Genomic DNA, 57671 nt, shown 5'->3' with positions numbered 1-57671 from the left:
CGGCGCAGCGGGGACATCCGGACCATGGCCGCCTCGGTCTGCTCCTGGGCCTCGGGGGAGTGCCGGTCGGTCATCGGGGTGCGGATCCAGCCGGGGGCGACGGCGTTCACGCGGATCCCCAGGGGGCCCGCCTCGGTGGCGAGGGTCTTGGTGAGCTGGACCACGGCGGCCTTGGCCGCGCTGTAGCAGAGCAGGCCGGGCTGGGCCGCGTCCACCGCCCCCGAGGCCATGGTGACGAGGGAGCCGGGGCGGCCCGCTGCCGCCATGGCGCGGGCGGCCTCCTGGCAGGTGTGGAGCACCCCCTTGAAGTTCACGGCGAAGACCCGGTCGAGGTCCTCGTCGCGGGTGTCCAGCACGCTGCTGGTGTGCATGATCCCGGCGATCGCGGCGGCGATGTCGAGCGGGCCGGCGGCGGCCACGGCGGCCCTGACCTGGGCGCGGTCCGCGACGTCCAGGGGGTGGGCCACGGCCGTGCCGCCCGCCGCGGTGATCCGCCCGGCGGTCTCGGCCAGCCCCTTCTCGTCGAGGTCGGCGCAGTGGACGGCCGCGCCCGCCCCGGCGAGGAGCTCGGCGGTGGCCCGTCCGATGCCGCCGGCCGCGCCGGTGACCAGGGCCGTGCGGCCGGTGAGGTCGTACGGGGTGAGGGGTGTGGGCATGCCGGGACGGTACGACCGGATCTGACGGGGCGTCAACTAGCGGGTCGGGCCCGGTTGGCACCGGGGGCACCAGTACGTGGGCCGGTCCTGCTGGGGCGCGGACCGGACCGGGGTGCCGCAGCGCAGGCAGGGACGGTGCTCGCGCCCGTACACGAAGAGCTCCCGGCCGCGGCGCCGGATGCCGGTGGTGTTGCGGGGGCCGTCGGGTCCGGAGACGTTCGCGGCGAGCAGGCGCTGCGCGGCGGCGGCGATGCGGACGGCGGTGGTCTCGGGGGCGGGGAGCGCGCCGACGGGGGTCCACGGGGTGACGCCGGCGAGGAAGCAGAGCTCGCACTTGTAGATGTTGCCGATGCCGGCCAGGTTGCGCTGGTCGAGGAGGGCCTCGCCCAGGGGGCGGCCGGGGGCGGCGAGGAGGTTGCGGGCGGCGGTGTCCGCATCCCAGTCCGGGCCCAGGAGGTCCGGGCCGAGGTGGCCGACGGCGCGGTCCTCCTCGGCGGTGCGCAGCAGCTCCAGGACCGGCAGGCGGTAGCCGACGGCGGTCTGCGCGGCGGTGCCGAGGACGGCCCTGACCTCGTAGTCGGGCCCGCCGCGCCAGGGGCTGCCGTGCGGGAAGACGCGCCAGGCCCCGTCCATGCGCAGGTGGCTGTGGAGGGTGAGCCCGCCCTCGAACCGGGTCAGCAGGTGCTTTCCGCGGGGGACGGTGTCGAGGACCGTGCGCCCGGTGAGGTCGGCGGTGGCGAACCGGGGCACGCGCAGGTCGCTGCGGACCAGGACCTGGCCGGCCAGTGCGGCGCGCAGGCGGGCGGCGGCCCGCCAGATGCTGTCTCCTTCGGGCATGGGACCCATTCTCCGCGGGGGAGGGGCGGGGCGGGGGTCAGGGCGGCTGTCCGGGCGGCGGTTCAGCGGGGAGGCGTGCGACTCCGGGCCCGGCGGCCTCAGGGGTCGGCCGGGCCGCGGGGTCCGGTGCCCCCGAGGGCCGGACCGGGCGGCCGGGCAGCCGGGCCGAGGGGGAGCGTGGTGGCCCCGTGGGTCAGGGGCGGATGCGCAGCCCCTTCGGCGTGGCGTGGAAGCCCGCCGCCTCCAGGAGGCTGCCCAGCGGGGAGCCCAGGGCGGCGGCCCCGTTGATCCGCTCCACCGTCAGCGCCGGGACCGTGCCCGAGCGGGCGGCCGCCGCCAGGGCCGCGAGGGCCGCCGCGAGCCGGGGGTCCTCCGGGTCCGGCCAGCACAGCAGGGTCTTGCCGCCGCGCTCCAGGTAGAGGACGAGCTCCCCGTCGACCAGGACCACGAGCGAGCCCGCCTTGCGGCCCGGCTTGTGCCCGGCTCCGTCGGGCGGCTCGGGCCAGGCGAGCGCGGCTCCGTACGCATTGGCGGGATCGGCGGCCGCGAGCACCCAGGCCTGTACGTCCTGCCCGCCGCCCGCCCGCTCCCGGGCCGAGGACGCGGCGCGCAGCCGGTCCACCGCCCCGTCCATCGCGAACTGGGCCGCGCCGAGGCCCTCCACCACGTACCCCCGGCGGGCCTGTCCGCTGTCCTCGAAGGCCGACAGGATCCGGTAGACCGCGGAGAACCCGCCCTCGACCCCCTCCGCGGCGACCGCGCCGCGGGTCACCACCCCGTGCCGGTCCAGCAGGGTGCGGGCCAGGGCGTGCGCCCGGTGCGTGGTGTCCGCCTCCGCGGCGGGCAGCAGGGCCCAGCGGCCGGAGACCGTCGGCGGCCCCGACCGGGACACGGTCGCGCTCAGGGTCCCGTACCGGCCGCGCGGCACCGTGCGCCGGGCGCGGTGGGCCGTCGCGCCCGCCGTGCGGCCCGAGCCCAGGAGGGAGCGCAGCGGGGCCAGCGTGTCGTTCGTCAGCCGGCCCGACCAGGCGAGGTCCCAGACGGCGTCGGCCAGCTGGGTGTCCGTGGCCTCCGGGTGCACGGCACGCACCTGGTCGGCGATCTGGCGGAAGAACAGGCCGTACCCCCCGGCCAGGGCGTCCAGCACCGCCCGGTGCAGCGGGGACAGCTCCAGCGGGTGCGGCGGGGGGAGCAGCAGCGGGGCCGCGTCGGCCAGGTAGAGCGAGACCCAGCCGTCCTTGCCGGGCAGCGCGCCGGCGCCCGCCCACACCACCTCGCCGGTGGTGGTCAGCTCGTCCAGCAGGGCCGGGGAGTACCCGGCCACCCGGGACGGCAGCACCAGCCTCTCCAGGGCCGAGGCCGGCACCGGGGCCCCCTGCAGCTGCTCCACGGCCCGCGCCAGCCCGTCGATCCCGCGCAGGGCCCCGCCCAGGTGCTGCCACTGCGGCAGGAAGGCGGCCAGCGAGGCGGGCGGTACGGGCTCCAGCTCCTGGCGCAGCGCGGCCAGCGAGCGGCGCCGCAGCCGGCGCAGCACCGCGGCGTCGCACCACTCCTGCCCGATGCCCGAGGGGTGGAACTCGCCCTGGACCACCCGGCCCGCCGCGGCGAGCCGGTGCAGGGCGCCCTCGGTGACCGCCGCGCCCAGGCCGAAGCGGGCGGCGGCCGCCGAGGAGGTGAACGGGCCGTGCGTGCGCGCGAAGCGGGCGAGGAGGTCGCCCAGCGGGTCCTTCACCGGCTCGGTGAAGGCCTCCGGGACCCCCACGGGCAGGGCCGTGCCCAGGGCGTCGCGCAGCCGGCCCGCGTCCTCGACGGCGGCCCAGTGGTCCTCGCCCGCGATGCGGACGCGGATCGCGCGGCGGGCCGCGGACAGCTCCCGCGGCCAGGCCGGATCCGCCCCGCGCGCGGCCAGTCCGGCGTCCGTGAGCGGGCCCAGCAGCCGCAGCAGGTCGGCCACCGACTCGGCGTCCTTCGCCCGCCGCTCGGGCGTCAGCCACTGGAGCTCCTGCTCCAGCCCGGCCAGCACCTCCGGGTCGAGCAGTTCGCGCAGCTCCGCCTGGCCCAGCAGTTCGGCCAGCAGCCGGGAGTCCAGGGACAGGGCGGCGGCGCGGCGCTCCGCCAGCGGGGAGTCGCCCTCGTACAGGAACTGCGCGACGTACCCGAACAGGAGGGAGCGGGCGAAGGGGGAGGGCTCGGGGGTGGTCACCTCGACCAGGCGCACCCGGCGGGCCTCGACGTCGCCCATCAGCTCCACGAGCCCGGGGACGTCGAAGACGTCCTGGAGGCACTCGCGCACGGCCTCCAGCACGATCGGGAAGGAGCCGAACTCCGACGCGACCTGGAGCAGCTGGGCCGCCCGCTGCCGCTGCTGCCACAGCGGCGTGCGCCGCCCCGGGCTGCGGCGCGGCAGCAGCAGGGCGCGCGCGGCGCACTCGCGGAACCGCGAGGCGAACAGGGCCGAGCCGCCGACCTGGTCCGTGACGATCCGGTCCACCTCGCCCTTGTCGAAGGCGACGTCCGCGGCGCCCAGCGGGGCCTGCCCGTCGTCGTACCCGAAGGCGGGGGAAGCGGCCGGGTCGTGGTCCAGCAGGTCGAGGTCCAGGCCCAGCAGCTCCGCGTCGGGCAGGCGCAGCACGATCCCGTCGTCGGCGTGCATCACCTGGGCGTCCATGCCGTACCGCTCCGCGAGCCGGGCGCCGAGCGCCAGCGCCCAGGGGGCGTGCACCTGCGCGCCGAAGGGGGAGTGGACCACGACCCGCCAGTCGCCCAGCTCGTCGCGGAACCGCTCGACCACGATCGTGCGGTCGTCCGGCACGTGGCCGCAGGCCTCGCGCTGCTCCGCCAGGTACGCGAGCACGTTGTCCGCCGCCCAGGCGTCGAGGCCGGCGGCCAGCAGCCGCAGCCGCGCGTCCTCCTCGGACAGGGCGCCGACCTCGCGCAGGAAGGCGCCCACCGCCCGGCCCAGTTCCAGGGGGCGGCCGAGCTGGTCGCCCTTCCAGAACGGCAGCCGGCCGGGCACCCCGGGCGCGGGGGTGACGAGGACGCGGTCGCGCGTGATGTCCTCGATCCGCCAGGAGGTGGTGCCCAGGGTGAACACGTCCCCCACGCGGGACTCGTACACCATCTCCTCGTCGAGCTCGCCGACCCGGCCGCCCCCCCTGCGCCCGGATCCGCCGCCCTCCGCCGCGGCCGAACCCGCGAGGAAGACCCCGAACAGGCCGCGGTCCGGGATCGTGCCCCCCGAGGTGACCGCGAGGCGCTGGGCCCCCGGGCGGCCCGTGACCGTCCCTGCGACCCGGTCCCAGACCACCCGCGGCCGCAGCTCCGCGAACGCGTCCGAGGGGTAGCGGCCGGCCAGCATGTCCAGCACGGCCGTGAACGCCGACTCCGGCAGCGCCGCGAAGGGGGCGGCCCGCCGCACCAGCGCCAGCAGGTCGTCCACCTGCCAGGTGTCCAGGGCCACCATCGCGACCAGCTGCTGGGCGAGGACGTCCAGCGGGTTCGACGGGACGCGCAGGGACTCGATCGCGCCCGTGCGCATCCGCTCCGTGACCACCGCCGCCTGCACGAGGTCGCCCCGGTACTTCGGGAAGACCACCCCCGTGGACACCGCGCCCACCTGGTGTCCGGCACGGCCGACCCGCTGGAGGCCGGAGGCCACCGACGGCGGGGACTCGACCTGGACCACCAGGTCCACCGCCCCCATGTCGATGCCCAGCTCGAGGCTGGAGGTGGCCACCACCGCGGGCAGCCGGCCCGCCTTCAGGTCCTCCTCCACCAGGGCCCGCTGCTCCTTGGAGACCGAGCCGTGGTGCGCGCGGGCCAGCAGGGGCGGGGCGCCGAGGGAGGCCCCGGACTGGGCCATCACCTCGGCCGGGGAGCCCGGCTCCGGCAGGGACCGGCCGGCCGCGCGCTCGTACGCGATCTCGTTGAGCCGGTTGCACAGGCGCTCGGCGAGGCGGCGGGAGTTCGCGAAGACGATGGTCGAGCGGTGCGCCTGCACCAGGTCCGCGATGCGCTCCTCCACGTGCGGCCAGATCGAGGGCTTGTCGCCGCCGTCCGGGCCGCCGTCCGCGCCGCCACCGCTTCCGGCCGGGCCTCCGCTTGCGCCCCCGGAGGGCGGCGGGCTCCCGGGCTCCCCCATGTCCTGGACGGGCACCACCACCGACAGGTCGAACTCCTTGCCCGAGGGCGGCTGGACCACCTCGGCCCTGCGCTGCGGGGAGAGGTACCGCGCCACCTCCTCCACCGGCCGGACCGTCGCCGACAGGCCGATCCGCCGGGCCGGGCGCGCCAGCAGCTCGTCCAGGCGCTCCAGCGACAGGGCCAGGTGCGCCCCGCGCTTGGTGCCCGCGACCGCGTGGACCTCGTCGAGGATCACCGTCTCGACCCCCGACAGGGCCTCGCGTGCCGCCGAGGTGAGCATCAGGAACAGGGATTCGGGCGTGGTGATGAGGATGTCCGGCGGCCGGGTGGCCAGGGCCCGGCGCTCGGCCGCGGGCGTGTCCCCGGACCGGATGCCCACCCGCACCTCGGGCTCGGGCAGCCCGAGCCGGACCGCCTCCTGCCGGATGCCGGTGAGGGGGCTGCGCAGGTTGCGCTCCACGTCGACCGCGAGGGCCTTGAGGGGCGATACGTACAGCACCCGGCAGCGCTTGCGGGCTTCGGCGGGCGGGGGGCCGCTCGCCAGCCGGTCCAGGGCCGCGAGGAAGGCGGCGAGGGTCTTACCGGAGCCGGTCGGCGCCACCACGAGCACGTCCGAGCCCGCGCCGATGGCCCGCCAGGCGCCCTCCTGGGCGGCGGTGGGCGAGCGGAAGGCCCCGGTGAACCAGGACCTGGTCGCGGGGGAGAACGAGTCGAGCGCGCTGCCGGCCATGCCCCCCATCGTGCACCCGGCCACTGACATCGGTGCTGATACGACGGTCCGAGGCGCCGTGGCGCCGGGGCGGAGGAGCGCCGGGGTGCCGGAGGGGCGGAGTGCCGGAGCCGCGGGCGGCGGACCCCGGCCGGGATCAGCGCGCCCGGGCCGCCCCTGCCGGCCGCGCCGGTACGGCGGGATGCCCGTACGCCCGCAGGGTCAGCAGGGCCTCGACGGTCGCGATCGGCCGCTGCTCCAGTGTGCTGCCCGGGCTCCACGCCCGGCGCCGGGCGGGCCAGCCGCCGTCCTCCTGCTGCTCGGCGGCGAGGAGCTCCAGCGAGCGGTCGATCTCCTCCCGGGTGAACCAGGCGCGGGCCGGGGACTCCGGGCGCCGGGCCAGGTCGTACGGGCGGAGCGGTTCGGCGGGGGCGTACGGCGCCGCAGGGGCGTGCGGCGGGGCCGGGGCGGCAGTGCCCGGAGCGGCGGCCCCGGCTGCCGCAGGCGCCGGCGCGGGTACGAGGACGGTCGCGGGGGCCTGGCCCTTCGCCGGTCCCGCCGGTCCCCCCGGTCCCGCCGGGTCGAGGACGACCAGCCCCTGCTCCCGTACGAGCCGCCCCAGCCGGTCGGCGGCGGCCGCCGCCCGCGGCCGGTCGGGCGCGCCCTCCAGGAAGGCGACGGCCGCCTGGACCTCGTACGGGTGCCAGTGCCGGACGTGCTCGACCCGGTCCCAGCACCACTCGGTGGCCCGGAAGAGCCAGGCGTGCCAGACGCGGTTGCGGTGCAGCAGTCCCACCACGGGGCCGGTGGTCAGGAGGGTGCCCGGCGGGTCGTCGACCACGGGGTGGGACGGTGCCGGGTAGAGGCGCGGCGCCGGGTGCAGCAGCGGCAGGGCGCCCTCGGGCGTCGACACCTGGGCGAGGTGCCCGCACAGGCGCTCGATGCGGCGGCCCGCGCAGCGGCCGACGCTGTCGAGCACCCGCAGCGCGTGCGCGGTGTGCAGGGGCTGGCTCGCCGGGCCGCGCAGGTCCGGGTCGAGCGCGTGCCCGTAGCCCCCGTCGTCGTTCAGGTAGGGGCCCAGGGCGGCGTCGACGGGGTCGGGCCCGCCGCCGAGGAAGTGGAACGCGAACCTGCGCTGCTCCAGAACCCGTGCGGTCAGCCAGACGAACCGTTCCGCGCGGGCCAGGGGGGATGCCTCGTCTCCAGCCATGGCCGCCACGCTAGGGCGGTGTGCGGCGGCGGGCGGGCGGAACGGCCCGGGGCCACTCTCCGGGGCGGGATACTGGGTGCATGCGGTTGACGATTTTCTGGGAGCGGATGGCCGAGCACTTCGGCGCCTCGTACGCGGACTCCTTCGCGCGCGACCACGTCATGGCGGAGCTCGGCGGGCGGACCGTCCACGAGGCCCTCGACGCCGGCTGGGAGGCGAAGGACGTCTGGCGCGCGGTGTGCGCCGCCGTCGGCGTGCCCGCCGAGCGGCGCTGAGCCGACGGCGGCCCCGGGCGGGGCGCAGCAGCCGGGCAGCCCGGCCGGGCGGCCGCCGGGCCGTCACCGGGCCGTCACCGAGCGGTCTTCCACAGGCCGGGACGGTTACCGGGGCCGGTGCGCGAGACTGGCGGGGTGGCAGCCACCGATGAGACCGACGATCCCGACAACCAGCCGCCCGCGGGCGGCCCCGCGCAGCGCGCCGTCACGGCCGGACCCGGCACCGCAGGCCCCGGCGGCGCGCCCGCCGGCGGGCCGCCGCCGTCCGGGGCTGGTCCCGCAGCGCCCGCGCGCGGCCCGGCCCGGATGCCGCGCTGGCTGCCGCGGGCCGTGGTGCTCGTCCTCGCCCTCTACGCCTGCTTCCAGCTGGGCAGCTGGGCCTTCCACCAGCTGACCGGACTGCTGGTCAACATCCTCATCGCGTTCTTCCTCGCCCTCGCGATCGAGCCGGCGGTGGCCCGCATGGCCGCGCGCGGGATGCGGCGCGGCCTCGCCACCTTCCTGGTCTTCCTCACGGTGCTCATCGCGAGCGTGGGCTTCGTCGTCCTGCTCGGCTCGATGCTCGCCGGGCAGATCGTCGAGATGGTCGAGGACTTCCCGCAGTACCTCGACTCCGTGATCAGCTGGATGAACTCCACGTTCCACACGGAGCTGTCGCGCCTGGACATCCAGGACAGCCTGCTGCGCTCCGACTGGCTGCGGAAGTACGTGCAGAACAGTGCGAGCGGCGTGCTCGACGTGTCCGCCACCGTCATCGGCGGACTCTTCAAGCTGCTGACGATCGGGCTGTTCTCCTTCTACTTCGCCGCGGACGGGCCGCGGCTGCGGCGGGCGCTGTGCTCCGTGCTGCCGCCCGCCAAGCAGGCCGAGGTGCTGCGCGCCTGGGAGATCGCCGTCACCAAGACCGGCGGCTACCTCTACTCCCGCGGGCTGATGGCCCTGATCTCCGGCGCCGCGCACTACGTGCTCCTGGCCGTGCTGGGGGTGCCGTACGCGCCCGCGCTGGCGGTGTGGGTCGGCCTGGTTTCCCAGTTCATCCCGACCATCGGCACCTATCTCGCGGGCGCGCTGCCGATGCTGATCGCCTTCACGGTCGACCCCTGGTACGCGCTGTACGTCCTGGTCTTCGTGGTGGTCTACCAGCAGTTCGAGAACTACGTGCTCCAGCCCAAGCTCACCTCGAAGACCGTGGACATCCACCCGGCGGTGGCCTTCGGATCGGTCATCGCCGGCACCGCCCTGCTCGGCGCGGTGGGCGCGCTGATCGCCATCCCGGCCGTGGCCACGCTGCAGGCCTTCCTCGGCGCGTACGTGAAGCGGTACGAGGTGGAGCACGAGAGCCCGGGCCGGGGCGCGGTCAGTCCTGCGCGGAGCCGCCGAGTGCGGCTGCCATGGCTTCGCTGACGGAGGCCTCCACGCCGGCCTTGGTCACGCCGAGGCCGGAGAGCGGGCCCTTGCCGTCCTCCAGTTCCAGCAGGGCCAGCAGGACGTGCTCGGTGCCGACGTAGTCGTGGCCCAGGCGCAGGGCCTCGCGGAAGGTCAGCTCCAGGGCCTTCTTCGCGGCCGGGTCGAAGGGGACCAGGTCCGGCACGGTCCCCGCGGCCGCGGGCAGGGCGGCGGCCGCCGCGGCGCGCACGTCCTCCAGCGCTGCCCCCTGCGCGCGCAGGGCCAGGGCGGCGAGGCCCTCGGGCTCGGCGAGCAGGCCGAGCACCAGGTGCTCCGGGCCGATCCGGTCGTTGCCGGCGGCGCGCGCCTCGTTCTGGGAGCTCGCGACCACGTTGCGCGCCCGTGCCGTGAAGCGGCCGAAGCCCTGGGCCGGGTCGATGCCCCCGTCGGCCTTGGGTACGAACCGCTTCTGCGCGGCCTGCCGGGTGACGCCCATGCTCTTGCCGATATCGGTCCAGGAGGCCCCGGAGCGGCGGGCCTGGTCCACGAAGTGGCCGATGAGGTGGTCGGCGATGTCGCCGAGGGCCTCGGCCGCGACCACTGCCCCGCTGAGCTGCCCGAGGGCGTCGGCGTGGGTCTGCTTGATGGCCTCGATGAGGTCGTCGAGACGGACGGGGTGGGAGATGCGGACGGGTTCCGGGACGGGGTGGTTCTCGGGATGCGTCGTCATGAGGCAACCCTAGGTTGACAGTCGAGAGGTGTCAACCCTCGGTTGACAGCGGGGGTGGTGCTGTCCGTACCGGTCCGGCCGCCACCGCGGAACGCCCCCGCGCGGTACGGGGGCCAGCCCCACCCGCACCCGGCCGGACAGCCGGATGGGGCGCGCACGCGCCGCCGACCAGGCTGGTCCCCATGACGACACGACGTTCGCGCAGCCCCCTGTTCCTCGCCGCAGCCGCGGCCTCGGCGGCCTCCCTGCTGACCGCCCTCCCCGCCGCCGCCCGCACCGCGCCCGCCCCGCAGGCCGCCCCGAACGCCGCCGCCCCCGCGCCCGCTGCCCTCGACTGGCGCCCCTGCGCCCGCCCCGGCGGCCCCGCCGCCCAGCAGTGCGCCGACCTCGCCGTCCCGCTCGACCACGCCCGCCCCGGCGGCCGGCACCTCACCCTCGCCGTCTCCCGGATACCCGCCGCCGGACCCGGCGCCCGGCGCGGCACGCTCGTCGTCATCCCCGGCGGCCCCGGGGGCTCCGGCGTCCAGCGGCTGGCGCAGAAGGGCGCCGCGCTCCAGCGGGAGCTGGGGGGCGCGTACGACCTCGTCGCCCTCGACCCCCGCGGGGTCGGCGGCAGCACCACGGCGTCCTGCGGACTCGACCCGGCCGACCGCCACATGACCACCCTGCGCTCCTGGCCCGACCCGGACGGCGGGATCGCCGCGAACGCCGCCCGCTCCCGCCGCACCGCAGCCGCCTGCGCGCGCAACGGGGGCCCCGTGCTGCGCAGCTTCACCACGGCCAACCAGGTCCGCGACCTGGAGCTCTTCCGCAAGGCCCTCGGGGAGCGCACGCTCTCCGCCTGGGCCGTCTCGTACGGCACCTACGTCGCCGCCGCCTACGCCCAGGAGTTCCCGGACCGCACCGACCGCTGGGTCCTCGACAGCAGCGGGGACCCGGACCCGCGGCGCGTGGCCCGCGGCTGGCTCGCGGGCATGTCGGCGGGCGCCGACGACCGCTTCCCCGACTTCGCCGCCTGGGCGGCCCACCCGGACCGGGCGGCGGAGGGCCTGCGGCTCGCGGACCGCCCGGAGCAGGTCCGGCCCCGCATCCTCGCCCTCGCGGCCGCACTGGACGCGGCGCCCCGCGCGACGGGCACCCCCGGGGTGCCGCTGACCGGCAACGGGCTGCGCCAGGCCCTCCAGAACGCGCTGTACTCCGATGCCGCCTTCGCGCCCTTCGCCCGCCTGGCCGCGGCCGCCGCCGACCCGCAGGCCGTCCCGGTCCTGCCCCCGGAGCTGGCCGGGCCGATCCGGGACGAGGACGCCGCGGTCATGGTCGGCGTCATCTGCAACGACGTCGCCTGGCCGCGGAAGACCATGGCGGAGTACCGGCGCGAGGTCGCGGCGGATCGGGCCGCGCATCCGCTCACGGCGGGGATGCCCGTCAACGTGCTCCCGTGCTCCTTCTGGAAGGACGCGCCCGCGCGCAAGCCGGTCCGCATCACCTCCGAGGGCCCGTCCAACATCCTCATGGTCCAGAGCCGGCGCGACCCCTCGACCCCGCTCTCCGCGGGCCTGAAGATGCGTGCGGCGCTCGGGGAGCGGGCCCGGATGGTCGTCGTCGAGCAGGGCGGGCACGGCCTCTACCTCGGCAACGGCAACGCCTGCGGCAACCGCGCGGTCACCGGCTTCCTCCTGACCGGCGAGCGGCCCGTACGGGACACGGGCTGCCCGAACTGATGTGCCGCCGGGGCCGGCTCGCCCCGCCCGCCCCCGCCGGGCGCGTCCCGCCCGGCGGGGGCGGGCGGGCGGTGCCATCCTGAAAGGGACCTGAGGGGTGACAGCGGGATGGGCTTCTACCGGCGCCGGGTACTGCCGCGCCTCATCGACCTGGTCTGCGGGGCGAAATCGGCGCGGCCGCTGCGCCGCCGGGTCTGCGAGGGGCTGGCGGGCGAGGTTCTGGAGATCGGGTTCGGCACCGGGCACAACGTCCCCTACTACCCGCCCGCGGTCACCTCGGTCGCCGCCGTCGAACCCTCCGACACGGGATGGGGCATGGCGCAGCGGCGCATCCGCGGCTCCCGCATCCCCGTCCGCAGGGCCGCGCTCGACGGCCAGTCGCTCCCCTTCGAGGACGGCGCCTTCGACTCCGCGCTCTCCACGTGGACCCTGTGCACCATCCCCGACGCCGCTGCCGCGCTCCGCGAGCTGCGCCGGGTGCTCAAGCCCGGCGGCCGGCTGCACTTCCTGGAGCACGGCCTCGCGCCGGAGGGCGACGAGGGGGTGCGCCGCTGGCAGCGCCGGCTGGACCCGCTGGAGCAGCGCGTCTTCGGCGGCTGCCACCTCACCCGCGAGCCCGTGCGGATGCTCGAGGCGGCGGGTTTTGAGGTCGAGGCCGTGGACGTCTTCTACGAGAAGGGCGCGCCGCGGGTGCTGTGCGCCGACTCCCTGGGGGTGGCCGTGAGCCCCGCCGGGCCGGGGAGCGCCCGCTAGGACCGGGTCGGGCGCGGCGCGCTTGACACGGAAATCGAACATCCATTCTGATGAGTTGTCCACAGCCGACCGGCGTGGAGGAGCATTGTCAGTGGCAGGCGTTAGCGTCTTTCACGTGAAGCGATCGACTCAAGCATCCCGGGTGGAACCCATGGCAGGCACCGACCGCGAGAAGGCGCTCGACGCCGCGCTCGCACAGATTGAACGGCAATTCGGCAAGGGCGCCGTGATGCGCCTCGGCGACCGGCCCAACGACCCCATCGAGGTCATCCCCACCGGGTCGACCGCCCTGGACATCGCCCTCGGCGTCGGCGGCCTGCCGCGCGGCCGTGTGGTCGAGGTCTACGGCCCCGAGTCCTCCGGCAAGACCACGCTGACCCTGCACGCCGTGGCCAACGCGCAGAAGGCCGGCGGCACCGTCGCCTTCGTCGACGCGGAGCACGCGCTCGACCCCGAGTACGCGAAGGCCCTCGGCGTCGACACGGACAACCTGATCCTGTCCCAGCCCGACACCGGCGAGCAGGCGCTCGAGATCGTGGACATGCTCGTCCGCTCCGGCGCCCTCGACCTCATCGTCATCGACTCCGTGGCGGCCCTCGTGCCCCGCGCGGAGATCGAGGGCGAGATGGGCGACTCGCACGTGGGCCTCCAGGCCCGCCTGATGAGCCAGGCGCTCCGGAAGATCACCAGCGCGCTCAACCAGTCCAAGACCACCGCGATCTTCATCAACCAGCTGCGCGAGAAGATCGGCGTGATGTTCGGCTCCCCGGAGACCACCACGGGTGGCCGGGCGCTGAAGTTCTACGCCTCCGTGCGTCTGGACATCCGCCGCATCGAGACCCTCAAGGACGGCACGGACGCGGTCGGCAACCGCACCCGCGTGAAGGTCGTCAAGAACAAGGTCGCGCCGCCCTTCAAGCAGGCTGAGTTCGACATCCTCTACGGCCAGGGCATCAGCCGCGAGGGCGGCCTGATCGACATGGGCGTGGAGCACGGCTTCGTGCGCAAGGCTGGCGCCTGGTACACGTACGAGGGCGACCAGCTCGGCCAGGGTAAGGAGAACGCCCGCAACTTCCTCAAGGACAACCCCGACCTCGCCAACGAGATCGAGAGGAAGATCAAGGAGAAGCTGGGCGTGGGCGTGCGCAAGACCGGTGACGCCGAGCCCGCCGCCGACGCGGCCGCCGCTGCCGGCGAGGACGCGGCCAAGTCCGTGCCCGCCCCGGCCGCCAAGGCCAAGACGGCCAAGGCCGGGACGGCCGCCGCGGCCAAGAGCTGACCGTGGACCGTGCGGAAGAGGGCGGCTTCCTCCCGTCGGGGGGCGGGCAGGAACCGCCCCCGCAGAGCCCTGGGGAGCAGGCGCGGGCCATCTGCCTGCGCCTGCTCACGGGCTCGCCGCGCACCCGGCGGCAGCTCGCGGACGCCCTCCACAAGCGGGGCATCCCCGAGGAGGTCTCCGACGAGGTCCTCGCCCGCTTCGAGGAGGTCGGGCTCATCGACGACGCGGCCTTCGCGGGCGCCTGGGTGGAATCCCGGCATCACAGCCGGGGGCTCGCCCGCCGGGCGCTGGCCCGGGAGCTGCGGACCAAGGGCGTGGCCCCCGCCCTGATCGACGACGCGATGGGCCGCCTCGACTCCGAGCAGGAGGAGGAGACGGCCCGCGAGCTGGTGGAGCGCAAGCTCCGCGGCACCCGGGGTCTGGACCGCGACAAGCGGATCCGCCGCCTCGCCGGGATGCTCGCCCGCAAGGGCTATCCCGAGGGCATGGCCCTGCGCGTGGTGCGCCGGGCGCTGGAGGCCGAGGGCGTACAGGACGAGGAGTCCGCTTACGGAGAGGTCTGGGACGGCCCGGGGGAGGACTCCCTCTGAGGGAGCCCCCGCCCGGACCGCCCCGGACCGCCCCGGACCGGATGGTGCTCCGGCCTGGCCAGGCCAGGCCGGTCCGTCTGGGCCGCCCGGTCAGGCTTCTGCGGCGCGGCCGGGTGTGATCACCGGGAGTCCGGCCGCCCCCCAGGCCTGGAAGCCGCCGACGAGGTCGGTGGCCCGGCGCAGACCCAGCTGGTGCAGGGAGGCTGCCGCCAGGCTGGAGGCGTACCCCTCGTTGCAGAAGACCACGATGCGCAGCCCGTGCCCGGTGGCCTCGGGGAGCCGGTGGCTGCCCAGCGGATCGAGCCGCCACTCCAGCTCGTTGCGCTCGACGACCACTGCACCGGGCACCAGCCCGTCCCGCTCCCGCAGGGCCTGGTAGCGGGTGTCGACCAGCAGGGCGCCGGCCTGCTGGGCCTCGTAGGCCTCCCGCGCCCCGATCCGCTCGTAGCCGGACCGGACCCGCTCCAGCAGTGCGTCGATCCCGTCCGGGACGGGGACCGCCGCGCTCACTGCCAGTCCGCCGGACGCTCGATCTGCTCCAGCCGCAGCACCCGGCCGGTGCGGCCGTACCGCCGGATCTGGGGGAGCGGCGGGTAGTACGCGTGCACCGACACGGCGTGCTCGGTGGCCGACTCGTTGAGCACCTCGTGGACGTGGAACTCGCGGAAGGCCCGGCCGTTGCCCGCGGCCAGCCGCCGGGTGCGGTCCACGCCCGCGGACAGCTCCAGGCTCTGCCAGCCCTCCGAGGGCAGCCGCACCGCCAGGGAGTGCTCGGTGAGGCTGCCGGACGCGGTGGCGAAGGCCCCCCGCGATTCGGCGTGGTCGTGCCAGCCGGTGCCGGTGCCCGGGGGCCAGCCGATCAGCCAGGCCTCGCTCCCGCCCGGACCGTCGAGGCGGACCCAGGTCCTGCCGTGGGGATCGAGGGGCAGGGAGGCGATCAGCGCCGGGTCGGAGGCGGCGCTCCGGGCGAAGTCGAGCAGTTCGGCGGCCGAGGGGCCGGGGCGGGCGGGGGCGTAGCCCGACCGGCCGCGGGCGGGCGCGGCGTGGGTGGACACGGCAGCGGCAGCGGACACGAGAGCAGACACAGGGGACCGTCCTGGGGGTTCGCGGAAGGGCGCGCGGGCCGCGGCAGGGCAGCCGGAGACGGCACGGGGCGCGCAGGAAGGGGCGAATCAGCAGGACGGGCGACACACGCAGCCCGCGAAGCGGAGCAGGTCCATGTGGACCCTCCGCCAGAGGCGTACGTCGGTGCCGGTCATCCTGGCAGTACACCACGCAGGGCGGCGGAGGGTCAATCGATCACGGTAGGGGCGTGGTGGAGCCGGGAGCGCTCGCCGGTACGGCCGCCGCCCGGTCCGCTGCGCCCGCCTCCTCCGGTCCGCTGCCGCCGACGGCCACCGGCTCCGGCTCCCCGCCCGTCTTCCCACCGGTCTCGCCGCCGGTCGCGTCCGCCCCCGCGCGCAGGGCGTCCGCCGCCGCGTACAGCTCGGCCGGGTGGACCCCGGCGAAGGACGCGGCGAGGTGCCCGTCGGGCCGTACCAGCAGCACCGTGTGGGCCGCGGCCCCCGGATAGCCCTCGGCGACGAGCAGGTCGGCCCGTACGGGCAGTGCGCTCACCGCCGCCGCGAGCCGCGGCATCACCCCGGCCGTCAGCCAGTGCCGCCGGTCCCACACCCCGGTCCCGGGCGCGATCAGCACCACCAGCAGCCGCCCCCGGCCCAGCAGGTCCCGCAGCGGTACGGTCGCCCCGTCCGGCGCCGTCACGCGCACGTCGGCCGCGAGCGCACCGGGCTCGGTGGCGGTCGGCGCCCCCGCGGCGCAGGGCTGCGGGGCCAGCGGCGAGCGCCCGTACGCCGGCGGCGCGCCCAGCGGCCCGCGCCCGAGGTGGGCCTCCGTCAGCAGGGAGTCGTGGCTGCGGGCCGCGCCCGGCAGGTAGCCGCGCAGCCCCCCGCCCCCGCGCAGCAGCGGCAGGGCCTGGTCGGCGGCGCGCAGCCGGGCGGCGACCGCGGTGCGCCGCTCGCCCTGGTAGCTGTCGAGGAGCGACTCGGAGGCCCCCTGGTGCCAGGCCAGCGAGAGCTTCCAGGCCAGGTTCTCGGCGTCCCGCAGGCCCTCCTCCACGCCCTGGGTGCCGACGGCACCGAGCAGGTGGGCCGCGTCCCCCGCGAGGAAGGCGCGGCCGGAGCGCCAGCGCCGGGCGAGCCGGTGGTGCAGGGTGTGCACGCCGGTGTCCAGGAGCTCGTATGGCGGCACCCCGTCCCCGCACCAGCCGCCGAGGGTCTCGCGGATCCAGCCCACCAGCATGTCCGGGGTGACGAGTTCGCCGCGCGGCTCCAGGAGCCAGTCCAGCCGCCACACCCCGTCGGGCAGGGGGCGGGCCGCGACCTCGGCGGGGGAGCCGGAGCGGGACCACGGCGCCGCGCGGTGCAGCACGGCCTCGTCGGGCCAGGGGAGTTCGGCCCGCAGCGCCGCCACGGCGTGGCGCTCGACGGCGGTGCGGCCCGGGAAGCGGATGTCGAGGAGCTTGCGGACGGTGGAGCGCGCCCCGTCGCAGCCGACCACGTAGCTGCCCCGCCACCAGGTGGTCTCGGCGCCGCGGGTGTGCACGGTGACCCCGTGCGGGTCCTGCTCCAGGGAGTCGACCTTGCTGTCCGTGACCGTCTGGACCAGCGGATGGGCCGCGGCGGCCTCGCGCAGTCCGCGGGCGAGGGCGTGCTGCGGGACGTGGAGCGGGGCCGAGCCGGCCGGGCCGCGGTCCTCGAAGAGGGTGCGTACGGGGTCCTGGCGGCGGCGGACCGTGCGCCAGGCCGTCCACCGGGCCCCTTCGTCGCGCAGGGTGGCGCAGCCCAGGCGCCGGGCCATGGCGGCGGTGTCCGCGTGCAGCACGACGGTCCGGGCGGGCCTCGGCTCGTCCTTGCCGGGCCCTTCGTCGAGCAGTACGGAGCGCACGCCCTGCCCGGCGAGGGCGAGGGAGAGCGCCAGCCCGACGGGCCCCGCGCCGACGACGATCACCGGGTCCACGGCGCGGCCCCCGATGTCCGGTAATTGATCACAGAACGTATGCAACCCACTGCGCGCGCTTGCGTCAAGTGACGCCCGCGCGCCGAACGCCGTGTGGTGCGGCGGAACGCGTCCGCCGCACCACACCGGTCACACCGTCACCTGGTTCCGCGTCAGGTCTTGTCCACCGGGCCGGAGTCGGTGCCCGTGGTCGCCGGGCCGGGGGTGGCGGCCATCTCCTCCACGTCCTCGGCGTGCAGGACCGTGCCCGTGGACCGCTTCGAGCTGCGCAGCCGACGCTCCAGCCAGGAGGCGAAGGTGGTCAGGACGAAGTTCAGCGCGATGTAGATGAGCGCGATCACCACGAGGGTGGCGATGGTGTTCGCCCCGTAGTTGGCGGGGATCGTGCGGTACTGGGCCATGAGGTCGTTGATGCCGAGCACGGCGCCGCCGAGCGCGGTGTCCTTGAGGATCACGACCAGCTGGCTGACCAGGGCGGGCAGCATCGCCGTCACGGCCTGCGGGAGCAGGATGTACATCATGATCTGGCTCTTGCGCATGCCGATCGCCTTCGCGGCGTCGGTCTGCCCGCGGGGCAGCGACAGCACGCCGGCGCGGACCACCTCGGCGATGACGGACGAGTTGTACAGCACCAGGCCCGTGACCACCGCGTAGAGCGGGCGGGACTCGGAGTCGACGCTGGTGAACTGCACGTACAGCTGGTTGCCGAAGATCATCAGCATCAGCACCGGGATGGCGCGGAAGAACTCGACGAACGCGCCGACCGGGCCCCGGACCCACTTGTGGTCCGACAGTCGCCCGATGCCCAGCAGGGCGCCGACCGGCAGGGCGATGACGATGGCCAGGGCGGCCGCCGTCAGGGTCTCGCCGAGACCGGGGAGCAGGTACGTCGTCCAGATGTTGGAGTCGGCGAAGAACGGCTTCCACTTCTCCGCCGTCAGCTGGTTCTTCTCCGCCATGGTGGACAGCACCCACCACAGCACGCCCGCGGCGGCGAGGATGAAGACGACCGCGTAGATGATGTTGCGCTGCCGGGCCTTGGGCCCGGGGGTGTCGTACAGCACCGAGCTCATCGCTTCACCGCCACTCGCTTGGCCAGCCAGCCGAGGAACAGGCCGGTCGGGAGGGTAAGGACGATGAACCCGAAGGCGAAGACCGCGAAGACGGCGAAGAGCGAGTCGGCCTCGTTCTCGATCATTTCCTTCATCAGCAGCGCAGCCTCGGCGACGCCGATGGCCGCGGCCACCGTGGTGTTCTTGGTCAGTGCGATCAGCACGTTCGCCAGCGGGGCCACCACGGCCCGGAAGGCCTGCGGCAGCACGACCAGGGTCAGCACCTGCACGAAGCTCAGCCCCAGCGCGCGGGCGGCCTCGGCCTGACCCTGCGGGACGGTGTTGATGCCGGAGCGCAGCGCCTCGCAGACGAAGGTGCCGGTGTACGCGATGAAGCCGAGGACGGCGAGCCGGAAGCCGGTCTCGTCCGAGTTGCCGCCGCCCAGGGTGACGCCCAGGGTCTGGCCCAGGCCCAGCGAGCAGCCGATGATCAGCAAGGTCAGCGGCGTGTTGCGGACCACGTTGACGTAGCCGGTGCCGAAGGCCCGCATCAGCGGGACCGGGCTGACGCGCATCCCGGCGAGGACCGTGCCCCAGATCAGGGAGCCGATGGCCGAGAAGACGGTGAGCTGCACCGTCACCCAGAAGGCGCCGAGCACGTCGTACTGCGGATTGTCTAGAAAGTCGAACACGGTTGCCCTGCGCTCTCCCCAGGTCGGTCAGCGGGGTGCGCCGCCGGCTGAGGGCCGGCGGCGCACCTCACTGTCGGATCAGCTGCCCTCGGTGATCTGCGGGGCGGGCTCGTTCTTGTAGTTCGCCGGGCCGAAGTTGGCCTTGACGGCCTTCTCCCACTCGCCGCTGGAGACCATCTTCTTCAGCGCGGCGTTGATCTTGGTCTGGAGCTCCTTGTCGCCCTTCTTCAGACCGATGCCGTAGTTCTCGTCGCTCATGGACAGGCCGGCGAGCTTGAACTTGCCCTGGTGGGCGGGCTGGGCGGCGTAGCCGGCCAGGATGGAGGCGTCCGTGGTCAGGGCGTCGACAGCCTTGTTCTCCAGGCCCGTCAGGCACTCGGAGTAGCCGCCCTGCTCGAGCAGGTCGGCCTTCGGCGCCAGCTTCTCCTTGACGTTCTGTGCGGAGGTCGAGCCGGCGACCGAGCAGAGCTTCTTGGAGTTGAGGTCCTCGGGCTTGGTGATCGAGTTGTCGTCGGCGCGGACCAGCAGGTCCTGGTGGGTCAGGAAGTACGGACCCGCGAAGTCGACGACGGCCTTGCGCTTGTCGTTGATCGAGTAGCTCGCGACGACGAACTTGACGTCGCCGTTCTTGATCAGGTTCTCGCGCTCGGCCGACACGGCCTGCTTGAACTCGACCTTCTTGTAGCCGAGCTCCTTGGCCACGTAGTTCGCCACGTCGACGTCGAAGCCCGTGAACTTGCCGTCCGGGGTCTTCAGGCCCAGGCCGGGCTGGTCGAACTTGATGCCCACGACGACCGTGTCGCCGCCGCCCGAGCCCTTGTCGTCGCTGCCGCACGCGGTGGCGGTGAGAGCGAGGACCACGGCTGCGGCGGCCGCGGCTCCGACCTTGGAAACCTTCATGGTGAACTTCCCTCGGGTGAGACGTTGTTGACGTTGCGAGTGCTGCTGACCGGATGAGTACCAGAAGGGAGCGGTCAGTGGTGCAGGATCTTCGACAGGAAGTCCTTGGCGCGGTCGCTGCGGGGGTTGCTGAAGAACTGCTCCGGGGTGGCCTCTTCGACGATCTTCCCGTCGGCCATGAAGACCACGCGGTTGGCGGCGGAGCGGGCGAAGCCCATCTCGTGCGTCACCACGACCATCGTCATGCCCTCGCGGGCCAGCTGCTGCATGACCTCCAGCACCTCGTTGATCATCTCCGGGTCCAGGGCCGAGGTCGGCTCGTCGAAGAGCATGACCTTCGGGTCCATGGCCAGGGCGCGGGCGATCGCCACGCGCTGCTGCTGGCCTCCGGAGAGCTGCGCCGGGTACTTGTCGGCCTGGCTGCCCACGCCCACCCGGTCCAGCAGCGCGCGGGCCTTCTCGACCGCGGCGGCGCTGTCGGCCTTGCGGACCTTCAGCTGGCCCAGCGTCACGTTCTCCAGCACCGTCTTGTGCGCGAAGAGGTTGAACGACTGGAACACCATGCCGACGTCCGCCCGCAGCCGGGCGAGCTCGCGGCCCTCGGACGGCAGCTCCTTGCCGTCGATGGTGATCGTGCCGGAGTCGATGGTCTCCAGCCGGTTGATCGTCCTGCACAGCGTCGACTTGCCCGATCCCGAAGGACCGATCACGACCACGACCTCACCGCGGGCGATGCTCAGGTTGACGTCCTGGAGCACGTGCAGCGCGCCGAAGTGCTTGTTGACGTCGCTCAGTACGACCAGGCTGTCGGCGGCGGGAACCGCGTCCTGCGTGCCCTTGTCCACTGATACTCCGCTCATCGGCTTCCAGCTCCGTCCTCCTCGGTTGGGAGGACAGTAGTGACCGGGCGAGCGCACCGTCATCACATCTGAGCGAGAATTGAGGATAACGATAGGGCCTCGGCCGGGTACGCAGCGTGAGCGTCGCGCGTGTACGCGTACCGGGTGCATAACGGAAGACGCGCCGGGGCGGAACCCCCTTGACGTGGGCGTCTTCATCCGCGTGGATGCATGGTGGCCCTGACGTGACCGGGTACGGGCCGGGAAGCGGCCGGAACGAGAACGGAAAGGGGGACTTCCCGTGAGACTTCTGCTCGTCGAGGACGACGACCACGTGGCGGCCGCCCTGTCCGCCATCCTCGCGCGCCACGGCTTCCAGGTCGTGCACGCCCGCAGCGGCGAGGAGGCCCTGCAGGCCCTGCTGCCCGCCGGAGCCCAGGGCGCCGCCGTGCCCTACGGGGTCATCCTGCTCGACCTCGGCCTGCCCGACCAGGACGGCTACGAGGTCTGCGGGAAGATCCGCAAGCGCACCAGCACCCCGGTGATCATGGTGACGGCGCGCAGCGACGTGCGCTCCCGGATCCACGGGCTCAACATGGGCGCCGACGACTACGTGGTCAAGCCGTACGACACCGGCGAGCTGCTCGCCCGCATCCACGCCGTCAGCCGCCGCACCGCGGGCGCCGACGAGCCGGCCGCCGCCGCGGGCTCCGTGGTCCGCCTCGGGCCCGTCAGCGTCGAGCTGGCCACCCGGCGGGTCACCGTCGACGGGGCCGACGTACCGCTCACGCGCAAGGAGTTCGACCTGCTGGCCCTGCTCGCCCAGCGGCCCGGGGTGGTCTTCCGGCGCGAGCAGATCATCAGCGAGGTCTGGCGCACCAGCTGGGAGGGGACCGGCCGCACCCTGGAGGTGCACGTGGCCTCCCTCCGCTCCAAGCTGCGGATGCCCGCCCTCATCGAGACCGTCCGCGGCGTGGGCTACCGGCTCGTCGCCCCCGCCTCCTGACGGAGCCCCGCAGTGCGCACCCGGCTCCTGCCCCTGCTCGTCGTCCTCATGGCCGGCGTGCTGGTCGCCCTCGGCTTCCCGCTCGCCGTCAGTCTGGCCGCGGCCCAGCAGCAGCACGTGGTCGTGGACCGGATCGACGACACCGCGCGCTTCGCCGCCCTCGCCCAGTTCGTGAAGGACTCCGAGTCCGGCGCCTCCGAGGGCACCGACGAGCGCCGCGAGACCCTCCAGCTCGAACTGGCCCGCTACCAGGAGCTGTACGGGATCCGGGCCGGGGTCTTCCTGCGCGACGACAACGCCATGGCCCGCGCCCCCGGCTGGTGGAACCTGCCCGAGGAGGGCCAGGGCCGGCGCGCCTTCGAGGAGGCCCTCGCCGGGCGCCGCAGCCACGACCCGCCGCAGGTCTGGCCCTGGCAGCAGCACGGCCGGCTGGTCGTCGCCTCCCCGGTGGTGCTCGACGGGGACGTGGTCGCCGTCGTGGTCACCGACTCGCCGACCGGGCCGATGCGCGCCCGGATCCTGCACGGCTGGCTCCTGATCGGCGCCGGGCTCGCCGCCGCCATGCTCCTCGCCTTCGGCGCCGCCCTGCGGCTCACCAGCTGGGTGCTGCGCCCCGTACGGATCCTCGACGCCGCCACCCACGACATCGCGACCGGGCAGTTCAACTCCCGGGTCGCGGCCTCCGGGGGGCCGCCGGAACTGCGCCGCCTGGCCCGCTCGTTCAACGAGATGGCCGACCACGTCGAGGACTCGCTCGAACAGCAGCGGGCCTTCGTCGCCGACGCCTCCCACCAGCTGCGCAACCCGCTCGCCGCCCTCCTGCTGAGGATCGAGCTGCTCGCCCTGGAACTCCCCGAGGGGAACGAGGAGATCGCCTCGGTGCGGACCGAGGGCAAGCGGCTCGCCCAGGTCCTCGACGACCTCCTCGACCTCGCCCTCGCCGAGCACGCCTCCGCCGAGAACACCCTCGTCGACATCGCGGCCCTCACCGCCGAGCGGGTGGCCGCCTGGCGGCCGTACGCGGAGGAGAAGGGCGTACGGCTCACGGGGAGCGACGCGGGGCCGGCCGACAGTAAGGCGGTCACGGCGGTCACGGCGGGCGGCTCCGCCGCCGGACTGCGCCCGGTGACCGGCTGGGCCGACCCCATCGCCCTGTCGAGCGCCCTCGACGCGGTGATCGACAACGCCCTCAAGTTCACGCCGCCGGGCGAGGAGGTCACGGTCGGCACGGCCGTCGCGGGCGCGTACGCCACCGTCGTCGTCGGGGACCGGGGGCCCGGCCTGACGGGGGAGGAGCTGGAGCGCATCGGCGACCGCTTCTGGCGCAGCGGCCGGCACCAGAACGTGAAGGGCTCCGGCCTCGGACTGTCGATCTCCCGCGCCCTCCTCGCCAAGAGCGGCGGCAGCCTCGCCTACGCCGCGAACCCCCCGCACGGGCTCCGCGTCACCGTCTCCGTACCGCGCCGCGCACCGGGGGCCTGACGGGGCCCGCCGGGCGCCCGGCGGCCGCTGTCCACAGCCCCGGACAGGGCCGCGGCGGCGGCCGCATACTGAAGCGAGACGATCTCCCAGGGAGCCGCCCGTGACCACCCCCGCCTCCACCGTTCCCGTGCCGCGCGCGGACGCCGCCACCCGCGCCGCCGGGCTGACCGCGGCCGTCGACATCGGGGGCACCAAGATCGCCGGGGCCCTCGTCGGACCGGAGGGGACCCTGAGCGCGCCCGTCCGCCGCCCCACCCCCCGCGCCGCGGACCCCGAGGCGGTCATGGCGGCCGTCGCCGAGGTGGTCGCGGACCTGTCCGCCGACCCCGCCTGGGGGGAGGTCCGGCGCTGCGGCATCGGCAGCGCGGGCCCCGTCGACTCCGCCCGGGGCACGGTCAGCCCGGTCAACATCGGCGCCTGGCGCGGATTCCCCGTCCTCTCCCGTACGGCCGCCGAGCTCGCCGCCCGCGGCGCCGCGGTCCCCGCCGTCCTGGTCGGCGACGGGGTGGCCATGACCGCCGCCGAGCACTGGCTCGGCGCCGCCCGCGGCCGGGACAACGCCCTGTGCCTCGTGGTGTCCACCGGAGTCGGCGGGGGTCTCGTCCTCGACGGCCGCCTCCACACCGGCCCCACGGGCAACGCCGGACACATCGGCCACATGTCCGTGGCCTTCGACGGGGAGCCCTGCGCCTGCGGCGGCCGCGGCTGCGTCGAATCCATCGCCTCGGGGACCGCCATCGCCCGCTGGGCGCGCGACCAGGGCTGGAGCGGACCCGACCCCACCGCCGCCGGAGTGGCCGCCGCCGCCCGCGCCGGCGACCCGCTCGCCCTCAGGGCCTTCGACCGCGCGGGCCGCGCCCTCGCCGCGGCCGTCGCCGCCACCGCCACCCTCGTCGAGACCGACATCGCCGTCATCGGCGGCGGGGTCGCCGCCGCGGGCGACGTGCTCTTCGGCCCCGTCCGCGCCCACCTCGCCGAGTACGCCGCCCTGTCCTTCGTCCAGGAGCTCACGGTGGTCCCCGCCGCCCTCGGCACCTCGGCCGGGCTCATCGGGGCCGCGGCAGCCGCCATCGAACTGCTCCCGGCCTCCTGACGGACAGGGGCCCGGCCCCGCAGCGGGGGCCGGGCCTTCGACCGCGAGCGGGGAGGAGACGGGCTACGGCTTCACGGAGCGGTAGTAGCGGGCCGCGCCCTCGTGCAGCCCGAGCGGGGCCGTGTAGATCGCCGTCCGCAGGTCCACCAGCTGCGCCGCGTGGACGTCGCGCCCGATCCGGTCGCGGCTCCCGATCACCGTCCGGGTCAGCGCCTCGGTCAGGTCGGCGTCCGTGCGCTCCGTGGTCACGAGCAGGTTCGGCACGGCCAGCGTGGAGATCCCGGTGGCGTTCTGCGCCCGCGGATAGGCCTCCGGGGGCACCACCGCCGCCCGGTAGAACCGCGCCGGGGACCCGCCGCGCTGCAGCACCTGCATCAGGTCGCCCAGCTGCACCAGCCGGATGCTGGTCCGCTCCGACAGCGCCCGTACGGCGTTCGTCGGCAGTCCGCCCGACCAGAAGAAGGCATCGATCCGGCCGGCCTCCAGCTCCGCCGGCATCGTGTCGATCCCGATCGGGACCGGCGTGATGTCCCTCGCCGGATCCAGGTCCGCCGCCGTCAGCAGCCGCTCGGCGATCAGCCGCACCCCCGAGCCCGGCTGGCCGATCGCCACCCGCTTGCCCGCGAGGTCCTTCACCGACTCCACCCGCGAGGCGTTCAGCACCACCAGCTGCACGTAGTCGTCGTACAGCCGCGCGCAGCCCCGCAGCCGGTCCGCGCCCGGCTTGGCGTCCTGCCGGTACTTCGCCACCGCGTCCGCCGTGGCGATCGTGAAGTCCGCGCTGCCGCCCGCCACCCGGTCCAGGTTCTGCTGGGAGCCCTCGCTCGGCAGCAGGGACACGTCCAGCGCGGGCAGGTCCCGCGCCAGCGCCTGCTGGAGCAGCTCGCCGTAGCGCTGGTACACGCCCGAACGCCCGCCGGTGCTGAAGCTGAGCTCGCCCGACGGCTGCGCCTTCCCCGGCGGCAGCAGCCACCACAGCAGGAGTCCGAACACGGCGAGAGCGGCCGTCGCGCCCAGCAGCGCACGACGCCTGCTGATCCTGACCCGGGAGAACCGGGGAAACGCGAGGGGCACGCCTTCGATCCTGCCAGCCCCCGCCGCACATGTCACGGGCCGCCCGCCGATCCCGGCACCCGTCCGGAGGCCCGCGGCCGCACCCTTACCCTTGAGGGCATGAGCAGCGCGGAGCCGGGCGGAGCAGTGGCCGCCAAGGGAACATACGAGGTGCGCACCTACGGGTGCCAGATGAACGTGCACGACAGCGAGCGGCTCTCCGGCCTGCTGGAGGACGCCGGGTACGTCCGCGCTCCCCAGGGCTCCGACGGCGACGCCGACGTGGTGGTCTTCAACACCTGCGCGGTGCGGGAGAACGCCGACAACAAGCTGTACGGCAACCTCGGCCGGCTCGCCCCGATGAAGACCAAGCGCCCCGGGATGCAGATCGCCGTCGGCGGCTGCCTGGCCCAGAAGGACCGCGACACCATCGTCACCCGGGCCCCCTGGGTCGATGTGGTCTTCGGCACGCACAACATCGGCAAGCTGCCCGTGCTGCTGGAGCGCGCCCGCGTCCAGGAGGAGGCGCAGGTCGAGATCGCCGAGTCGCTGGAGGCCTTCCCCTCCACGCTGCCGACCCGCCGCGAGTCCGCGTACGCCGCCTGGGTCTCGATCTCCGTGGGCTGCAACAACACCTGCACCTTCTGCATCGTCCCCGCCTTGCGCGGCAAGGAGGAGGACCGCCGGCCCGGCGACATCCTCGCCGAGATCGAGGCGCTCGTCGCCGAGGGCGTCTCCGAGATCACCCTGCTCGGGCAGAACGTGAACGCCTACGGCTCCGACCTCGGCGACCGCGAGGCCTTCTCGAAGCTGCTGCGGGCCTGCGGGCAGATCGAGGGCCTGGAGCGGGTCCGCTTCACCTCGCCGCACCCGCGCGACTTCACGGACGACGTGATCGCCGCCATGGCCGAGACCCCGAACGTGATGCCGCAGCTGCACATGCCGCTCCAGTCCGGCTCGGACACCGTCCTGAAGGCCATGCGCCGCTCGTACCGCCAGGAGCGCTTCCTCGGGATCATCGAGAAGGTGCGCGCCGCGATCCCGCACGCCGCCATCTCCACCGACATCATCGTCGGCTTCCCCGGGGAGACCGAGGAGGACTTCGAGCAGACGATGCACGCGGTCCGCGAGGCCCGCTTCGCCAACGCCTTCACCTTCCAGTACTCCAAGCGGCCCGGCACCCCCGCCGCCGAGATGGACGGGCAGATCCCCAAGGAGGTCGTCCAGGAGCGGTACATGCGCCTGGTCGCCCTCCAGGAGGAGATCTCCTGGGACGAGAACAAGAAGCAGGTCGGACGGGTCCTCGAGGTCATGGTCGCCGAGGGCGAGGGCCGCAAGGACGGCTCCACGCAGCGGCTGTCCGGCCGCGCCCCCGACAACCGCCTCGTCCACTTCACCAAGCCGGACGCCGAGGTCCGCCCCGGCGACGTGGTCACCGTCGAGATCACCTACGCCGCCCCGCACCACCTGCTCGCCGAGGGCCCGACCACCGAGGTGCGCCGGACCCGCGCCGGTGACGCCTGGGAGAAGCGCAACACCGCCCCGGCCCAGCCCGCCGGCGTGATGCTCGGCCTCCCGTCGATCGGCGCCCCGGCCCCGCTGCCGGCCGTAACGGGCGGCTGCTCGGCCCTCTGAGCCACCGGCCGCAGGCGCCCGCGGGACCGCGGACGCCTGCGGCCGCCGCCGGGCCGCCCCGCCGGCCGGTACGGCGTACTACGCTGCGGATCATGCTCGTAGCCGCCGCCGTATGCCCCTGCCCGCCTCTGCTCGTGCCGCAGGTCGCGGCCGGGGCGGCCGAAGAACTCGCCGACGCGCGCACCGCGTGCTCCGACGCGCTCGCCGTCCTCGCCGCCTCCCGGCCCGACCTGCTCGTCGTCGTCGGGCCCGCGGGGGAGGACGGTCCCGGCACGTACGCCCAGGGCGCCCCCGGGTCCTTCCGCCGGTTCGGCGTCGACGTGCGGGTGGCGCTGGGTCCGGCCGCGGACGGGGAGGCCTCCGGTGCTGCGCCGGGAGCGCCGGCCGGTCCTCGCGAACTGCCCGCACCCCTCGCCGTCGCCGGCTGGCTCCTGGAGCACACCGCCTGGTCCGCCGCCCCCGTCGAGGGGCTCGCCGTCGCCGCGGACCTGCCGCCCGCCGACTGCGCGGAGACCGGCCGCGGGCTCGCCGGACGGGCCGCCCGCGTGGCCCTGCTCGTGATGGGCGACGGCAGCGCCTGCCGCAGCCTGAAGGCGCCCGGCTACCTCGACGAGCGTGCCGAGGCCTTCGACGCCGCCGCCGCGGCCGCCCTCGGCGCCGCCGACACCGCCGCCCTCGCCGCGGTCGACCCCGGGCTCGGCGCGCAGCTGCAGGCGGCCGGCCGCGCCCCCTGGCAGGTGCTCGCCGGAGCCGGCGAGGGCGCCGGACTCGACGGCCGGCTGCTCTACGAGGACGCGCCGTACGGGGTCGGCTACCTGGTCGCCGCCTGGTCCTGACCCGCCCCCGGGCCGCCCGGGTGCGCCGAAGGGGCGCGGGGCACTGCCCGCGCCCCTCCGCCGGGGAGTGTCAGGAGGCCGCCGGACCGCTCCCCGGCGTGCTGCCGCCCTCGGGGCCGTCCTTGTGGGCGATCTTGCCCAGGGCGTCCTTGGCCTTGTCCGTACCGCTCGAGATCCGAGTGCTGTACTTGCCGTGGGTCTTGGAGTCCACGGCCTTCGCGACCTTGTCCAGGCCCTCGCCGATCTTGCCCTCGTGCTGCTGCGCGAGGTCGCCGACCTTTTCCTTGGCCGGCGCGAGCTTGGCCTTGAGATTGTCCAGCAGGCCCATGGGTCACCTTCTCCTGGCGTAAACGTGGTAACTGGCAGAGCTACGGCAGGCGCGCCCGCCGGTTTCGCCGTCCGCCGCCTCTGCTGACCTCCCGGCGGACCCCACGACAGGGTCCTCCGCCGGGCGGCGAAACCGATCAAACACGCCCATGTCTACCCCCACAACGTTACTCGCGCGCCGTGAGTTCCGCGTGGGTGCACCGGGTCCCGCCGGGCCCGCACGGCCCGTTCGGTGAGCGGCCCGGTGTTTGCGAAACTGGGGCGGTGAGTACTGCAGCCCCCGCCCCGCGGGTCATCGCCGTCGTCGGCCCCACTGCCGCCGGAAAGTCCGATCTGGGCGTCGCCCTCGCCCGGTGGTCCGGCGGCGAGGTCGTCAACGCCGACTCCATGCAGCTCTACCGCGGGATGGACATCGGCACGGCCAAGCTGACCCCCGCGGAGCGGGGCGGCGTCCCGCACCACCTCCTCGACGTCTGGGACGTCACCGAGACCGCCAGCGTCGCCGAGTACCAGCGGATCGCCCGCGCCGAGATCGACCGGCTGCTCGCCGAGGGACGCACCGCGGTCCTCGTCGGAGGCTCGGGCCTCTACGTGCGCGCGGCCGTCGACGCCCTGGAGTTCCCGGGCACCGATCCGGCCGTACGCGCCCGCCTGGAGGAGGAGCTGACCCTGCGCGGCCCCGGCGCCCTGCACGCCCGGCTGGCCGCCGCCGACCCGGCCGCCGCCCAGGCCATCCTGCCCAGCAACGGCCGCCGGATCGTCCGGGCCCTGGAGGTCATCGAGATCACCGGGCGCCCCTTCACCGCGAACCTGCCCGGCCCCGACCCCGTCTACGACTGCGTCCAGATCGGCGTCGACGTGGGCCGCCCGGAGCTCGACGAGCGGATCACCCGGCGCGTGGACCGGATGTGGGAGGACGGGCTCGTCGAGGAGGTGCGCACCCTGGAGGCCGCCGGGCTGCGCGACGGGGTCACCGCCTCCCGCGCCCTCGGCTACCAGCAGGTGCTCGCCGCCCTCGCGGGGGAGTGCACGGAGGACGAGGCGCGCGCCGAGACCGTACGCGCCACCAAGCGCTTCGCGCGCCGCCAGGACTCGTGGTTCCGCCGTGATCCGCGGGTCCACTGGCTGAGCGGGGCCGCCGCGGACCGGGGGGAACTCACCGGACTCGCGCAGTCGTTGGTCGAACGAGCGGTTACAGCCTGATCACGTGATGGCATCGGGACGCTCCGGACGCCCGTCCGGGGTCCGCGGCCGTGCCATCATCAAACTTCGGCGAGCGAAGTCCTAGTGGGGAGGGCACGTGGCGATGGAGGCCGGCCCTCGAGACACCGGGCGCGAAGGCACCGGACGGGATCCGGAGGCGGTGCGTCCTGCCGTCCCCGTACTGCCCGCGGCGCCCGCCGCCCCCGCTGTCCCCGCGGTCCTCGGGCTGCCCGCCGACCCGGGCCTGCTGAGCCCCGACGGGCCCGAGACCGAGGAGCCCGCCGCCGAGTTCGAGGTCGAGCTGCGGCCGCAGCGCCGGCTGCGGATCTGGCAGCTGGCCCCCATCGTCGGGCTCGCGGCCGCCGGCTCCCTGATGTTCGCCTTCCCCCTCGCCTTCGAGTTCGGCGACGGCGGGGCCGTCGTCGCCATGCTCGGCCTGCTCATCAGCAGCTGCGCCGGGGGCTGGGGCATGATGGCCGCCCGCCGGGTCGGCTACACCTGGCCGGGCCTGCCCGCCCGCGGCTCCGGCACCCGCCCGGACTGGCGGATCGTCGTGCTGTACGCGGCCGTGGTGCTGACGGTCGCCTTCCTCGCCGTCTGGCGCGTGGCGCGCCTGCGCTGACCGGCCGCGCGCCGGCCGCCGTAGCGTCGCAGCCCATCGCCGTACCGTCTTGCCCGTACGGTCCCGCCGTCCCGCGCCGTCCCGCGCCGTCCCGCGCCGTCCCTGTCGTACCCGTCCGCCGTCCACGGACCGGGCGCCCCCGCCGCCGCGGCGCCCGCCCCCGTACGATGGCCGCGTGACCACCACGCACCTCGCCTTCCTCAAGGGCCACGGGACCGAGAACGACTTCGTGATCATCCCGGACCCTGACAACTCCGTCGCCCTCTCCCCGGCCGCCGTCGCGCGGCTGTGCGACCGCCGGGCCGGCATCGGCGGGGACGGCGTGCTGCACGTGGTCCGCTCCGCGGCCCACCCCGAGGCGCGGCACATGGCCGACGGGGCCGAGTGGTTCATGGACTACCGCAACAGCGACGGCACGATCGCCGAGATGTGCGGCAACGGCGTCCGCGTCTTCGCCCGCTACCTCCAGCACGCGGGCCACGCCGAGCCCGGCGACCTCGCCGTCGCCACCCGCGGCGGGATCAAGAAGGTCCACCTCGACAAGGCCGGGGCGGTCACCGTCTCCATGGGCCGGGCCCGCCTCCCCGAAGGGGACGTCACCGTCTCCGTCGGCGACCGCAGCTGGCCCGCCACGAACGTGGACATGGGCAACCCGCACGCCGTGGCCTTCGTCGCCGACCTCGCCGAGGCCGGGAACCTGTACGACGCCCCGCCCTTCAGCCCCGCCTCCGCCTACCCGGACGGCGTCAACGTCGAGTTCGTCGCCGACCGCGGCCCGCGGCACGTGGCGATGCGCGTCCACGAGCGCGGCTCCGGCGAGACCCGCTCCTGCGGCACCGGCGCCTGCGCCGTCGCCGTCGCCACCGCCCGCCGCGACGGGGCCGACCCCGCCGCCACCGGAGAGCCCGTCACCTACACCGTCGACGTCCCCGGCGGCACCCTCGTCATCACCGAGCACCCCGACGGCGCCGTGGAGATGACCGGCCCCGCCGTGATCGTGGCCGAAGGCGAGATCGATCCCGCCTGGCTGACCGAAACGGCTTTCGCCTAGAGCTTCCCTCGAATGGGTGATCCGGTTCACGCTGAGCGAGAGCCGGACTGCGCCACGTGGTGGGGTCGGTAACATCAGACACCGGCCCCGGGGGCTCCACCCCCCGCCCACCCACCGCCGGTCGAAGCCGCCGCCGGAGGTGCCCCATGAGTGCAGAGGCCACGAACCCCGATACGGGAGCGGAGCTCCGGTTGCCGGGCTCCCTCGCCCGCAGACGCGGCCGCACCCGCCTCGACCTGCGCAGACTGGGCCGCGCGGCCCTGCTCGGCACGGCCCCCCGCGACCGCCTCCCCGACGCCATCGGGCATGTCGCGGAGGCCCACCGCGCCCACCATCCCGACGCGGACCTCTCCGTCCTGCGGCGCGCGTACCTCCTCGCGGAGACCTCCCACCGCGGCCAGATGCGCAAGAGCGGCGAACCGTACATCACGCACCCGCTCGCGGTGACCCTGATCCTCGCCGAACTGGGCGCCGAGACCACCACCTTGACGGCCTCCCTGCTCCACGACACCGTCGAGGACACGGACGTGACCCTCGATCAGGTGCGGGAGGAGTTCGGCGACGAGGTCCGCTTCATCGTCGACGGGGTCACCAAACTGGAGAAGGTGGACTACGGCGCCGCCGCCGAGCCCGAGACCTTCCGCAAGATGCTCGTCGCCACCGGCAACGACGTCCGCGTGATGTCCATCAAACTCGCCGACCGGCTGCACAACATGCGCACCCTCGGCGTGATGCGCCCCGAGAAACAGGCGCGCATCGCCAAGGTCACCCGCGACGTCCTCATCCCGCTCGCCGAACGCCTCGGCGTCCAGGCCCTCAAGACCGAGCTGGAAGACCTCGTCTTCGCCATCCTCCACCCCGAGGAGTACGAGGCCACCCGCGCCCTCATCGCCTCCCACGCGGCCGAGGACGACCCGCTGCCCGCCATCGCCGCATCCGTCCGCACCGTCCTGCGCGAATCCGGCATCCCCGCCGAAGTCCAGGTCCGCCCCCGGCACTTCGTCTCCGTCCACCGCATCGCGCGCAAGCGCGGGGCGCTGCGCGGCGCCGACTTCGGCCGGCTGCTCGTCCTCGTCGCGGAGGACGCCGACTGCTACGGCGTCCTCGGCGAACTGCACACCTGCTTCACGCCCGTCATCTCGGAGTTCAAGGACTTCATCGCCGCCCCCAAGTTCAACCTCTACCAGTCCCTCCACACCGCCGTCGCAACCGGCGGGTACGTCGCCGAGGTCCTCATCCGCACCCACCGGATGCACCTCGTCGCCGAAGCCGGGGTCATCGCCCTCGGCAACCCGTACGTGGGCACCGAGCCGGGGACGGGCCCGTGCGCGGCCGCCGCCGCACCGGCCGACGCGCCCGCGGGGGGCCTCGCGGGGGCGGGAGCCGCCGCCGGGGCGGGGGCCGTCACGGGAGGGGCGGGGCCGGGTGCCGAATCCGCGTCCGCGTCCGTGTCGGATTCCGCGTCCGCGTCCGTGTCCGCGCGGCAGACCGGAGCCGCCGCTTCCGACCCGGTCGGCGAGCGCGCCGACCCCACCCGGCCCGGCTGGCTGTCCCGCCTCCTCACCTGGCAGCAGTCCGCCCCCGACCCCGACACCTTCTGGACCTCCCTGCGCGCCGAACTGGCCCAGGACCGGGAGATCACCGTCTTCCTCACCGAAGGCCCCGGCTCCGGCTCCGGAACCGTCAGCCTGCCCGCCGGCGCCACCTGCGTCGACGCCGCCTACGCCCGGCTCGCAGAGGCCGCCCACGCCTGCATCGGGGCCCGCGTCAACGGCCGCATCGCCGCCCTCGGCACCCGCCTCGCCGACGGCGACACCGTCCAGCTCCTCGTCGGCCAGGACGCCGCCTCCGGACCCGCCCCCGAATGGCTCGAACACGCCCGCACCCCGGCCGCCCGCATCGCCATCAGCGGCTGGCTCCGGGCCCACCCCGACGGCGCCGCCGTCCCCACGGCCGCCCCCCGGGCCCCACTGCCCATGTCCGCCCTGCGCGACGCCGGAGGCAACGCCGTCGCCGACCTGCCCGACGCCACCGTCCGGCTCGCCGGGTGCTGTACGCCCGTACCGCCCGACCCGGTCGCCGGGTTCGTCGTACGCGGCGGGGTCGTCACCGTCCACCGCATCGCCTGCCCCGCCGTGGACCGGCTCCGCGACAGCGGCCGCAGCGCGGTCGCCGTGCACTGGCGGGCCACCGCCGACTGCCGCGTCACCCTCGTAGCCGAATCGTTCGGCCGCCCCCGGCTCCTGGCCGACCTCACCGAGGCCATGTCCCGCCAGGGCGTCTCCATCGTCTCCGCCACCGTCGAACCCCCCAACCGCCAGCGCGTCCGGCACACGTACACCGTGCAGCTCCCCGACGCCGCGGGCCTGCCCGCCCTCATGCGCGCCATGCGCGAGGTCCCCGGCGTCTACGACGTCGGCCGCACCTGAGGTCACCACCCCGCCCGGCCGGGTCTCCCTTTCGGGTGGGGCCGTCGCGCGCCGTCCACGGGCGCGTGGCGGGCGCTGGTAGCGGTGGTCCATGCAGCTCACCTCCCGCCGCCTGCGCGCCGCCCTCCTCGGCGCCGCCGCGCTGACCCTGGCCGCCGCCCTGCCCCCGCCGCAGCCCCTCGGCATCGGGGACACCCTCTTCCCCGCCCTCGGCAACCCCGGCTACGACGTCCTCGCGTACGACCTGTCGTTCACGTACACCGGCAACACCACCCCCCTCGACGCGGTCACCACCATCGAGGCCCGCACCCTCGCCCCGCTGGAGCGCATCAACCTCGACTTCACCCACGGCACCGTGGCATCGGCCCGGGTCAACGGCGCCGAAGCCGCCTTCGCCACGGCCGGCGAGGACCTGGTGCTCACCCCCGCGCGGCCCGTCCCCCAGGGCGCCCCGCTGCGGATCACCGTCCGCCACACCAGCGACCCGCGCGGCAGCGGCGACGGGGGCTGGGTGCCCACCGAGGACGGGCTCGCCATGGCCAACCAGGCCGACGCCGCCCACCGCGTCTTCCCCTGCAACGACCACCCCTCCGACAAGGCGCAGTTCCGCATCAGCGTCACCGCCCCCGCCGGACTCACCGCCGTCGCCAACGGACTCCCCGAATCCGCCGTCCGCCACTCCGGCGGCAAGGCCCTGACCTGGACCTACCGCACCGTCCACCCCATGGCCACCGAACTCGCCCAGGTCTCCATCGGCAAGTCCGCCGTCGTCCACCGCACCGGCCCCGGCGGCCTGCCCCTGCGCGACGTGGTCCCCGCCGCCGACCGCGAGCGCTTCGAGCCCTGGCTCGCCAAGACCCCCGGCCACCTCGCGTGGATGGAGGAGCGCGTCGGCCGCTACCCCTTCGAGAACTACGGGATCCTCATCGCCCGCGCCCGCACCGGGTTCGAGCTGGAGACGCAGACCCTCTCCCTCTTCGAGAGCGTCCTCTTCACCGACCCCGGCTACCCCGCCTGGTACGTCGAGGCCGTCATGGTCCACGAACTGGCCCACCAGTGGTTCGGCAACAGCGTCACCCCCCGCACCTGGTCCGACCTGTGGCTCAACGAGGGCCACGCCACCTGGTACGAGGCCCTGTACGCCGACGGCCTCGGCAAGTACTCCCTGGAACGGCGCATGCGCGAGGCGTACCAGCGCTCCGACCAGTGGCGCGCCGCCGGCGGCCCCCCGGCCGCCCCCAAGCCCGCCGCACCCGGCCAGAAGATCGGCCTCTTCCGGCCCGTGGTCTACGACGGCTCCGCCCTCGTCCTGTACGCCCTGCGCCAGGAGATCGGCACCCGCGCCTTCGACCTGCTGGAGCGCCGCTGGGTCGCCGAGCACAAGGACGGGGTGGCGGGCACCGCAGACTTCACCGCCCTCGCCTCCGAGATCGCCGGACGCGACCTCGGCCCCTTCTTCCAGGCCTGGCTGTACGGCAGGACGACCCCGCCGATGCCCGGCCACCCCGACTGGAAGCCCGCGAAAAGCGTGTGACTCCCGCTCCCCGGGCATGCCAGTATCGACAGGTCGGTGCCGCACCCCGGTCCGGACCACCGGCAGGGGCGAGGCCCCGGGAATCTTCCGGAGCCGCCGCGCGTTGTCGCCGACACAGAGCATTCGTATCGACGTAAGGATCCAATGACCTCCTCTTCTTCCCCTTCCCAGGATGCGCGCGACCCCCGGGACGCAGACGCGCAGAGCTTCACCGAGAGCCTTCGGGCCGATGCCCTGATGGAAGAGGACGTCGCCTGGAGCCACGAGATCGACGGAGAGCGGGACGGCGACCAGTTCGACCGCTCCGAGCGCGCGGCCCTGCGCCGCGTCGCGGGCCTCTCCACCGAGCTCGAAGACGTCACCGAGGTCGAGTACCGCCAGCTGCGCCTGGAGCGCGTCGTGCTGGTCGGCGTCTGGACCTCGGGGACCGTCGGAGACGCGGAGAACTCCCTTGCGGAGCTCGCCGCGCTCGCCGAGACCGCGGGCGCCCTCGTGCTCGACGGTGTCATCCAGCGCCGCGACAAGCCTGACCCGGCCACCTTCATCGGTTCCGGCAAGGCCCGCGAGCTGCGCGACATCGTCATGTCGAGCGGCGCCGACACCGTGGTCTGCGACGGCGAGCTCAGCCCCGGCCAGCTCATCGCCCTCGAAGACGTCGTCAAGGTGAAGGTGGTCGACCGGACCGCCCTCATCCTCGACATCTTCGCCCAGCACGCCAAGTCCCGCGAGGGCAAGGCGCAGGTCGCACTCGCGCAGATGCAGTACATGCTGCCGCGGCTGCGCGGCTGGGGCCAGTCGCTGTCCCGGCAGATGGGCGGCGGCGGCGGTGGCGGCATGGCCACCCGCGGTCCCGGTGAGACCAAGATCGAAACGGACCGGCGCCGGATCCGCGAGAAGATGGCGAAGATGCGCCGGGAGATCGCGGAGATGAAGACCGGCCGCGACATCAAGCGGCAGGAGCGCCGGCGGAACAAGATCCCGTCCGTCGCGATCGCCGGCTACACCAACGCGGGCAAGTCCTCGCTGCTCAACCGCCTCACGGGCGCGGGCGTCCTGGTGGAGAACGCGCTGTTCGCCACCCTCGACCCGACCGTGCGCCGCGCCGAGACCCCGAGCGGCCGGGTCTACACCCTGGCCGACACGGTCGGCTTTGTCCGGCACCTGCCCCACCACCTCGTCGAGGCGTTCCGCTCCACGATGGAGGAGGTCGGCGACTCCGACCTCATCCTGCACGTGGTCGACGGATCGCACCCGGCGCCGGAGGAGCAGCTGGCGGCGGTGCGCGAGGTGATCCGGGAGGTCGGCGCCGTCGACGTACCGGAGATCGTCGTCATCAACAAGGCCGATGCGGCGGACCCCCTGGTCCTCCAGCGCCTGCTGCGGATCGAGCGGCACTCCATCGCCGTATCGGCGCGTACGGGCATGGGCATGGACGAGCTGCTCGCGCTCATCGACTCCGAGCTGCCCCGCCCGTCCGTGGAGGTGGAGGCCCTGGTGCCCTACACCCACGGCGGACTGGTCGCCCGGACCCACGCCGAGGGCGAGATGATCTCCGAGGAGCACACCGCGGAGGGCACGCTGATCAAGGCGCGGGTCAACGAGGAGCTGGCCGCCGACCTCGCGCCGTACGTGCCGGCGAAGCAGTGACAGCGCACTGACGGCGTCCTGACCGTGCGCTGACGGTGCGGGCACCGCGTCCGCGCGGAACACACGAGAAGGGCCCCGGCCCCCCGACTGCGGGGGCCGGGGCCCTTTCGCTCCGTGCTGCTCAGCGCGCGGCGGCTGCCGCCTTGCTGCTGACCGCCTCGAACACGGCCTTGGCCTCGGGACCCAGCCGCGGACCCGCCAGCCACCCCGCCCTGACCGGGCCGATCGAGGTGTTCGACACCAGGACCGGGCTGCCGTCGCGGCCCGCGGCCACCCAGCCGCCGCCCGAGGAGCCGCCGGTCATCGTGCAGCCGATCCGGTACATCACCGGGTCCTGCGCGTTCAGCGACAGCCGGCCCGGCCGGTCGGCGCACTGGAAGGCGCGCTGCCCGTCGAAGGGGGCCGCCGCCGGGTAGCCCGTGGCCGTGATCTTCGAGATCTTCGGCACGGACGGGGCCGCGAACTCCACCGGGAGCGCCGAACCGACCGTCTCCTCGAGCGACTTGCCCGTCTCCTTCTCCGGGGTCACGTGCAGCACCGCGAAGTCGTACGGCGCGCCCGCACCCCCGGTCGGACCTCCCTCGGCGATCCACTGCTCCGAGGTCTGCGCCCAGTCGCTCCACCACACGCCGAGCGGGGCCACCTCGTCGCGGGTCGCGCCCTTGAGCGCCGCGGCGGACTTCCCGGCGTCGTTGTACGAGGGTACGAAGGCGATGTTGCGGTACCAGCCGCCCTTCTTGCCGGCGTGCACGCAGTGGCCCGCCGTCCAGACCATGTTGGACCTGCCTGGGTTCGCGGGGTCCTTCACCACCGTCGCCGAGCACACCATCGAGCCGTCGGGGCCGTCGAAGAACACCTTCCCGGCCTCGGGGGCGTTCTGGCGGTACGGCGTCCCGACCGGCCGCGCCCGCACCGGCGCCGGGGTCGGATCCGTGACCCCCTGGTCCCGGCCGAGGTCCGGGTCGGCCACCGGCTGGTCGGGCTGCTCGGCCCGGCGCATCCGGTCGGGGTCCCAGAGGTCCTCGATGACCGGGTTGATGAAGTCCTCGGCCTCGCGGAGCCAGTCGTCCTTCTTCCAGTCCCGCCAGGCGCCGTCGCGCCACTTGTCGAGGTCGATGCCGTGCTCGCGGAGCTTGTCCCGCAGACCGTCCGGGATCTTGATCCCGCCGGGGCCGGGCGCCGGGGCGCTCGGGGCGGCACCGGCACCGGTCGCGCCCCCGTCCCCGCCGGGGCTGCAGGCGGCGGTCAGGGCGAGGACCGCGCACAGGCCGGCGGCCGCCAGGACCCGGGGTCCGCGGTGGGGGCTCCGCCCGCCGGACGAGGCGGAGGCCGGTCGGATCGGTCGCATGTCGTGTATCCCCCTGCTGCTTCGAGGCGTGGAGTGCAACCCCCCACTATGCCGCTGCCGTTGGTGACGGCACCGGCCGGGGGCGCGGTTCCGTCACCCGGAAGGATCTTCGGAGCCACCCGTGTTCACCCGCCGCCCGCGTCGTTGGTACGTACGGGGGAAGGCGAGGACAGCGTCCTTGTTCGAGGAGCAATCCATCCGGGAGGACCGAGAGCCGTGGCTTTGACCGACCATGCCGTCGCCGTTCCCCACGAGGCCGGAGCCGCCGGCGGGGCGGGGGAGCCCGAGGCCATCCTGCGGAGGCAGGCCCTGCGCGAATCGTCGGCGCGGACCTACGCCCGCTCCCTGCCCATCGTCCCGGTGCGGGCCCGGGGGCTGACCATCGAGGGCGCCGACGGCCGCCGCTACCTCGACTGCCTCTCCGGCGCCGGGACCCTGGCCCTGGGCCACAACCACCCCGTGGTGCTGGAGGCCATCCGCAAGGTCCTCGAATCCGGCGCCCCCCTGCACGTGCTGGACCTGGCCACCCCGGTCAAGGACGCCTTCACCACCGAGCTGTTCGCCAACCTCCCGGCCCCGCTCGCCGAGCGCGGCCGGATCCAGTTCTGCGGACCCGCCGGCACCGACGCCGTGGAGGCGGCCCTCAAACTCGTGCGCACCGCCACCGGGCGCACCGGACTGCTCGCCTTCACCGGCGCCTACCACGGCATGACCGCCGGGGCCCTCGACGCCTCCGGCGGCGCCCGCGAGGCCCGCGTCACCCGGCTGCCCTTCCCCCAGGAGTACCGCTGCCCCTTCGGCCGCGGCGGACAGGAGGGCGCCGAGCTCTCCGCCCTCTGGACCGAGAACCTCCTCGACGACCCGAAGGCCGGGATCCCCGCCCCCGCGGGCATGATCGTCGAACCCGTCCAGGGCGAGGGCGGGGTGCTCCCCGCCCCCGACGCCTGGCTGCGCCGGATGCGCGAGGCCACCCGCAGCCGGGGCATCCCGCTGATCGCCGACGAGGTGCAGACCGGCGTCGGCCGCACCGGCTCCTTCTGGGGGGTCGGGCACTCCGGGGTGGTCCCCGACGTCATGGTGCTGTCCAAGGCCATCGGCGGCAGCCTCCCCCTGGCCGTGGTCGTCTACCACGAGGACCTCGACACCTGGCAGCCCGGCGACCACGCCGGCACCTTCCGCGGCAACCAGCTCGCCATGGCCGCCGGCACCGCCACCCTCGCCCACGTCCGCGAGAACCGTCTCGCCGAACGCGCCGCAGAACTCGGCGCGCGCATGCTCGCCTCCCTCCGGCAGCTCGCCGGCGAGTACCCCTGCATCGGCGAGGTCCGAGGCCGGGGCCTGATGATCGGCGTCGAACTCGTCGACCCGGAGGCCCCCGCCCCTCCCGGCCCCCCCACCCCCCCCACCCCCCGCAGCGCCCCCGCCCCCGCCGCCCCGGCCCTGGCCGCCGCCGTCCAGCGGGAGTGCCTGCACCGCGGGCTCATCGTCGAACTCGGAGGCCGGCACTCCAGCGTCGTACGCCTCCTGCCCCCGCTGACCCTCACCGACGAGCAGGCCACGGCCGTCCTCGACCGGCTCGCCGACGCCGTGGCCGCCGCCGCCCGCATCCGGCCGCCCGCGCGCCAGGCCGCGCACTGAACCGGACCCCTCCTCCAAGGAAGCCGCCGTGAACCCCACCCCCGCCCCCGAACCGTCGCCCGCCGAAGGCCACCCCGCCCCCCACGCCCAGCCCGCAGAGGCAGCCGAGGCCGCCGCCCCCACCGTCCCCCGCCAGAAGGACGGCGTCCCCCGCTCCACCCCGCTCGCCCCGGCGCACCCCGCCCCCCTTCCCCCGTCCGGGCAGCCCGAACTGCTCGACCACCCCGACCCCGCCGTCGCCGCCGAGGCCGCCGCCGTGGAGAACCTGCTGCGCTGCTGGGTACGGGAGACCAACCTGCACCGCCCCGAGGGCCCCCTCCTGCGGATCCCCCTGCACCGCTCCGCCGCCACCCTCCTGGTCCCTGTCCGCCACTGGTCGGCGGCGGGTTGGCACCGCTTCGCCCCGCCGCGGTTCGAAGGCGCACCACCGCAGGCCCCGGCCCTGGACGCCGTCACCCTCGCGGCCCTCCTCGTCCGCGAGGGCGGCGCCCGCGGCGGCGCGGACCTGGTCGGCCGGGTCGCCGACTCGGTACGCCGTACCGCCGCCTTCATCGCCACCCGGCGCGCACACCCCGCACCGCCGACCGGACACGACCCCTTCCTCACCGCGGAACAGTCCCTCCTCCTGGGCCACCCCCTCCACCCGACCCCCAAGAGCCGCGAAGGGCTCTCCGAGGCCGAGTGCCGGGCCTACTCGCCCGAGGCGTACGGCTCCTTCCCCCTGCACTGGGCCGCCGTCGACCGCGGCCTGCTCGCCACCGACTCCGCCTGGACCGAAGGCGGCCGGACCCTCCCCGCGGAACAGCTGCTCAGCCGCCTCGCCCCCTCCCTCGCGCTCCCGCCGAACACCGCACCCCTGCCCCTGCACCCCTGGCAGGCCCGTGAACTGCGGCACCGCCCCGCAGTCGCCGCCCTCTACGAGGCCGGCCTGCTCCACGACCTCGGCCCGCACGGGGAGCCCTGGCACCCCACCTCCTCCATCCGCACCGTGCACCGCCCCGGCACACCGGCGATGCTCAAGCTGTCCCTCGGCCTGCCCATCACCAACTCCCGCCGCGAGAACCTCCGCAAGGAGCTCCACCGCGGCGTCGAGGTCCACCGGCTGCTGCGCTCCGGGCTCAGCGAGCAGTGGCAGGCCTCCCACCCCGGCTTCGACATCGTCCGCGACCCCGCCTGGGCAGCCGTCGACGGACCCGACGGCGCACCCGTCCCCGGACTCGACGTGATGCTCCGCCACAACCCCTTCGGCCCCGCGGACGACGCCGTCTGCATCGCCGCCCTGACCTCCCCGCGCCCCTGGCCGGGCCGCGGCACCGTCAGCTCACGGCTCGCCGACACCGTCTCCCGGCTCGTCTCCGCGACCGGCCGCCCCGCCTCGGCCGTCTCCACCGAGTGGTTCCTGCGCTATCTCGACCACGTGGTCCTCCCCGTCCTCGCCCTCGACGACCTGGCCGGCATCGCCCTCGAGGCGCACCAGCAGAACACCCTCGTCCTCCTCGACCGCTCCGGCTGGCCCGTCGGCGGCCGCTACCGGGACAACCAGGGCTACTACTTCCGGGAATCCCGCCGGACCGAACTCGACCGCCGCCTTCCCGGTATCGGCTCCGCCAGCGACACCTTCGTCTCCGACGCCGTGACCGACGAGCGCTTCGCCTACTACCTCGGCATCAACAACGTCCTCGGCCTGATCGGCGCTTTCGGATCCCAGCAGCTCGCAGACGAGCGCGTCCTCCTCGCCGCCTTCCGCCGCTTCCTCGGCAAGGCCTGCGCCCTCGGCCCCCTGCCCGCGCTGCTGCTCGACTCCCCGACCCTGCGCTGCAAGGCCAACCTCCTCACCCGGCTCCACGGCCTCGACGAACTCGTCGGCCCCGTCGACACCCAGTCCGTCTACGTCACCCTCACCAACCCCCTCCACGACTGAAACCGGGAAGAGCGCCCATGCACTCCACCGAGACAGGCACCCCCCTCCACAGCGGAACCCCCTGCGAGGACACCCTCGACCTGCGGCTGCCCCCCGAGTTCCGCGCCCTCTTCACGGATGCAGTAGAGGCGGAGCCGCCCGCCGTCCGCCCGGGCACCGTGGAGAGCCTGCCCTTCCTCGCCGAGGCCGACCTGCTGGACTCCCCGGCCGCATGGGGGCCCGCCACCCTCGCCGAGGGCACCTTCCAGCTCGCTCCCGTACGCCTCGACCGCGACCTCGACCTGCTCGCCCGCTGGATGAACGACCCGGCCGTGGACGCCTTCTGGGAACTCGCCGGACCCGCCGAGACCACCGCCGCCCACCTGCGCGCCCAACTCGAAGGCGACGGCAGGAGCATCCCGTGCATGGGCCTGCTCGACGGCACGCCGATGAGCTACTGGGAGATCTACCGGGCCGACCTCGACCCCGTCTCCCGCCACTACCCCGCGCGCCCCCACGACACGGGTATCCACCTGCTCATCGGGGACTGCACCGACCGCGGCCGCGGTCTGGGCACCAGACTGCTGCGCACCGTCGCCGATCTGGTCCTCGCCAACCGCCCCCGCTGCACCCGGGTCATCGCCGAACCGGACATCCGCAACACCCCCTCCGTCTCCGCCTTCCTCAGCTCCGGCTTCCGCCTCGCCTCGGAAATCGACCTCCCGGAGAAGCGCGCCGCCCTGATGATCCGCGAGCGGTCCCTGCGCAATCTCCTGTGAGCCCCGTCACACTGCACAACGCCGCTCCCCAGCCCAGAGTTCCCACCCGAGGAGTCACGTGCCCCCTCTCTCCGCCGCACCCGGACCCGGCCTGCCCGCGGACCCCTCCGCGCCGCACACCCCGCCGGAGCTGACCGGACCGAACTGGGACTCCGCGGCCCGCCGCCTCCTGGCGAAGATGCTCGGAGAGTTCGCGTACGAGGACATCGTCACCCCGCGCCCCGACCCCACCGGCGCCGACGCCTGGACCCTCGCCCTCGACGACGGAGCCCTCCTCGGCTTCCGCGCCCGCCGCCGCGCCTACGGCAGCTGGCAGGTCGACCCCGGCACCCTCACCCTCACCCTCACCGCCGCCCCGGCCCCCGTCCCCCTCACGGACCCCTTCCGCTTCCTCGTCCTGGCCCGCCGCACCCTCGCCCTCGACGGCGCCACCCTCGGCCACCTCGTCCGCGAGCTCTCCTCCACCCTCAGCGCCGACGCCCGCCTCGACCACACCGCCCTCACCGCCGACGTCCTCGCCGACCTCGACTACGCCTCCCTCGAAGGCCACCAGACCGGACACCCCTGGCTCGTCCTCAACAAGGGCCGGATCGGCTTCTCCGCCGCAGACGCCGCCACCTGGTCCCCGGAGGCCCGCACCCGCCACCGGCTCCCCTGGCTCGCCGCCCACACCTCCCTCGCGGCGTACCGCGGGGTCGCCGGGCTGGAGGACCCCGCCGCCCTCTACGCCCGCGAACTCGCCCCCGCCACCCGCGCCGGCTTCGACGCGGTCCTCCACGAGCGCGGGCTCGACCCCCGCGCGTACCTCTACTTCCCCGTCCACCCCTGGCAGTGGGACGAGGCCGTCCTCACCCTCTTCGCCCCTTCCGTGGCCTCCGGCGCCCTGGTCCCCCTGCCCGCCGACCCCGACGAGCGGCTGCCGCAGCAGTCCATCCGCACCTTCCTCAACACCTCGCGGCCCGACCGGCACAGCGTCAAACTCCCGCTGTCCGTCTTCAACACCCTCGTCTGGCGCGGCCTGCCCAGCCGGCTCGCCCTCGCCGCCCCCGCCGTGACGGCCTGGGTCCACTCCCTGCGCGACCAGGACCCCTTCCTCCGCGACGAGTGCCGCGTGATCCTCCTCGGAGAGGTCGCCTCCGTCACCGTCACCCACCCCGTGTACGAGCAGCTCCCCGAGGTCCCCTACCAGTACAAGGAGCTCCTCGGAGCGATCTGGCGGGAGCCGCTCACCGGCGCCCTCGACCCGGGGGAGCGCGCCCGCACCCTCGCCTCGCTCCTGCACACCGACCCCCGCGGGCGCGCCTTCACCGCCGAGCTCGTGGCCCGCTCCGGCCTGAGCCCCGCGGTCTGGCTGCAGCGGCTCTTCGCCGCCCTCCTGCCCCCGCTGCTCCACTTCCTCTACCGCTACGGCACCGTCTTCTCCCCGCACGGCGAGAACGCCATCGTCGTCTTCGACGCATACGACGTGCCCGTCCGCCTGGCCGTGAAGGACTTCGTCGACGACGTCAACGTCAGCGCCGAACCGCTGCCCGAGCGCGCCGCGATGCCCGAAGAGGTGCGCCGGGTCCTGCTCACCGAGCCCGCCGGCTTCCTGCCCCAGTTCATCCACTCGGGGCTCTTCGTCGGGGTCTTCCGCTACCTCTCCGCCCTGTGCGAGGACCGGCTCGGCGTACCCGAGGCGCAGTTCTGGTCACTCGTACGGGCCGAGATCCTCAGGTACCAGCAGCGCTTCCCCGAGCTCAAGGAGCGCTTCGAACTCTTCGAGCTGCTCGGCCCGCGCATCGAGCGGCTGTGCCTGAACCGCAACCGCCTGCACACCGACGGCTACCGCGACCGCCCCGAGCGCCCGCACGCCGTCGTGGACGGAACCGTCCCCAATCCGCTGCACCAACCGTGAACCGTTGTCAGCGGCGCCGCGTAGGGTGGACAGCGCTATGACGAAGCCCTCCCTCCCCGACCTGCTGCACGCCGCCGTCTCCGCCGTCGGCGGTACGGAACGCCCCGGCCAGGTGGCCATGGCCGAAGCCGTCGCCGAAGCCATCGACGACAACTCGCACCGGCTGATCCAGGCCGGCACCGGCACCGGAAAGTCCCTCGGGTACCTGGTCCCGGCCCTGGCGCACGGCGAGCGCGTGGTGGTCGCCACGGCCACCCTCGCCCTCCAGCGGCAGCTGGTCGAGCGCGACCTGCCGCGCACGGTGGAGGCGCTGCACCCGCAGCTGCGCCGCCGCCCCCAGTTCGCCATGCTCAAGGGCCGGTCGAACTACCTCTGCCTGCACCGGCTGCACGAAGGGGCCCCGCAGGACGAGGAGGAGGGCCTCTTCGACCAGTTCGAGGCCGCCGCACCCACCAGCAAGCTCGGCAAGGACCTGCTGCGCCTGCGCGACTGGGCCGACGAGACCGAGACCGGGGACCGCGACGACCTCACCCCCGGGGTCTCCGACCGCGCCTGGGCGCAGGTCTCCGTCTCCTCCCGGGAATGCCTGGGCGCGACGAAGTGCGCGTACGGCGCCGAGTGCTTCGCGGAGGCCGCCCGCGAGCGGGCCAAGCTCGCCGACGTGGTGGTCACCAACCACGCCCTGCTGGCCATCGACGCCATCGAGGGCGCGCCCGTGCTGCCGCAGCACGAGGTGCTGATCGTGGACGAGGCCCACGAGCTGGTCTCCCGCGTCACCGGGGTCGCCACCGGCGAACTCACGCCCGGGCAGGTCAACCGGGCCGTGAAGCGGGCCGCGAAGCTCGTCAGCGAGAAGACGGCGGACTCCCTCCAGAGCGCCGCCGAGGGCTTCGAGCGGATCATGGAGCTGGCCCTGCCGGGCCGCCTGGAGACCATCCCCGAGGACCTCGGGTACGCGCTGCTCGCCCTGCGGGACGCGGCGCGCGACGTGATCTCGGGGATCGGCGCGACCCGCGACAAGTCCGTTCAGGACGAGGACGCCGTACGCAAGCAGGCCCTGGCCTCGGTGGAGACCGTGCACCAGGTCGCGGAGCGGATCACCCAGGGCTCCGAGTACGACGTGGTCTGGTACGAGCGGCACGACCGCTTCGGCGCCACGCTGCGCGTCGCCCCCCTGTCGGTGTCCGGGCTGCTCAGGGAGAAGCTGTTCGCCGAGCGCTCGGTGGTGCTGACCTCGGCCACCCTGAAACTCGGCGGGGACTTCAACGGGGTCGGCGCCTCGCTGGGCCTGGCCCCCGAGGGCGTGGAGGGCGAGGACCTGCCGGTCTGGCGCGGCCTGGACGTCGGCTCCCCGTTCGACTACCCGAAGCAGGGGATCCTGTACGTCGCCAAGCACCTGGCCACCCCCGGCCGCGAGGGCTCCCGCGGGGACATGCTGGACGAGCTGGCGGAACTGATCGAGGCGGCGGGCGGCCGCACCCTCGGGCTCTTCTCCTCGATGCGGGCCGCGCAGGCGGCCGCGGAGGAGCTGCGCAGCCGGCTCGACGTGCCGATCCTCCTCCAGGGCGAGGAGACCCTCGGCGAGCTGATCAAGTCCTTCGCCGCGGACCCGCGGACCTGCCTGTTCGGGACGCTGTCGCTCTGGCAGGGCGTGGACGTGCCCGGGGCGAGCTGCCAGCTGGTGGTGATGGACCGCATCCCGTTCCCGCGGCCCGACGATCCGCTGATGAGCGCGCGCCAGCGGGCCGTGGAGGAGTCGGGGGGCAACGGCTTCATGGCCGTGGCCGCCACGCACGCCGCGCTCCTGATGGCTCAGGGCGCGGGCCGGCTGGTCCGGGCCACGGGGGACCGGGGGGTGGTGGCCGTCCTCGACCCGAGGCTGGCCACGGCCCGGTACGGGAGCTTCCTGCGGTCCTCACTGCCCGACTTCTGGTACACCACGGACCGCAACCAGGTCCGCAGGTCCCTGGCTGCCATCGACACGGCGGCCCAGCAGGACGGCAGCTAGACCGTCTCTTCCGGGTCTCGCCGGGGCCGCGGCGCCCGGCACTGCGCCTCGCCGCGCCGTCGGGAACTCCGGGTGCGGACATACGGACACGGGCGCGCCCGCGGCGGGGGTTTCCGGCGCGGGCGCGGGTGTGGCGGGCCTCCGGGCCCGGCGCAGTGGGTCCCGGAGGCCGGTTCGTGCGGGCGGTCAGACCCGCCGCAGGACGGCGACGACCTTGCCGAGGATGGTGGCCTCGTCACCGGGGATGGGCTGGTAGGCCGCGTTGTGCGGGAGGAGCCAGACGTGCCCGTCCTCGCGCTTGAAGCGCTTCACGGTGGCCTCCCCGTCGAGCATGGCGGCCACGATGTCGCCGTTCTCCGCCACGGGCTGGCGGCGGACCGTGACCCAGTCGCCGTCGCAGATGGCCGCTTCGATCATGGAGTCGCCGACGACCTTCAGGACGAAGAGCTCTCCGTCGCCCACCAGCTGGCGGGGGAGGGGGAACACGTCCTCGACGGACTCCTCGGCGAGGATCGGGCCGCCTGCGGCGATCCGGCCGACCAGGGGCACGTACGACGCGGCGGGCTTGCCGGCGGTGTCGGTGGGCTGCGAGCTGGGCTGGTCCGAGGCGCGGACCTCGTACGCCCGGGGGCGGTGCGGGTCGCGGCGCAGGAAGCCCTTGCGCTCCAGGGCCATGAGCTGGTGCGCCACGGAGGACGTGCTCGACAGGCCGACGGCCTGGCCGATCTCGCGCATGGACGGTGGGTACCCCCGCCGCTGCACGGAGTCCCGGATGACCTCGATGACCCTGCGCTGCCGGTCCGTGAGCCCGGAGCTGTCGGCGCGGATGCCAGGGGGACGGCCGGGCAGGGAGCGTGCGGGGCGTACGCCCTCGCCCTCCGGGATCATGGCTGCGTCATTCATGGCATGCACCGGCTCGAGTCGGCTCTGGGAGCGGTTCTGGGCAGTGATGGTGGCACTGTCTGCGGTGGTGGTCACGTCGGCCCCTCTCGACTTGTTCTCCCTGGCCCGATCAACGGTAGTAGCTTTCGAAAGGTTGCGCCAAACACACGTTCGAGTGAAAAAGTGGAGTTCACTCGACGTGATCACATGACCAGGTGTATGGGGAGATCGAACGGGCCTGCGTACCGAACGCCGGTTCGGCGGCGGAATCCCTCCCGCGGTACCCTTCCGCGTCGGAGCGGACCGGTCCGGGACTGCGGCGGGCAAGGGCTCCAGTCTGGCACCGGACCCGCCTGGATCCGGCCATCGGGCCCCGCGACACGCGGGGCGAGCCAAATGCAGGCCAACCCAAGATCTAGTGGTTGGATTGCCGCGGCCACCCATAAGTTGTGTTCCTCGGTCTGCTGAGGCGCGCGACATCGCATATGCTGGTGGCTGCTTCGAGAGCCGCGGCAGTCCCTGCCCCCGTCTTCGGACGGCGCTCCGGAGCCCATTCAGTCGTGCCATGAGGGAGGGTGAGGAGCCGTGCACTGCCCCTTCTGCAGGCACCCTGACAGCCGCGTCGTCGACAGCCGCACCACCGACGACGGAACGTCCATCCGCAGACGCCGCCAGTGCCCGGACTGCTCCCGCCGCTTCACCACGGTGGAGACCGCGTCACTCATGGTGATCAAGCGGAGCGGTGTGACGGAGCCTTTCTCGCGCACGAAGGTCATCTCCGGAGTGCGCAAGGCCTGCCAGGGGCGGCCCGTGACCGAGGACGCGCTGGCCAAGCTCGGCCAGCGGGTCGAGGAGGCGCTGCGCTCCACCGGCAGCGCCGAGCTGACCACCCACGACGTGGGCCTGGCCATACTCGGACCGCTCCAGGAGCTGGACGTCGTCGCCTACCTGCGCTTCGCGTCGGTCTACAAGGCGTTCGACTCGCTCGAGGACTTCGAGGCCGCGATCGGCGAGCTGCGCAAGGAGCGGCCCGCCCGCGAGCCCTGCGGACACGGCGGGACCTGTCCGGTCCCCGTGCCCGCCACCGCCGCCGACTGAGCGGCCGGCCGCCGCGCGCGGCCGGCCCCCGGCGGCCCCACAGCCTGCCTTCGGCGCCCCGCGCGCCGCGGGCGAACCAAGCCAGATCAGACACACACCACCGTGCCCGGAATTTCGACGGCACAGCAGGGCGTTTTTGCCCGTATATGGGAGGCATCGGCATGACAGAGACGGCGAGCGGTCCGGCACGTGGTTCCCGCACCAAGGGAGCCAAGGCGACGGGCAAGGGCCTGCGTATCGAGCGCATCCACACCACCCCCGGCGTGCACCCGTACGACGAGGTGGCCTGGGAGCGCCGTGACGTCGTCATGACCAACTGGCGCGACGGCTCGGTGAACTTCGAGCAGCGCGGCGTCGAGTTCCCCGACTTCTGGTCGGTCAACGCGGTCAACATCGTCACCAGCAAGTACTTCCGCGGCGCGGTCGGCACCCCGCAGCGCGAGACCGGTCTGAAGCAGCTCATCGACCGGATCGTGAAGACGTACACGAAGGCCGGCGAGGACCACGGCTACTTCTCCTCGCCCGCCGACGCGGAGATCTTTGAACACGAGCTGACCTACGCCCTCCTGCACCAGGTCTTCAGCTTCAACTCGCCGGTGTGGTTCAACGTCGGCACGCCCCAGCCGCAGCAGGTCTCCGCCTGCTTCATCCTGGCCGTCGACGACTCCATGGAGTCGATCCTCGACTGGTACAAGGAAGAGGGCATGATCTTCAAGGGCGGCTCCGGCGCCGGCCTGAACCTCTCCCGCATCCGCTCCTCCAAGGAGCTCCTCTCCTCCGGCGGAAACGCCTCCGGCCCGGTCTCCTTCATGCGCGGCGCCGACGCGTCCGCAGGAACGATCAAGTCGGGCGGCGCCACCCGCCGCGCGGCCAAGATGGTCGTCCTGGACGTGGACCACCCGGACGTCGAGGACTTCATCGCCACCAAGGTGAAGGAGGAGGAGAAGATCCGCGCCCTGCGCGACGCGGGCTTCGACATGGACCTGGGCGGCGACGACATCACGTCCGTCCAGTACCAGAACGCCAACAACTCCGTCCGCGTGAACGACGAGTTCATGACGGCCGTCGAGAACGGCGCCGAGTTCGGCCTGCGCGCCCGCATGACCGGCGAGGTCATCGAGAAGGTCGACGCCAAGGCCCTCTTCCGCAAGCTGGCCGAGGCCGCCTGGGCCTGCGCCGACCCGGGCATCCAGTACGACGGTGTGATCAACCGCTGGCACACCTGCCCCGAGTCCGGCCGGATCACCGCGTCGAACCCGTGCAGCGAGTACATGCACCTGGACAACACGTCCTGCAACCTCGCCTCCCTGAACCTGATGAAGTTCCTCAGCGACGACGGCAAGGGCAACCAGTCTTTCGACACCGAGCGCTTCGCCCAGGTCGTCGAGCTCGTCATCACCGCGATGGACATCTCCATCTGCTTCGCGGACTTCCCGACCCAGAAGATCGGCGAGAACACCCGCGCCTTCCGCCAGCTGGGCATCGGCTACGCCAACCTCGGCGCCCTGCTGATGGCCACCGGCCACGCGTACGACTCCGACGGCGGCCGCACCCTCGCCGCCTCCATCACCTCGCTGATGACCGGTACGGCGTACAAGCGCTCCGCCGAGCTCGCGGCGGTCGTCGGCCCGTACGACGGCTACGCCCGCAACGCCGAGCCCCACAAGCGCGTCATGAAGCAGCACGCCGACGCCAACGCCACCGCCCCGCGCGGCGACGACCTCGACACCCCGATCTGGGCCGCGGCCACCGAGGCCTGGCAGGACGTCGTACGCCTCGGCGAGAAGAACGGCTTCCGCAACGCCCAGGCCTCCGTCCTCGCCCCGACCGGCACCATCGGCCTGGCGATGTCCTGCGACACCACCGGTGTCGAGCCGGACCTGGCCCTGGTCAAGTTCAAGAAGCTCGTCGGCGGCGGCTCGATGCAGATCGTCAACGGCACCGTCCCGCAGGCCCTGCGCCGCCTGGGCTACCAGGAGGAGCAGATCGAGGCGGTCGTCGCCCACATCGCCGAGCACGGCAACGTCGTCGACGCCCCCGGCCTGAAGACCGAGCACTACGAGGTCTTCGACTGCGCGATGGGCGAGCGCTCCATCTCCCCGATGGGCCACGTCCGCATGATGGCCGCGATCCAGCCGTGGATCTCCGGCGCCATCTCCAAGACGGTCAACATGCCGGAGACGGCGACCGTCGAGGAGGTCGAGGAGATCTACTTCGAGGCCTGGAAGCTCGGCGTCAAGGCCCTCGCGATCTACCGCGACAACTGCAAGGTCGGCCAGCCGCTCTCCGCCAAGAAGAAGGAGGACGAGAAGGCCGAGGTCACCGCGAAGGCGGAGGACACCATCCGCACCGCGGTCGAGAAGGTCGTCGAGTACCGCCCGGTCCGCAAGCGCCTCCCCAAGGGCCGCCCCGGCATCACCACCTCCTTCACGGTCGGCGGCGCCGAGGGCTACATGACCGCCAACTCCTACCCGGACGACGGCCTCGGCGAGGTCTTCCTGAAGATGTCCAAGCAGGGTTCGACCCTCGCGGGCATGATGGACGCCTTCTCCATCGCCGTGTCCGTGGGCCTGCAGTACGGCGTCCCGCTGGAGACCTACGTCTCCAAGTTCACCAACATGCGCTTCGAGCCGGCCGGTATGACGGACGACCCGGACGTGCGGATGGCGCAGTCGATCGTCGACTACATCTTCCGCCGCCTGGCGCTGGACTTCCTGCCCTTCGAGACCCGCTCGGCCCTCGGCATCCACACCGCCGAGGAGCGCCAGCGCCACCTGGAGACCGGCTCGTACGAGCCGCTCGACGAGGAGCTGGACACCGAGAGCCTCGCGCAGTCGGCGCCGCTCGCGGCCGTCGCCCCGATCCCGCAGCCCGCGGTCATCGCCCCGGTGCCCGCCCCGAAGCAGGCGCACACCAACGCCGAACTCGTCGAGATGCAGCTCGGCGTGAGCGCGGACGCCCCGCTCTGCTTCTCCTGCGGTACGAAGATGCAGCGCGCCGGCTCCTGCTACATCTGCGAGGGCTGCGGCTCGACCAGCGGCTGCAGCTGATCACCGCACCCGGCCCGGTGAGGGCCTGAGCACCCCGCACGGGCGGGGGCCGCGATCCCCGCGGCCCCCGCCCGTGTTCTCATGTCGGGGACGGCGCGCTGCGCCGAGGGGGAGGACGGGGAATGATCACTCCGAAGCTGGCGACCGTGATCGAGCGCAGGCTCCTGGTCAACTACCGGGTCGAGCCGGACACCGCGGCCGCACTGCTGCCCGCGGGCCTGCGGCCGAAGCTCGTCAGGGGCTGGGCCGTGGCGGGCATCTGCCTGCTCAGGCTCGGGCGCGCCCGGCCCAGCTGGGCGCCCGGCGCGGTCGGCCTGCGCAGCGAGAACGCCGCCCACCGCTTCGCCGTCGAATGGGACGGCCCCGACGGGCCCGAGACCGGCGTGTACATCCCGCACCGGGACAGCGGCTCCCTCGTCAACGTCGTCGCGGGCGGGCGGCTGTTCCCCGGTACGCACGGCTCGGCCCTCTTCGAGGTCCGGGAGTCGGAGCGGGACTGGGAGATCGGCTACGAGACCCGGGACGGCGGGACCCGCGTACGCGCGGTCGCGCACCTGGCCGGCGAGCTGCGGGGGAGCGAGCTGTTCGACGGGCTCGACGAGGCCTCCGAGTTCTTCCGGCTCGGCCCCAAGGCCTACTCGCCGGGCCGCTCGGGCCTGCGCCTCGAAGGGATGCGGCTGCAGACCGACGCCTGGCGGGCGGAGGCCGTGGACCTGGAGTCCGTCGGCTCCAGCTACTTCGAGGACCCGCAGCGGTTCCCCGCGGGCACCGTGCACCTCGACAGCGCCCTCGTCCAGCGGAACGTACCGGTCAGCTGGCACCCCCTGCCGTCCCTGCCGGTCGGAGCCGCCCCGGCAGGGACGGAGGCCCCCCGTGTGGCAGGGTGACGCCCTCGACCTCGACGCGTACCTCGGGCGGATCGGGTACGGCGGGGAACTCCGGCCGGACCTCGAGACGTTGTACGCAGTGCACCGCCACCACTCGCGCGCCATCGCCTTCGAGAACCTCGACGTGGCCCTCGGGCGACCCGTCCCACTCGGGACCGGGGAGCTCCAGGACAAGCTCGTCCGCCGGCGCCGCGGGGGGTACTGCTACGAACAGAACTCGCTCCTGGCCGCCGCCCTGGAGCGGATCGGGTTCGACGTCGCCGGGCGCGGCGCCCGCAACCGCACCCGCGGCGAGGTCCTGCTGCCGGTCACCCACGCCCTCCTCGTGGTCACGGTGGCGGGCCGGCCCTGGCTGGCCGACGCCGGGTTCGGCGCCCAGGGACCGACGGAGCCCGTGCCGCTGGAGCCCGGGACGGTCGTGCACCAGGGCGGCTGGAGCTTCGCCGTGGCCGCGGAGGAGGATGGCATCCTCGTCCTGCGCGCGCTACGCGGCGACGGGGGCTGGCGCGACCTGTACGCCTTCTCCCCGCAGCGGCTCCACCCCGTCGACTTCGCCCTGATGAACCACTGGAGCGCCACCCACCCGCAGTCCTTCTTCACCGGACGGATCGTCGCCATGCGCCCGGGCGAGGGCACCCGCCTCGCCCTCGTCGACGGGGAGCTGACCCGCTTCCGGCCCGGCCTGGAGTCCGAGCGGAGCCCCGTCGCACCCGATGATCTGATCGGGGTGCTCGACCGGGAGTTCGGGATCGGGCTGCCGGAAGCGGACGCGGCACAACTGGTCCGCACGGACTGGGCCGGACTCCGACCGCGACCGCACTGATCGCCGTACGATGGCGCGGTGCTGGTCAAGTGGATTCGCTGCACGGTGGTGGACCGCCGGGGGTTCGAGCGAGGGCAGCGGAAGTGGGCGGGGCTGCCCGGCGAGCCCGGCTTCCGGGGGCAGGGCGGCGGCTGGAGCCGGGGCCGGCAGGGGGTGGCGCACGTCTTCGCCTTCTGGGAGAGCCGCTCCTTCTACGACTCCTTCATGGCCCGCTCGCACGACCGGCTCGCCGCCGCCCAGCACGGCACCTTCACGGACGCCCGGGTCACGCTCTTCGACCACCGCTTCGACGTGAAGACGGGGTTCACCCCCCAGTTCACCGACGCCGACCTGCTGCGGGTGGCACACTGCCGGGTGCGGGAGGGGCGGCTCGACCACTTCGCCCTGATGCAGGAGAAGGTGTGGAACCCGGCCATGGCGGGGTCCCCCGGGATGGTCAGGGGCCTGTTCGGCGAGGCCCCCGGGCGCGAGTTCCTGGTGCTGTCCATGTGGGACTCGCAGGCCGAGCACGGGAAGTACCGCGAGGAGCGGATCGAGCGGCTGTCCCTGCGGGCCCGGCTCGAAGCCGACATCGAGGCGCTGACCGGGGACGTCATCGACCTGGAGCGGAACTGGACCGTCTGAACCCGCAGCCGGGCCCGCACTCCGTCCGGACCGCCCGGCCTGAGGACGGCGGGTCCCCGCGCCGTCCTTCGATCGGCCCCCCGGTGCGCCCGAACGGGCGCGGTCCGCCGTAGGGTCGGGACATGGCACGACCGCGGCGCATCGTCCTCCTCCGGCACGGGGAATCGGAAGGCAACGTCGACGACACGGTGTACGAGAGGGAGCCGGACCACGCCCTGCGGCTGACCGCGTCCGGCCTCGGCCAGGCAGTGGCCGCCGGGGTGCGGCTGCGCGCCCTGTTCGGCGAGGAACCGGTCAGCGCGTACGTCTCCCCGTACCGCCGCACCCTGCAGACGTTCCGGGCCCTGGCGCTGGACCCGGCCCGGGTGCGCGTGCGCGAGGAGCCGCGGCTGCGCGAGCAGGACTGGGGCAACTGGCAGGACCGGGCGGACGTACGCCTCCAGAAGGCCTACCGCGATGCGTACGGCCACTTCTTCTACCGGTTCGCACAGGGCGAGTCCGGGGCGGACGTGTACGACCGCGTCGGATCCTTCCTGGAGAGCCTCTACCGCAGCTTCGAGGCCCCCGACCATCCGCCGAACGTCCTGCTGGTCACGCACGGGCTCACGATGCGGCTGTTCTGCATGCGCTGGTTCCACTGGTCGGTGGCCGAATTCGAATGCCTGTCGAACCCGGCCAACGGCGACATCCGGATGCTGGTCCTGGCCGAGGACGGCCGGTACCGCCTCGACCGGCCCTTCGAGCGCTGGACCACACCCGAGCCTTACGACCTGGACGGCTAGAGTTGCCCGCGATGACCCCTGACTCCTCTCCCGACAGGCGCCACGCACGCGCCCTGGCCAGTCTGCGCGGACTGGCGGTGGGTGACGCCCTGGGCTCCCAGTTCTTCGTCCCCGCGAACCTCCCCCTTCTCAAGCGCCGCGAGCTGCCCCCCGGCCCCTGGCAGTGGACCGACGACACCGAGATGGCCTGCTCCGTGCTGGCCGTGCTGGCCGGGCACGGCCGGATCGACCAGGACGCCCTCGCGGCCTCCTTCGCCGAGCACCACGACTTCGACCGCGGCTACGGGCCCGCCGTGAACCGGATGCTCCGCCTCGTCCGCGAGGGGGCCGACTGGCGCGAGCTCGCGGCCGCCCTGTTCAACGGCCAGGGCTCCTGGGGCAACGGCGCGGCCATGCGCATCGCGCCCCTGGGCGCCTGGTACGCCGACGACCCCGAGCAGGCCACGCACCAGGCCGAGATCTCCGCTTACACCACCCACCAGCACCGTGAGGCCGTCTGCGGGGCCATGGCGGTGGCCGCCGCGGCCGCCCTCGCCGCGAACCCCCAGGGCCCCCCGGGACCGGCGGAACTCCTCGACGGCGTGATCGCGCTGGTGCCGCGCAGCGCGGTGGGCGCGGGGCTGCGCCGGGCGCGCGACATGCTCGACTACGGCGACGCCACGACCGTGGCGGCCGTACTCGGCTGCGGGCGGCGCACCACGGCGCACGACACGGTGCCCTTCGCGCTGTGGTCGGCCGCGCGCGCCCTCGGCGACTTCGAGAAGGCCTTCTGGACCACGGCCCGGGTCGGCGGCGACGTCGACACCACCTGCGCCATCGTCGGCGGGGTCCTCGGCGGGCGCGGGCCCGGAGCCGTACCGGAGGCCTGGGGCAAGCAGACGGAGGCGCTGCCCGCCTGGCTGCCGGAGGGGCCGGCCGGAATGTGACGGACTCGGCGCCGGACGGCGGGACCGTCCGGCGCCGGAGCCGGGGCAGCCAGTGCACGGAACGCTGCGTTTGTGGTTGCGAGGGAGTGTTTCGCATCGTGTGTGCGCAGGCCCCATCGCGTGCCCGATTTTTCGAGCGATTCGGCTTCGGCGTTGCCTTGCCGGGGTCGGGAATGGCGTGAGCCGGGCGGTGTGCGAAAGCAAAATCTGCGGGCGGGCCGTAGCGGAGGATGGGAGTCCGTCCGCGGCGCCCGTGCCCGAGGGCTGAGAGGGGGGTGGCCCGGGGTGTCGCGGGCGTACCGGGCGGCGTAACCTTGCTGGCGCCATGCCCTACGAAGCACCCACCCACACCGTCGAGCGCTCCCTCCGCGCCACCACCGGAGCCAAGGTCATCGCCGGGGTCGACGAGGTCGGCCGAGGGGCCTGGGCCGGTCCGGTCACCGTCTGCGCGGCGATCACAGGCCTGCGCCGCCCGCCCGAAGGACTCACCGACTCCAAACTGCTCACCCCCAGGCGCCGCGACGTGCTCGCGGAGGTCCTGGAGCAGTGGGTCACCGCGTACGCACTCGGCGACGCCTCCCCCGAGGAGATCGACGCGCTCGGCATGACGGCGGCGCTGCGCCTCGCGGCGGTACGGGCCCTGGAGGCCCTGCCGGTCCGCCCCGACGCGGTGATCCTCGACGGGAAGCACGACTACCTGGGCGCCCCCTGGCGGGTGCGGACCGTGATCAAGGGGGACCGGTCCTGTGTCGCGGTGGCCGCGGCCTCCGTGATCGCCAAGGTCCGCCGCGACCGGATGATGGCCGAACTGGGCATCGGCAGAGAAGACTTCGCCTTCGCGGACAACGCCGGCTATCCCTCGCCGGTGCACCGCGCGGCGCTGGAGGAGCGGGGGCCGACCCCGTACCACCGGCTCTCCTGGTCGTACCTCGACGGGCTGCCGCAGTGGCAGCACCTGAAGAAGGTGCGCAGGAGCGAGGAAGCGCTGGAACTGGAAAACGGAGGCCAACTCGGCTTCGATTTCTGACCGGACGGCCGTGTGCCACGCACGGCAGGCGCCACCTGCACCACCTGCACCACGCGCCGGTAGGACTCGTACCGGCGTCCCACAGACCGACTTCACGCCTCTCAGCACCGAGGAGCCTCAGATTCACGAGAGTGCCCAGGGTCCCCGCGTCACCCCGGCCCCCGGCCCGGTCGCGCAGACCCCCCGTCCCGTACCTGGTCCGCGTTCCGCCGCCGCCCCGCGGCCCGGACGCCCCGGCCCCGGCCCTGCTGCCCGTCCCGCAGCCGGGGCCACCGCCCCCTCCGTCTCCACCGCCGTCCCGCAGATCCAGCTGATCCCGGCTTCCGCCGAGGGCGCGCTGGACGCGGCCGAGGAGGCCGTCGACCTGCTGCTCGAAACCGGGCGCGCGCCCGGCGACGTCCTGGTCCTGACCACCGGCGAGGCCCACCCGTGGGCCGCGCACGAGCTGTCCTTCGGCGAGGCCTCCTACTGGGCCCAGCACGACGCCCGGGACGACGTCTTCTACGCGGACGCCGCGCACGCGCAGCGCGCCGCGGTCCGTCCGGTGGTCGTGTTCGCGGCCAACGGCGGCGCCGCAGACGCGGTGGCGCGCTCGCTGCCGGCCGCGCTGGGCCGGGCGGGCACGCTCCTGATCGTGTGCGGCGACGCGCAGCAGATCAACTCCGTGCTGGGCGCGGGCGTCTGACGCCCTGTGGTCCCGCCGCGCAGCGGTGGCGGGACCGCCCGGTTTCCCGCCGGCTGGTCCGGCCCGGGGCCATCGCGGCGCCCCGACTGGGGAGAACCGTTCCTCCGGCGGTCAGCGGGCCGCCGTACGGCGCAGGGCCTCGACCGCCCCGCCACCCGTGCGCGGGGTCAGCGAGGCGCCGTCGAGCGCCGTGTCCTCCAGGCGGCTCGGGGTCGAGCCGAGGTCCGGCCGCCGGCCGCCCCGGCCCTCGCCGAGCACCTGCCAGCCGCTGCGCGTCAGCGTGATGTACGCGCCGCAGCGCAGCCCGTGCAGGGTGCAGGCGTCGCGCAGGCCCCACATCCAGGCTCCGTCCTCCTCCGTCCACCGCTCGTCGCCCTCGCGGCAGAACAGCAGGACGGCGGTGCGCACCGGCGTGCGGCGGCGCAGGTCGTGGGGGAGCACCCGGCGCAGCCGCGACAGCAGGGCGTTGCGGTACTCCCAGCCGTCCGCGGAGCGGGTCCGCTGCGTGAAGGAGGCGCTGGCCACGAGCCGGTCCTCGGGCCCGAGGACCGCGAGCACCGCCGTCGAGGGGACGGGGGCGTGCCGGGCGTGGAGTCCGCTGACCGTTTC

General features: G+C 74.3%; 48 protein-coding genes and 1 pseudogene (2 of these 49 running past the window's edge). 31 read left to right on the top strand and 18 right to left on the bottom strand.

Annotated elements, in window-relative coordinates:
* The 4 genes from ACZ7JZ_RS26000 to ACZ7JZ_RS25985 all read right to left on the bottom strand — a co-directional run.
* Positions 1 to 656, bottom strand: partial view of an SDR family NAD(P)-dependent oxidoreductase gene (locus ACZ7JZ_RS26000; protein WP_470943299.1) — the 5' portion only. 115 nt of this gene lie to the left of the window's left edge; only the first 656 of its 771 coding nucleotides appear in the window; its start codon is at positions 654 to 656; its stop codon lies beyond the left edge, outside the window.
* A 36-nt stretch (positions 657 to 692) separates the two neighbouring features.
* Complete coding sequence (locus ACZ7JZ_RS25995; protein WP_470943298.1) at positions 693 to 1493, bottom strand: Fpg/Nei family DNA glycosylase; 801 nt, start codon at positions 1491 to 1493, stop codon at positions 693 to 695.
* Between the two features lie 193 nt (positions 1494 to 1686).
* Positions 1687 to 6366, bottom strand: coding sequence for an ATP-dependent helicase (locus ACZ7JZ_RS25990; RefSeq protein WP_470943296.1), 4680 nt, complete (start codon positions 6364 to 6366; stop codon positions 1687 to 1689).
* A gap of 136 nt (positions 6367 to 6502) precedes the next feature.
* Entirely contained in the window at positions 6503 to 7555 is a 1053-nt protein-coding gene (locus tag ACZ7JZ_RS25985) for a hypothetical protein (RefSeq protein WP_470943294.1), read from the bottom strand.
* An 80-nt stretch (positions 7556 to 7635) separates the two neighbouring features.
* Between ACZ7JZ_RS25985 and ACZ7JZ_RS25980 the strand changes: the two genes are divergently transcribed.
* Complete coding sequence (locus tag ACZ7JZ_RS25980; RefSeq protein WP_470943292.1) at positions 7636 to 7830, top strand: DUF3046 domain-containing protein; 195 nt, start codon at positions 7636 to 7638, stop codon at positions 7828 to 7830.
* 306 nt (positions 7831 to 8136) lie between these two features.
* Positions 8137 to 9234 carry an AI-2E family transporter gene (locus tag ACZ7JZ_RS25975; protein ID WP_470943327.1) on the top strand — a complete coding sequence of 366 codons (1098 nt, stop codon included), beginning with the start codon at positions 8137 to 8139 and terminating at the stop codon, positions 9232 to 9234.
* Here ACZ7JZ_RS25975 and ACZ7JZ_RS25970 read toward each other — a convergent pair.
* A complete protein-coding gene (locus tag ACZ7JZ_RS25970) occupies positions 9188 to 9946 on the bottom strand; it encodes a Clp protease N-terminal domain-containing protein (RefSeq protein WP_470943291.1) in 759 nt (252 codons plus the stop codon). The two genes, ACZ7JZ_RS25975 and ACZ7JZ_RS25970, sit on opposite strands and share 47 nt — an antisense overlap.
* A 182-nt stretch (positions 9947 to 10128) precedes the next feature.
* Between ACZ7JZ_RS25970 and ACZ7JZ_RS25965 the strand changes: the two genes are divergently transcribed.
* The 4 genes and pseudogenes from ACZ7JZ_RS25965 to recX form a co-directional block, all read left to right on the top strand.
* A complete protein-coding gene (locus tag ACZ7JZ_RS25965) occupies positions 10129 to 11667 on the top strand; it encodes an alpha/beta hydrolase (protein ID WP_470943289.1) in 1539 nt (512 codons plus the stop codon).
* Between the two features lie 108 nt (positions 11668 to 11775).
* The gene (locus ACZ7JZ_RS25960) at positions 11776 to 12420 is read left to right on the top strand and encodes a class I SAM-dependent methyltransferase (protein WP_470943287.1); all 645 of its coding nucleotides are present in this window, start codon (positions 11776 to 11778) and stop codon (positions 12418 to 12420) included.
* A gap of 151 nt (positions 12421 to 12571) precedes the next feature.
* Positions 12572 to 13699, top strand: coding sequence for a recombinase RecA (gene recA, locus ACZ7JZ_RS25955; protein ID WP_470943286.1), 1128 nt, complete (start codon positions 12572 to 12574; stop codon positions 13697 to 13699).
* Positions 13612 to 14289, top strand: a pseudogene (gene recX / locus ACZ7JZ_RS25950) (recombination regulator RecX); the annotation flags it as partial. The gene recA and the pseudogene recX, both read left to right, overlap by 88 nt.
* Positions 14290 to 14379: 90 nt before the next feature.
* Here the strand turns inward: recX and ACZ7JZ_RS25945 are convergent.
* From ACZ7JZ_RS25945 to ACZ7JZ_RS25910, 8 genes are all read right to left on the bottom strand, one after another.
* Entirely contained in the window at positions 14380 to 14799 is a 420-nt protein-coding gene (locus ACZ7JZ_RS25945) for a rhodanese-like domain-containing protein (protein ID WP_470943284.1), read from the bottom strand.
* Positions 14796 to 15374 carry a cupin domain-containing protein gene (locus ACZ7JZ_RS25940; RefSeq protein ID WP_470943283.1) on the bottom strand — a complete coding sequence of 193 codons (579 nt, stop codon included), beginning with the start codon at positions 15372 to 15374 and terminating at the stop codon, positions 14796 to 14798. The genes ACZ7JZ_RS25945 and ACZ7JZ_RS25940 overlap by 4 nt, the downstream gene beginning before the upstream one ends.
* An 87-nt stretch (positions 15375 to 15461) precedes the next feature.
* Complete coding sequence (locus tag ACZ7JZ_RS25935) at positions 15462 to 15548, bottom strand: putative leader peptide (protein WP_352194019.1); 87 nt, start codon at positions 15546 to 15548, stop codon at positions 15462 to 15464.
* Between the two features lie 40 nt (positions 15549 to 15588).
* Positions 15589 to 17307 carry an FAD-dependent monooxygenase gene (locus ACZ7JZ_RS25930; RefSeq protein ID WP_470943281.1) on the bottom strand — a complete coding sequence of 573 codons (1719 nt, stop codon included), beginning with the start codon at positions 17305 to 17307 and terminating at the stop codon, positions 15589 to 15591.
* Positions 17308 to 17459: 152 nt separating this feature from the next.
* A complete protein-coding gene (locus ACZ7JZ_RS25925) occupies positions 17460 to 18380 on the bottom strand; it encodes an amino acid ABC transporter permease (protein WP_470943280.1) in 921 nt (306 codons plus the stop codon).
* Positions 18377 to 19051: an amino acid ABC transporter permease gene (locus ACZ7JZ_RS25920; RefSeq protein ID WP_470943278.1), complete on the bottom strand. Its 675-nt coding sequence runs from the start codon at positions 19049 to 19051 to the stop codon at positions 18377 to 18379. Before ACZ7JZ_RS25920 ends, ACZ7JZ_RS25925 begins: the two co-directional genes overlap by 4 nt.
* Positions 19052 to 19129: 78 nt before the next feature.
* Entirely contained in the window at positions 19130 to 19951 is an 822-nt protein-coding gene (locus ACZ7JZ_RS25915) for a glutamate ABC transporter substrate-binding protein (RefSeq protein WP_470943276.1), read from the bottom strand.
* Positions 19952 to 20025: 74 nt separating this feature from the next.
* Positions 20026 to 20811 carry an amino acid ABC transporter ATP-binding protein gene (locus tag ACZ7JZ_RS25910; protein ID WP_470943274.1) on the bottom strand — a complete coding sequence of 262 codons (786 nt, stop codon included), beginning with the start codon at positions 20809 to 20811 and terminating at the stop codon, positions 20026 to 20028.
* Between the two features lie 280 nt (positions 20812 to 21091).
* Between ACZ7JZ_RS25910 and ACZ7JZ_RS25905 the strand changes: the two genes are divergently transcribed.
* From ACZ7JZ_RS25905 to ACZ7JZ_RS25895, 3 genes are all read left to right on the top strand, one after another.
* On the top strand, positions 21092 to 21796 hold the full coding sequence (locus ACZ7JZ_RS25905; RefSeq protein ID WP_470943273.1) for a response regulator transcription factor: 705 nt from the start codon (positions 21092 to 21094) through the stop codon (positions 21794 to 21796).
* 12 nt (positions 21797 to 21808) lie between these two features.
* Entirely contained in the window at positions 21809 to 23278 is a 1470-nt protein-coding gene (locus ACZ7JZ_RS25900; protein ID WP_470943271.1) for a sensor histidine kinase, read from the top strand.
* 127 nt (positions 23279 to 23405) lie between these two features.
* Positions 23406 to 24371, top strand: a complete 966-nt coding sequence (locus ACZ7JZ_RS25895; protein ID WP_470943325.1) for an ROK family protein — start codon at positions 23406 to 23408, stop codon at positions 24369 to 24371.
* A gap of 63 nt (positions 24372 to 24434) precedes the next feature.
* On the opposite strand, the gene ACZ7JZ_RS25890 is transcribed toward ACZ7JZ_RS25895, so the two are convergent.
* Positions 24435 to 25445 (bottom strand): TAXI family TRAP transporter solute-binding subunit, encoded by a 1011-nt coding sequence (locus ACZ7JZ_RS25890; protein WP_470943269.1) that lies wholly within the window; start codon positions 25443 to 25445, stop codon positions 24435 to 24437.
* A 99-nt stretch (positions 25446 to 25544) separates the two neighbouring features.
* Here ACZ7JZ_RS25890 and miaB point away from each other — a divergent pair, with 99 nt between their 5' ends.
* Both miaB and ACZ7JZ_RS25880 read left to right on the top strand, forming a co-directional pair.
* A complete protein-coding gene (gene miaB, locus ACZ7JZ_RS25885; RefSeq protein WP_470943267.1) occupies positions 25545 to 27059 on the top strand; it encodes a tRNA (N6-isopentenyl adenosine(37)-C2)-methylthiotransferase MiaB in 1515 nt (504 codons plus the stop codon).
* A 92-nt stretch (positions 27060 to 27151) separates the two neighbouring features.
* Positions 27152 to 27895 (top strand): class III extradiol dioxygenase subunit B-like domain-containing protein, encoded by a 744-nt coding sequence (locus tag ACZ7JZ_RS25880; RefSeq protein WP_470943265.1) that lies wholly within the window; start codon positions 27152 to 27154, stop codon positions 27893 to 27895.
* Positions 27896 to 27965: 70 nt separating this feature from the next.
* Here ACZ7JZ_RS25880 and ACZ7JZ_RS25875 read toward each other — a convergent pair whose 3' ends face one another.
* Entirely contained in the window at positions 27966 to 28223 is a 258-nt protein-coding gene (locus ACZ7JZ_RS25875; RefSeq protein ID WP_470943263.1) for an antitoxin, read from the bottom strand.
* Positions 28224 to 28486: 263 nt separating this feature from the next.
* On the opposite strand from ACZ7JZ_RS25875, the gene miaA reads away from it, so the two are divergent.
* From miaA to hflX, 6 genes are all read left to right on the top strand, one after another.
* Positions 28487 to 29425 carry a tRNA (adenosine(37)-N6)-dimethylallyltransferase MiaA gene (miaA, locus tag ACZ7JZ_RS25870; protein WP_470943262.1) on the top strand — a complete coding sequence of 313 codons (939 nt, stop codon included), beginning with the start codon at positions 28487 to 28489 and terminating at the stop codon, positions 29423 to 29425.
* 103 nt (positions 29426 to 29528) lie between these two features.
* Positions 29529 to 30047, top strand: a complete 519-nt coding sequence (locus ACZ7JZ_RS25865) for a hypothetical protein (protein WP_470943323.1) — start codon at positions 29529 to 29531, stop codon at positions 30045 to 30047.
* Between the two features lie 175 nt (positions 30048 to 30222).
* Positions 30223 to 31098: a diaminopimelate epimerase gene (gene dapF / locus ACZ7JZ_RS25860; protein WP_470943261.1), complete on the top strand. Its 876-nt coding sequence runs from the start codon at positions 30223 to 30225 to the stop codon at positions 31096 to 31098.
* Positions 31099 to 31244: 146 nt separating this feature from the next.
* Positions 31245 to 33527, top strand: coding sequence for a RelA/SpoT family protein (locus tag ACZ7JZ_RS25855; RefSeq protein WP_470943259.1), 2283 nt, complete (start codon positions 31245 to 31247; stop codon positions 33525 to 33527).
* A 91-nt stretch (positions 33528 to 33618) separates the two neighbouring features.
* Positions 33619 to 35061, top strand: a complete 1443-nt coding sequence (locus ACZ7JZ_RS25850; protein WP_470943258.1) for a M1 family metallopeptidase — start codon at positions 33619 to 33621, stop codon at positions 35059 to 35061.
* A gap of 144 nt (positions 35062 to 35205) precedes the next feature.
* Entirely contained in the window at positions 35206 to 36708 is a 1503-nt protein-coding gene (gene hflX, locus ACZ7JZ_RS25845; RefSeq protein ID WP_470943256.1) for a GTPase HflX, read from the top strand.
* A 121-nt stretch (positions 36709 to 36829) separates the two neighbouring features.
* Here hflX and ACZ7JZ_RS25840 read toward each other — a convergent pair whose 3' ends face one another.
* Positions 36830 to 38056 carry a trypsin-like serine peptidase gene (locus ACZ7JZ_RS25840; RefSeq protein ID WP_470943255.1) on the bottom strand — a complete coding sequence of 409 codons (1227 nt, stop codon included), beginning with the start codon at positions 38054 to 38056 and terminating at the stop codon, positions 36830 to 36832.
* Between the two features lie 216 nt (positions 38057 to 38272).
* On the opposite strand from ACZ7JZ_RS25840, the gene ACZ7JZ_RS25835 reads away from it, so the two are divergent.
* From ACZ7JZ_RS25835 to ACZ7JZ_RS25815, 5 genes are read left to right on the top strand one after another with little or no spacing between them, the layout of a single operon-like run.
* Complete coding sequence (locus ACZ7JZ_RS25835) at positions 38273 to 39694, top strand: diaminobutyrate--2-oxoglutarate transaminase family protein (RefSeq protein WP_470943253.1); 1422 nt, start codon at positions 38273 to 38275, stop codon at positions 39692 to 39694.
* A 28-nt stretch (positions 39695 to 39722) separates the two neighbouring features.
* Entirely contained in the window at positions 39723 to 41615 is a 1893-nt protein-coding gene (locus tag ACZ7JZ_RS25830; RefSeq protein ID WP_470943252.1) for an IucA/IucC family protein, read from the top strand.
* Positions 41616 to 41632: 17 nt separating this feature from the next.
* Positions 41633 to 42373 (top strand): GNAT family N-acetyltransferase, encoded by a 741-nt coding sequence (locus ACZ7JZ_RS25825; protein ID WP_470943251.1) that lies wholly within the window; start codon positions 41633 to 41635, stop codon positions 42371 to 42373.
* 58 nt (positions 42374 to 42431) lie between these two features.
* Entirely contained in the window at positions 42432 to 44270 is a 1839-nt protein-coding gene (locus ACZ7JZ_RS25820; protein WP_470943249.1) for an IucA/IucC family protein, read from the top strand.
* A gap of 37 nt (positions 44271 to 44307) precedes the next feature.
* Complete coding sequence (locus ACZ7JZ_RS25815) at positions 44308 to 46278, top strand: ATP-dependent DNA helicase (protein ID WP_470943247.1); 1971 nt, start codon at positions 44308 to 44310, stop codon at positions 46276 to 46278.
* A gap of 186 nt (positions 46279 to 46464) precedes the next feature.
* On the opposite strand, the gene lexA is transcribed toward ACZ7JZ_RS25815, so the two are convergent.
* Positions 46465 to 47256, bottom strand: a complete 792-nt coding sequence (lexA, locus tag ACZ7JZ_RS25810; RefSeq protein WP_470943246.1) for a transcriptional repressor LexA — start codon at positions 47254 to 47256, stop codon at positions 46465 to 46467.
* 489 nt (positions 47257 to 47745) lie between these two features.
* Between lexA and nrdR the strand changes: the two genes are divergently transcribed.
* The 9 genes from nrdR to ACZ7JZ_RS25765 all read left to right on the top strand — a co-directional run bounded on the left by nrdR (position 47746) and on the right by ACZ7JZ_RS25765 (position 57062).
* Positions 47746 to 48258 carry a transcriptional regulator NrdR gene (gene nrdR, locus ACZ7JZ_RS25805; protein ID WP_470943245.1) on the top strand — a complete coding sequence of 171 codons (513 nt, stop codon included), beginning with the start codon at positions 47746 to 47748 and terminating at the stop codon, positions 48256 to 48258.
* A 161-nt stretch (positions 48259 to 48419) separates the two neighbouring features.
* Positions 48420 to 51308: a vitamin B12-dependent ribonucleotide reductase gene (locus tag ACZ7JZ_RS25800; RefSeq protein ID WP_470943244.1), complete on the top strand. Its 2889-nt coding sequence runs from the start codon at positions 48420 to 48422 to the stop codon at positions 51306 to 51308.
* Between the two features lie 122 nt (positions 51309 to 51430).
* Positions 51431 to 52195, top strand: a complete 765-nt coding sequence (locus ACZ7JZ_RS25795; RefSeq protein WP_470943242.1) for a DUF2071 domain-containing protein — start codon at positions 51431 to 51433, stop codon at positions 52193 to 52195.
* A complete protein-coding gene (locus tag ACZ7JZ_RS25790; RefSeq protein ID WP_470943241.1) occupies positions 52182 to 53018 on the top strand; it encodes an arylamine N-acetyltransferase family protein in 837 nt (278 codons plus the stop codon). Before ACZ7JZ_RS25795 ends, ACZ7JZ_RS25790 begins: the two co-directional genes overlap by 14 nt.
* Before the next feature lie 18 nt (positions 53019 to 53036).
* On the top strand, positions 53037 to 53642 hold the full coding sequence (locus tag ACZ7JZ_RS25785; RefSeq protein ID WP_470943239.1) for a YdbC family protein: 606 nt from the start codon (positions 53037 to 53039) through the stop codon (positions 53640 to 53642).
* Positions 53643 to 53764: 122 nt separating this feature from the next.
* Complete coding sequence (locus ACZ7JZ_RS25780) at positions 53765 to 54424, top strand: histidine phosphatase family protein (protein WP_470943237.1); 660 nt, start codon at positions 53765 to 53767, stop codon at positions 54422 to 54424.
* A gap of 11 nt (positions 54425 to 54435) precedes the next feature.
* Positions 54436 to 55350 (top strand): ADP-ribosylglycohydrolase family protein, encoded by a 915-nt coding sequence (locus tag ACZ7JZ_RS25775; protein ID WP_470943236.1) that lies wholly within the window; start codon positions 54436 to 54438, stop codon positions 55348 to 55350.
* A gap of 325 nt (positions 55351 to 55675) precedes the next feature.
* Positions 55676 to 56377, top strand: coding sequence for a ribonuclease HII (locus ACZ7JZ_RS25770; RefSeq protein ID WP_470943234.1), 702 nt, complete (start codon positions 55676 to 55678; stop codon positions 56375 to 56377).
* Between the two features lie 121 nt (positions 56378 to 56498).
* Positions 56499 to 57062, top strand: coding sequence for a hypothetical protein (locus tag ACZ7JZ_RS25765; RefSeq protein WP_470943322.1), 564 nt, complete (start codon positions 56499 to 56501; stop codon positions 57060 to 57062).
* Between the two features lie 111 nt (positions 57063 to 57173).
* On the opposite strand, the gene ACZ7JZ_RS25760 is transcribed toward ACZ7JZ_RS25765, so the two are convergent.
* A protein-coding gene (locus tag ACZ7JZ_RS25760; RefSeq protein WP_470943233.1) for a hypothetical protein crosses the window boundary here: on the bottom strand, positions 57174 to 57671 show its 3' portion. Its footprint extends 135 nt past the window's final position; the window shows 498 of its 633 coding nt (coding positions 136-633); its start codon lies off the right edge, out of view — the gene reads right to left on this strand; its stop codon occupies positions 57174 to 57176.

The sequence above is a fragment of the Streptomyces sp. NPDC038213 genome (assembly GCF_055600495.1).
Note: the sequence above shows the minus strand (reverse complement) of the source record. Positions and strands in the feature narration are given on the sequence as shown.

What these genes read in the sequence shown, in the direction of transcription:
- ACZ7JZ_RS25915 (WP_470943276.1), bottom strand. Translation starts at nt 19,951, where the DNA reads ATGAAGGTTTCCAAGGTCGGAGCCGCGGCCGCCGCAGCCGTGGTCCTC.
- recA (WP_470943286.1), top strand. Translation starts at nt 12,572, where the DNA reads ATGGCAGGCACCGACCGCGAGAAGGCGCTCGACGCCGCGCTCGCACAG.
- ACZ7JZ_RS25965 (WP_470943289.1), top strand. Translation starts at nt 10,129, where the DNA reads ATGACGACACGACGTTCGCGCAGCCCCCTGTTCCTCGCCGCAGCCGCG.
- ACZ7JZ_RS25970 (WP_470943291.1), bottom strand. Translation starts at nt 9,946, where the DNA reads ATGACGACGCATCCCGAGAACCACCCCGTCCCGGAACCCGTCCGCATC.
- ACZ7JZ_RS25800 (WP_470943244.1), top strand. Translation starts at nt 48,420, where the DNA reads ATGACAGAGACGGCGAGCGGTCCGGCACGTGGTTCCCGCACCAAGGGA.
- ACZ7JZ_RS25910 (WP_470943274.1), bottom strand. Translation starts at nt 20,811, where the DNA reads ATGAGCGGAGTATCAGTGGACAAGGGCACGCAGGACGCGGTTCCCGCC.
- ACZ7JZ_RS25795 (WP_470943242.1), top strand. Translation starts at nt 51,431, where the DNA reads ATGATCACTCCGAAGCTGGCGACCGTGATCGAGCGCAGGCTCCTGGTC.
- ACZ7JZ_RS25825 (WP_470943251.1), top strand. Translation starts at nt 41,633, where the DNA reads ATGCACTCCACCGAGACAGGCACCCCCCTCCACAGCGGAACCCCCTGC.
- hflX (WP_470943256.1), top strand. Translation starts at nt 35,206, where the DNA reads ATGACCTCCTCTTCTTCCCCTTCCCAGGATGCGCGCGACCCCCGGGAC.
- ACZ7JZ_RS25975 (WP_470943327.1), top strand. Translation starts at nt 8,137, where the DNA reads ATGCCGCGCTGGCTGCCGCGGGCCGTGGTGCTCGTCCTCGCCCTCTAC.
- ACZ7JZ_RS25775 (WP_470943236.1), top strand. Translation starts at nt 54,436, where the DNA reads ATGACCCCTGACTCCTCTCCCGACAGGCGCCACGCACGCGCCCTGGCC.
- ACZ7JZ_RS25990 (WP_470943296.1), bottom strand. Translation starts at nt 6,366, where the DNA reads ATGGCCGGCAGCGCGCTCGACTCGTTCTCCCCCGCGACCAGGTCCTGG.
- ACZ7JZ_RS25935 (WP_352194019.1), bottom strand. Translation starts at nt 15,548, where the DNA reads ATGACCGGCACCGACGTACGCCTCTGGCGGAGGGTCCACATGGACCTG.
- ACZ7JZ_RS25995 (WP_470943298.1), bottom strand. Translation starts at nt 1,493, where the DNA reads ATGCCCGAAGGAGACAGCATCTGGCGGGCCGCCGCCCGCCTGCGCGCC.
- ACZ7JZ_RS25875 (WP_470943263.1), bottom strand. Translation starts at nt 28,223, where the DNA reads ATGGGCCTGCTGGACAATCTCAAGGCCAAGCTCGCGCCGGCCAAGGAA.
- miaB (WP_470943267.1), top strand. Translation starts at nt 25,545, where the DNA reads ATGAGCAGCGCGGAGCCGGGCGGAGCAGTGGCCGCCAAGGGAACATAC.
- ACZ7JZ_RS25850 (WP_470943258.1), top strand. Translation starts at nt 33,619, where the DNA reads ATGCAGCTCACCTCCCGCCGCCTGCGCGCCGCCCTCCTCGGCGCCGCC.
- ACZ7JZ_RS25980 (WP_470943292.1), top strand. Translation starts at nt 7,636, where the DNA reads ATGCGGTTGACGATTTTCTGGGAGCGGATGGCCGAGCACTTCGGCGCC.
- ACZ7JZ_RS25880 (WP_470943265.1), top strand. Translation starts at nt 27,152, where the DNA reads ATGCTCGTAGCCGCCGCCGTATGCCCCTGCCCGCCTCTGCTCGTGCCG.
- ACZ7JZ_RS25855 (WP_470943259.1), top strand. Translation starts at nt 31,245, where the DNA reads ATGAGTGCAGAGGCCACGAACCCCGATACGGGAGCGGAGCTCCGGTTG.
- ACZ7JZ_RS25960 (WP_470943287.1), top strand. Translation starts at nt 11,776, where the DNA reads ATGGGCTTCTACCGGCGCCGGGTACTGCCGCGCCTCATCGACCTGGTC.
- ACZ7JZ_RS25815 (WP_470943247.1), top strand. Translation starts at nt 44,308, where the DNA reads ATGACGAAGCCCTCCCTCCCCGACCTGCTGCACGCCGCCGTCTCCGCC.
- ACZ7JZ_RS25865 (WP_470943323.1), top strand. Translation starts at nt 29,529, where the DNA reads ATGGAGGCCGGCCCTCGAGACACCGGGCGCGAAGGCACCGGACGGGAT.
- ACZ7JZ_RS25985 (WP_470943294.1), bottom strand. Translation starts at nt 7,555, where the DNA reads ATGGCTGGAGACGAGGCATCCCCCCTGGCCCGCGCGGAACGGTTCGTC.
- ACZ7JZ_RS25780 (WP_470943237.1), top strand. Translation starts at nt 53,765, where the DNA reads ATGGCACGACCGCGGCGCATCGTCCTCCTCCGGCACGGGGAATCGGAA.
- ACZ7JZ_RS25770 (WP_470943234.1), top strand. Translation starts at nt 55,676, where the DNA reads ATGCCCTACGAAGCACCCACCCACACCGTCGAGCGCTCCCTCCGCGCC.
- ACZ7JZ_RS25840 (WP_470943255.1), bottom strand. Translation starts at nt 38,056, where the DNA reads ATGCGACCGATCCGACCGGCCTCCGCCTCGTCCGGCGGGCGGAGCCCC.
- ACZ7JZ_RS25925 (WP_470943280.1), bottom strand. Translation starts at nt 18,380, where the DNA reads ATGAGCTCGGTGCTGTACGACACCCCCGGGCCCAAGGCCCGGCAGCGC.